Annotated in this window: 46 protein-coding genes and 3 rRNA genes (2 of these 49 only partly in view); 10 read left to right on the plus strand and 39 right to left on the minus strand. The window is 41.9% G+C overall.

Translation table 11 applies throughout. From position 1 onward, the window contains the following. On the plus strand, positions 1-297 hold the final stretch of the coding sequence (locus PISS_RS15510; RefSeq protein WP_058155402.1) for a monovalent cation:proton antiporter-2 (CPA2) family protein. It extends 1,599 nt beyond the left edge of the window; 297 of the gene's 1,896 nt are visible here — the last part of the coding sequence; its start codon lies beyond the left edge, outside the window; its stop codon occupies positions 295-297. Here the strand turns inward: PISS_RS15510 and PISS_RS15515 are convergent. From PISS_RS15515 to PISS_RS15540, 6 genes are all read right to left on the minus strand, one after another. Beyond that, positions 272-1,000, minus strand: a complete 729-nt coding sequence (locus PISS_RS15515) for a hypothetical protein (protein ID WP_058155405.1) — start codon at positions 998-1,000, stop codon at positions 272-274. The genes PISS_RS15510 and PISS_RS15515 overlap by 26 nt on opposite strands. Before the next feature lie 119 nt (positions 1,001-1,119). Beyond that, positions 1,120-2,916 (minus strand): alkaline phosphatase, encoded by a 1,797-nt coding sequence (locus tag PISS_RS15520; protein WP_058155545.1) that lies wholly within the window; start codon positions 2,914-2,916, stop codon positions 1,120-1,122. A gap of 11 nt (positions 2,917-2,927) precedes the next feature. Then, entirely contained in the window at positions 2,928-4,517 is a 1,590-nt protein-coding gene (locus PISS_RS15525) for an alkaline phosphatase (protein WP_028834721.1), read from the minus strand. Positions 4,518-4,703: 186 nt separating this feature from the next. Then, entirely contained in the window at positions 4,704-5,912 is a 1,209-nt protein-coding gene (locus PISS_RS15530) for a CynX/NimT family MFS transporter (protein WP_058155406.1), read from the minus strand. Positions 5,913-5,990: 78 nt separating this feature from the next. Next, positions 5,991-6,461, minus strand: coding sequence for a cyanase (gene cynS / locus PISS_RS15535; protein ID WP_028834723.1), 471 nt, complete (start codon positions 6,459-6,461; stop codon positions 5,991-5,993). Positions 6,462-6,485: 24 nt separating this feature from the next. After that, complete coding sequence (locus PISS_RS15540) at positions 6,486-7,145, minus strand: carbonic anhydrase (protein WP_058155407.1); 660 nt, start codon at positions 7,143-7,145, stop codon at positions 6,486-6,488. Between the two features lie 105 nt (positions 7,146-7,250). Between PISS_RS15540 and cynR the strand changes: the two genes are divergently transcribed. The 3 genes from cynR (at position 7,251) to PISS_RS15555 (ending at position 9,570) form a co-directional block, all read left to right on the plus strand. Next, positions 7,251-8,144, plus strand: coding sequence for a transcriptional regulator CynR (gene cynR / locus PISS_RS15545; protein WP_058155409.1), 894 nt, complete (start codon positions 7,251-7,253; stop codon positions 8,142-8,144). 100 nt (positions 8,145-8,244) lie between these two features. Next, the gene (locus PISS_RS15550; RefSeq protein WP_008112798.1) at positions 8,245-8,490 is read left to right on the plus strand and encodes a DUF3297 family protein; all 246 of its coding nucleotides are present in this window, start codon (positions 8,245-8,247) and stop codon (positions 8,488-8,490) included. Positions 8,491-8,667: 177 nt separating this feature from the next. Then, complete coding sequence (locus tag PISS_RS15555; RefSeq protein ID WP_058155411.1) at positions 8,668-9,570, plus strand: homocysteine S-methyltransferase family protein; 903 nt, start codon at positions 8,668-8,670, stop codon at positions 9,568-9,570. A 44-nt stretch (positions 9,571-9,614) separates the two neighbouring features. Here the strand turns inward: PISS_RS15555 and PISS_RS15560 are convergent, their stop codons facing one another. The 3 genes from PISS_RS15560 to PISS_RS15570 all read right to left on the minus strand — a co-directional run bounded on the left by PISS_RS15560 (position 9,615) and on the right by PISS_RS15570 (position 11,432). Beyond that, positions 9,615-10,451 (minus strand): alpha/beta hydrolase, encoded by an 837-nt coding sequence (locus PISS_RS15560; RefSeq protein ID WP_058155413.1) that lies wholly within the window; start codon positions 10,449-10,451, stop codon positions 9,615-9,617. A 73-nt stretch (positions 10,452-10,524) separates the two neighbouring features. Further along, the gene (locus PISS_RS15565) at positions 10,525-10,941 is read right to left on the minus strand and encodes a MerC domain-containing protein (protein ID WP_033103579.1); all 417 of its coding nucleotides are present in this window, start codon (positions 10,939-10,941) and stop codon (positions 10,525-10,527) included. Then, entirely contained in the window at positions 10,941-11,432 is a 492-nt protein-coding gene (locus PISS_RS15570) for a Fur family transcriptional regulator (protein ID WP_033103593.1), read from the minus strand. The genes PISS_RS15565 and PISS_RS15570 overlap by 1 nt, the downstream gene beginning before the upstream one ends. A gap of 330 nt (positions 11,433-11,762) precedes the next feature. On the opposite strand from PISS_RS15570, the gene PISS_RS15575 reads away from it, so the two are divergent. From PISS_RS15575 to PISS_RS15585, 3 genes are all read left to right on the plus strand, one after another. After that, entirely contained in the window at positions 11,763-14,174 is a 2,412-nt protein-coding gene (locus PISS_RS15575; protein WP_058155414.1) for a TonB-dependent receptor, read from the plus strand. Between the two features lie 32 nt (positions 14,175-14,206). Next, positions 14,207-15,595, plus strand: a complete 1,389-nt coding sequence (locus tag PISS_RS15580; RefSeq protein WP_058155417.1) for a hypothetical protein — start codon at positions 14,207-14,209, stop codon at positions 15,593-15,595. Between the two features lie 145 nt (positions 15,596-15,740). Beyond that, on the plus strand, positions 15,741-18,962 hold the full coding sequence (locus PISS_RS15585; protein ID WP_083494669.1) for a S41 family peptidase: 3,222 nt from the start codon (positions 15,741-15,743) through the stop codon (positions 18,960-18,962). 97 nt (positions 18,963-19,059) lie between these two features. On the opposite strand, the gene PISS_RS15590 is transcribed toward PISS_RS15585, so the two are convergent. From PISS_RS15590 to PISS_RS15605, 4 genes are all read right to left on the minus strand, one after another. After that, entirely contained in the window at positions 19,060-20,358 is a 1,299-nt protein-coding gene (locus PISS_RS15590) for a DEAD/DEAH box helicase (protein WP_058155419.1), read from the minus strand. A gap of 148 nt (positions 20,359-20,506) precedes the next feature. Next, entirely contained in the window at positions 20,507-21,697 is a 1,191-nt protein-coding gene (locus PISS_RS15595; protein ID WP_058155421.1) for an alpha/beta hydrolase-fold protein, read from the minus strand. A 115-nt stretch (positions 21,698-21,812) separates the two neighbouring features. Beyond that, complete coding sequence (glmS, locus tag PISS_RS15600; RefSeq protein ID WP_008112790.1) at positions 21,813-23,633, minus strand: glutamine--fructose-6-phosphate transaminase (isomerizing); 1,821 nt, start codon at positions 23,631-23,633, stop codon at positions 21,813-21,815. Between the two features lie 46 nt (positions 23,634-23,679). Continuing rightward, positions 23,680-24,444, minus strand: coding sequence for a DeoR/GlpR family DNA-binding transcription regulator (locus PISS_RS15605; RefSeq protein WP_058155423.1), 765 nt, complete (start codon positions 24,442-24,444; stop codon positions 23,680-23,682). A 162-nt stretch (positions 24,445-24,606) separates the two neighbouring features. Between PISS_RS15605 and PISS_RS15610 the strand changes: the two genes are divergently transcribed. After that, positions 24,607-25,134 (plus strand): sugar O-acetyltransferase, encoded by a 528-nt coding sequence (locus tag PISS_RS15610; protein WP_058155425.1) that lies wholly within the window; start codon positions 24,607-24,609, stop codon positions 25,132-25,134. 395 nt (positions 25,135-25,529) lie between these two features. Here the strand turns inward: PISS_RS15610 and rrf are convergent. The 24 genes from rrf to mnmE form a co-directional block, all read right to left on the minus strand. After that, positions 25,530-25,644, minus strand: a 5S ribosomal RNA gene (gene rrf / locus PISS_RS15615). Between the two features lie 135 nt (positions 25,645-25,779). Continuing rightward, a 23S ribosomal RNA gene (locus PISS_RS15620) occupies positions 25,780-28,666 on the minus strand. A 294-nt stretch (positions 28,667-28,960) separates the two neighbouring features. Beyond that, a 16S ribosomal RNA gene (locus PISS_RS15625) occupies positions 28,961-30,494 on the minus strand. Together the 16S, 23S and 5S rRNA genes form the textbook arrangement of a ribosomal RNA operon. 607 nt (positions 30,495-31,101) lie before the next feature. After that, complete coding sequence (locus PISS_RS15630; protein WP_058155427.1) at positions 31,102-32,886, minus strand: choice-of-anchor I family protein; 1,785 nt, start codon at positions 32,884-32,886, stop codon at positions 31,102-31,104. Between the two features lie 158 nt (positions 32,887-33,044). Beyond that, on the minus strand, positions 33,045-33,650 hold the full coding sequence (locus PISS_RS15635) for a DUF1240 domain-containing protein (protein ID WP_013466257.1): 606 nt from the start codon (positions 33,648-33,650) through the stop codon (positions 33,045-33,047). 3 nt (positions 33,651-33,653) lie between these two features. Continuing rightward, positions 33,654-34,166 (minus strand): hypothetical protein, encoded by a 513-nt coding sequence (locus PISS_RS15640; RefSeq protein ID WP_096040846.1) that lies wholly within the window; start codon positions 34,164-34,166, stop codon positions 33,654-33,656. Positions 34,167-34,293: 127 nt separating this feature from the next. Then, positions 34,294-34,884, minus strand: a complete 591-nt coding sequence (locus PISS_RS15645; RefSeq protein WP_013466259.1) for a DUF1240 domain-containing protein — start codon at positions 34,882-34,884, stop codon at positions 34,294-34,296. Continuing rightward, positions 34,881-35,825, minus strand: a complete 945-nt coding sequence (locus PISS_RS15650; RefSeq protein ID WP_013466260.1) for a hypothetical protein — start codon at positions 35,823-35,825, stop codon at positions 34,881-34,883. Before PISS_RS15650 ends, PISS_RS15645 begins: the two co-directional genes overlap by 4 nt. Before the next feature lie 110 nt (positions 35,826-35,935). Continuing rightward, the gene (gene glmU / locus PISS_RS15655) at positions 35,936-37,294 is read right to left on the minus strand and encodes a bifunctional UDP-N-acetylglucosamine diphosphorylase/glucosamine-1-phosphate N-acetyltransferase GlmU (RefSeq protein WP_016900008.1); all 1,359 of its coding nucleotides are present in this window, start codon (positions 37,292-37,294) and stop codon (positions 35,936-35,938) included. A 298-nt stretch (positions 37,295-37,592) separates the two neighbouring features. Further along, the gene (locus PISS_RS15665) at positions 37,593-38,015 is read right to left on the minus strand and encodes a F0F1 ATP synthase subunit epsilon (protein ID WP_008464176.1); all 423 of its coding nucleotides are present in this window, start codon (positions 38,013-38,015) and stop codon (positions 37,593-37,595) included. A 13-nt stretch (positions 38,016-38,028) separates the two neighbouring features. Then, entirely contained in the window at positions 38,029-39,414 is a 1,386-nt protein-coding gene (atpD, locus tag PISS_RS15670; RefSeq protein ID WP_008464175.1) for a F0F1 ATP synthase subunit beta, read from the minus strand. Between the two features lie 33 nt (positions 39,415-39,447). After that, positions 39,448-40,308, minus strand: a complete 861-nt coding sequence (gene atpG, locus PISS_RS15675; RefSeq protein WP_008464174.1) for a F0F1 ATP synthase subunit gamma — start codon at positions 40,306-40,308, stop codon at positions 39,448-39,450. Between the two features lie 59 nt (positions 40,309-40,367). After that, entirely contained in the window at positions 40,368-41,909 is a 1,542-nt protein-coding gene (atpA, locus tag PISS_RS15680; RefSeq protein ID WP_013466263.1) for a F0F1 ATP synthase subunit alpha, read from the minus strand. Positions 41,910-41,923: 14 nt separating this feature from the next. Beyond that, positions 41,924-42,457 (minus strand): F0F1 ATP synthase subunit delta, encoded by a 534-nt coding sequence (atpH, locus tag PISS_RS15685; protein ID WP_016900009.1) that lies wholly within the window; start codon positions 42,455-42,457, stop codon positions 41,924-41,926. Positions 42,458-42,473: 16 nt separating this feature from the next. After that, complete coding sequence (gene atpF, locus PISS_RS15690; protein ID WP_016900010.1) at positions 42,474-42,944, minus strand: F0F1 ATP synthase subunit B; 471 nt, start codon at positions 42,942-42,944, stop codon at positions 42,474-42,476. A 41-nt stretch (positions 42,945-42,985) separates the two neighbouring features. Beyond that, positions 42,986-43,228: a F0F1 ATP synthase subunit C gene (gene atpE / locus PISS_RS15695; protein WP_008112128.1), complete on the minus strand. Its 243-nt coding sequence runs from the start codon at positions 43,226-43,228 to the stop codon at positions 42,986-42,988. A 59-nt stretch (positions 43,229-43,287) separates the two neighbouring features. Further along, complete coding sequence (atpB, locus tag PISS_RS15700; RefSeq protein ID WP_028834895.1) at positions 43,288-44,145, minus strand: F0F1 ATP synthase subunit A; 858 nt, start codon at positions 44,143-44,145, stop codon at positions 43,288-43,290. A 15-nt stretch (positions 44,146-44,160) separates the two neighbouring features. Then, complete coding sequence (locus tag PISS_RS15705) at positions 44,161-44,541, minus strand: ATP synthase subunit I (protein WP_013466267.1); 381 nt, start codon at positions 44,539-44,541, stop codon at positions 44,161-44,163. Positions 44,542-44,683: 142 nt separating this feature from the next. Next, positions 44,684-45,610 (minus strand): ParB/RepB/Spo0J family partition protein, encoded by a 927-nt coding sequence (locus PISS_RS15710; protein WP_058155429.1) that lies wholly within the window; start codon positions 45,608-45,610, stop codon positions 44,684-44,686. Between the two features lie 20 nt (positions 45,611-45,630). Continuing rightward, complete coding sequence (locus tag PISS_RS15715; protein ID WP_008112117.1) at positions 45,631-46,416, minus strand: ParA family protein; 786 nt, start codon at positions 46,414-46,416, stop codon at positions 45,631-45,633. 14 nt (positions 46,417-46,430) lie between these two features. After that, a complete protein-coding gene (gene rsmG / locus PISS_RS15720; RefSeq protein ID WP_008464169.1) occupies positions 46,431-47,051 on the minus strand; it encodes a 16S rRNA (guanine(527)-N(7))-methyltransferase RsmG in 621 nt (206 codons plus the stop codon). A gap of 15 nt (positions 47,052-47,066) precedes the next feature. Beyond that, entirely contained in the window at positions 47,067-48,956 is a 1,890-nt protein-coding gene (mnmG, locus tag PISS_RS15725; RefSeq protein WP_013466270.1) for a tRNA uridine-5-carboxymethylaminomethyl(34) synthesis enzyme MnmG, read from the minus strand. A gap of 428 nt (positions 48,957-49,384) precedes the next feature. Beyond that, positions 49,385-49,834: a flavodoxin domain-containing protein gene (locus PISS_RS15730; RefSeq protein WP_024601476.1), complete on the minus strand. Its 450-nt coding sequence runs from the start codon at positions 49,832-49,834 to the stop codon at positions 49,385-49,387. A 961-nt stretch (positions 49,835-50,795) separates the two neighbouring features. After that, positions 50,796-52,160 carry a tRNA uridine-5-carboxymethylaminomethyl(34) synthesis GTPase MnmE gene (gene mnmE / locus PISS_RS15735; RefSeq protein ID WP_013466273.1) on the minus strand — a complete coding sequence of 455 codons (1,365 nt, stop codon included), beginning with the start codon at positions 52,158-52,160 and terminating at the stop codon, positions 50,796-50,798. Between the two features lie 205 nt (positions 52,161-52,365). Between mnmE and PISS_RS15740 the strand changes: the two genes are divergently transcribed. Together PISS_RS15740 and PISS_RS15745 are read left to right on the plus strand one after the other, a co-directional pair. Continuing rightward, on the plus strand, positions 52,366-54,495 hold the full coding sequence (locus PISS_RS15740) for a TonB-dependent siderophore receptor (protein WP_058155431.1): 2,130 nt from the start codon (positions 52,366-52,368) through the stop codon (positions 54,493-54,495). A gap of 9 nt (positions 54,496-54,504) precedes the next feature. Continuing rightward, a complete protein-coding gene (locus tag PISS_RS15745) occupies positions 54,505-55,713 on the plus strand; it encodes a PepSY-associated TM helix domain-containing protein (protein WP_058155434.1) in 1,209 nt (402 codons plus the stop codon). 53 nt (positions 55,714-55,766) lie between these two features. Here PISS_RS15745 and yidC read toward each other — a convergent pair whose 3' ends face one another. Continuing rightward, positions 55,767-57,401 (minus strand): membrane protein insertase YidC, encoded by a 1,635-nt coding sequence (gene yidC / locus PISS_RS15750; RefSeq protein ID WP_058155435.1) that lies wholly within the window; start codon positions 57,399-57,401, stop codon positions 55,767-55,769. Between the two features lie 8 nt (positions 57,402-57,409). Then, a protein-coding gene (yidD, locus tag PISS_RS15755; protein ID WP_008467044.1) for a membrane protein insertion efficiency factor YidD crosses the window boundary here: on the minus strand, positions 57,410-57,671 show its 3' portion. It continues 14 nt past the right edge of the window; only the last 262 of its 276 coding nucleotides appear in the window; the start codon falls outside the window, past its right edge; it ends in the stop codon at positions 57,410-57,412.

Here is a 57,671-nt window from a genome sequence, read left to right on the forward strand (position 1 = left end):
GCCATAGAATCACTGCAGCTACTTGGCAATAGCAAAGAAGACGCTGAGCGTGCTGGTAAATTATTTAGGGATCATGACCGTGCATCTGTGTTACAACTTTCTGAGCTTTGGGGAGATGATGCCAGCTACGGCGTTGCAGTACGCCAACGTATGGAAGATTTAAAACAGGTATTACAGCAAGATAAGCAAGCACAGCAAAATTTAAATACCTGTGATGCCAACGATTATGAAAATGGCTTAACAGAAGACTCTGCTAAGCACAAAAAACGACCTAATGATGATGTCCACCTTGAATAGCCTCACCTTGAGGATTATAAAAACCGGTGGCGCCGTGCTCTATAAAGCCTAGGTTAATCATTTTTGCTAAAAATGGGTCGCTTTCGTTATCGCCAATGTCGGCATAGTCGGTGGTTTGAAAGTTATCCCATTTTGCAAACTGAGCCTTAATCGCTGGTGTGTCATTTTGCACCGCGTCTAAGCTAAGTGACATGCTTGCTTTATTCGCTAGGTTACTAATGCTAAATGTTTTTACCAGTTTTGAATGGGTAAAAAATGCCAAGTTATACTGAGAGTTATTTTCTTCTAAGCTGTAATTTTTTATTTCGTTGCAGCCTTCACCTTCAGTGCTCACTAATGTCATTTTTTCAATAAGATGATTATCTACCAGCTGTACTTTTGCACTCCAGTTTTGCACTCCTTGCACCTCTGAGGGCTGATATTCAATACCGCGCTGCTGCGCATTAAAATAACGAATAGGCCGTATTTGATTGTTGCTCGTATGCTGCCAAAGCTCTGTTATAACTTGGCTTTGGTGCGCCACTTGTTGCTCATTTCGCCAAAGGGCGAGAGTTTGGCTGTTTTCCTTATTATTTTTAAGCGTTTGTGGAGCCTTATTAATAATAGTGTAAGTGGCTTTTAATACCTGTGGATTTATATCGCACTGCTCAGCAAAGCTGCTTGTGCTAAATAATGCGCTCATTATTAAAAATACTTTTTTCATTGGGCTATCTCTTTAGTTAATCGCTTTTAGCTTAATTGCCTTTAACATAACCAAAAATAATGGCAGTTTAATGACATAAAAAACCCGCACAGTGTGCGGGTTGTTTTATATCGCAAGGTTTATTGCGCTACTTTTTCATCCGCGGCTTTTACAAAGTCAGCGGCAAAGTCCATAACATGGAATAAAAAGCTTTGCTCATTAGTACCTGTTACTAAATGCGCCCCTGGGCCCATTGCATACACACCTACATCTTCGCCTGCGTGAGTTTCTGATGATAGTGGCACAAGTGCCTCTTGGTGAAAACCTGGCGTTGTAGTATCAACATTACTTAAATCAACACGCCCTGTAACGGGTGCTGCTAAGTAAGATGCATCAGCATCGGTTTCTGCACCTAGGTCTCTGTAGCCTAAACCATTAGTGTAACCAACTGTAGTATAAGGCATATCGTCGGCAGCAAGGCTGGGCTCTGTTTGCCCTACACCAACCACTTTACCTAAAATTGGGTTACCGCGTTTAGGGTAGCCTGCAATGGTAAATACGTGACTGTGATCGGCTGTCACTACAATTAGCGTCTCTTCTGGGTTGGTGTTTTCCATCGCTACTTTTACTGCTTTAGCCAGCTCTACAGTATCGTTCAGTGCGTTGTATGCATTACCCGCATGATGCGCGTGGTCAATACGACCCGACTCAACCGTTAAGAAAAAGCCTTGCTCGTTGTTATCAAGCACATCAATCGCTTTTTCGGTCATTTGTGATAATGAAGGCTCGCCTGCAATATCATTGCCACGGTCGGCTTCGTATTGCATGTGAGATTCATTAAATAAACCAAATACACGCTCAGTTGTGGTTGCATCAATCGCAGCAAAACCCGCTTGATCCATCACATAAGCCCCATTTGGATATTGCGTTTTCCACTCGGCGGTTAAGTCGCGATTATCTGTACGATCGCCCTCTACAGCACTAACAGCATCAGCTGAGTTAAACGCGGCATCTTTTGGTAAAAAGTGACGACGCCCGCCACCCATAACCACTTCAATTCCGTCTACATCAACACCACTAAAACGTGCTTCTAGGTTCTTTTCAAAGTTAACCAGCTGTGAGGCAATATCTTCACAATTAGCTGACTCAGAAGCAGGCATATCTGAAATATCTTCCCAGTTACGGTCTGCCGATTTAGCGTAGGTTGCCGCAGGTGTTGCATGAGTAATACGCGCAGTAGAAACAATACCCGTAGACTTACCGGCAATCTCAGCCAGCTCTAATGACGTAACAAGCTCATGCCCTTTGCCTGATGCACAACTACCACGTTCAACCGCTTCGTCTATACCAATTACACCCACATCGGTTTTTACACCTGAGGCCATTGCCGTCATTGTACCGGCAGAATCTGGCGTTTGTGCATCCACGTTATAGGTTTTTACAAACCCAGAGTACGGCATGGTTTCAAAGCTTAATTGGTGATCTTCACCCATTTCACCCTGTAATTGCCCCGCTAAAATACGGGCAGCTGTCACAGTAGAAATACCCATTCCATCGCCAACAAACAAGATCACATTTTTAGCTTTACCCGATTCAGTTACCACTTTACTTGCAGCATCTTGCGCGCCGGCGAGCTTAGTTTGTGCATCACTAAACCATACGTTATTGCTAAGAGACGCCAGCTGCTCACTCGTTAATGAGGTGGCTGGGTCGTTACAGACTAAGTTAGTGTGCGTTACTTCGTTGCTCTCTAATTGCCCGTTTGTATTGGTATCAACACCGCTTTGTGTTTCTACGCCGCCATTGATACATTGCGCAGATCCCACTGCAATTGGGAGATCGACCGCTAAAATATTATTGCTGTTTTTGTCGTCATCACTCGAACACCCCGTTAATGCGACCATTACTGCTAAAGAAAGTACTGTTAATTTATTCATGTGAGCCGCCATTATTGCTGAGTTAGTTCAAGAGCTTGATTAATTAAATGAAATACAACGTTTTGCTCAATAACACCTTGAGCTAGGTGAGCACCCGGTCCGGTTGCATGCAGTGAAATATCTTCACCTGCGTGTGTTTCAGAGCTCAGTGGTACCGTGGTTTCTTGGTGAAAACCTGGCGTTGTTGTATCAACACCATTTAGCTCAACACGTCCTGCAACCGCAGCTGTTTCATAGCTTGCGTCCGCATCCGTTTCATCGATTAAGTTTCTAAAACCGAGGCCATTTGCATAACCTACTGTGGTGTATGGCATGTTATCAGCAGCTAGCGTTGGTGTAGTTTGCCCTACAGCAACCACTTTACCTAAAATTGGGTTACCACGTTTAGGGTACCCTGCAATAGTAAATACATGGCTGTGGTCAGCTGTAACTAAAATAAGGGTTTCTTCTGGATTGGTGTTATCAACGGCAGCTTGTACTGCTTTTGCAAATTCAATGGTGTCGTTAAGTGCATTGTATGCGTTACCCGCATGGTGAGCATGGTCAATGCGCCCCGACTCAACTGTTAAGAAAAACCCTTTTTCGTTTTTACCCAGTACATCAATGGCTTTGGTGGTCATATCGGTAAGCGATGGCTCGCCTGCTATATCGTTGGCACGGTCAGCTTCGTATTGCATGTGCGATTCATTAAATAAACCAAATACTTTAGTGGCGTCATCGGCAATGCTATTAAAACCGGCTTCATCCATCACATAAGTGCCATTTGGATACTGTGTTTGCCACTCAGTAACAAGGTTACGCTCATCGGTACGATCGCCTTCTACGGCGCTCATAGCGTCAGTAGAATTAGCCGCGGCCTCTTTTGGTAAAAAGTGACGACGGCCGCCACCCATCACAAAATCTAAGCCATCAACATCGGTTCCGACAAAGCGTGCTTCTAGGTTTTTTTCAAAATTAACCAGCTGTGAGGCAATATCTTCACAGCCAGCATTCACTGCTGCCTCAGGCATGTCTGAGATATCTTCCCAGTTGCGATCAGCCGATTTAGCATAGGTTGCCGCAGGCGTTGCATGGGTAATGCGGGCAGTAGAGATAATTCCTGTTGCTAGGCCTTTAATTTCAGCAAGCTCAGTGGCTGTAAGTAACTCATTACCAGCCACCGTTGAGCACTCACCGCGCTCAATATCTTCATCAACACCAATAACACCCACATCGGTTTTTACACCTGAGATCATGGCCGTCATGGTGCCTGCAGAGTCTGGCGTTTGTGCATCCACATTATAGGTTTTAACTTGCGCAGAGTAAGGGAACTGCTCAAAGCTTAAATAGCCTTCTTCGCCAAGCTGATTATTGCGTTGACCTTGTAAAATACGCGCTGCGGTTAAGGTAGAAATACCCATGCCATCGCCTACAAATAAAATAACATTTTTAGCTTTAGTGTTTTTAATTGCCTGCGCTTGCGTTGTTTTTGTTGTTAGTTTTGCTTGGGCAGCGCTGTACCAGCTGCTGTCTTTTTGACTTTGCGGTAAAACATTGGCATGACTAACGGCACTAAACGCACAGGTTAGTGCGATTGCCGCAGCAACTTTTTTAATTTTCATCCGTAATTCCCATTATGTAGTGGTTATTTTTAAAAGTGTGAACACAAAAAACATCAACCGCTGTACTCTAAAAAAGAGTTATGACTAATAAAGGTAATTTTGATGAAGAAAAAATGACGGTGGCAATAAAGCGCAGAAAAAGTGAAAGGATATGGGATTTAAAAAAGCTTAAATCCCATTAAAAAGTTAATGAGTAATATTTATTGCTTTTGCATACGTTGCAGGAGCAAAGCGGATTGTCATAAACAGCATTGCAATTAGCGTTATTACCAACATAAACCAAGATGCTTGATAGCGTGCAGTAACATCGAGTAAAACACCTGCTATATAAGGCACGATAGCGGTAATAATAAAGCCAACACCTTGGACAAACGCAGTGAGTACACCTGCCAATTTTGGATTAGACAAGTGATCGAGCGCCACGGTGAGTGTTAGCGAAAAACAAGCACCTAAACCACACCCTATCATCCCCACCCAAACGTTCATCATAGAATCGGGCATCAATATTAATCCTATAAAACCTATTAGCTGAATCGCAACAGCAAAAAATAACCAAGGTCGCCTGTCTAAGCGGTGTGCTGAAAGTACCGGTGCGCCCAATGCACCAATTACCTGAAAAACAGTCATAACGCCAATAAGCTCCCCACTATTTTGTGCACTCCATCCTAAATCCTGAGCGTAACTAGGTAACCAAGCAATCATGCACGCGTAGCCGCCATTAGCGAGTCCAAAATAGGCAGCAAGTAACCATGCTCGCTGGTTAAAAAATAAATTAAGCTTAATACTATTATGCTTTGCGTCCATCGGCTCCTGCGGCCTTAACCACCAAAGCAACAGAGCAATAACAGGAATGATAAGCCACACTCCAAGCCCTGCTTGCCAACTGCCATAATGCACCGCCACTCGCGGCGTTAATATCGCAGCTATACCACCGCCTGCCATAAGTGAGGCAGAATATACCCCCATAGCTAAAGGAACTCGCTGTGGATACCAACGTTTAACCACTCCTGGAGCCATCGCTTGCACTATTGCAATGCCTGTACCGCCCAATAGCGCACTGATTATTAACGCCCAACCACTGCCAAGCCACAAACGCCAAAAACCAGCTAATGCAATTGCAAACAATCCACCAGCAATCCACGCATTTTCACTTAAATAACGCCCAAGCCAAGGAAGCAATAATGGAAACACACCCATACAAAACATAGGGAGTACGGTTAACAAAGACGCCCCTTGTAAACCAAGCCCAGTGCTTAAACGAATTTCTTCAAGTAATGGGCCGGTAGAGGTAAGCGTGGGTCGTAAGGTCATTGCGAGCACAGCAATGATTAACATTGGCCAAAAAAGCGAAAGCGCCGATGCATAAGAAGAAGTAGAAGTGCTGTGATTACTCATCAATAAAAACCATCCTTAATAACCAAAAAAAGCCGGCGCTTAGCGCCGACTGTTTATATAAAAAGTATTATAAAACGTTTAGAAAGGCTTGTAAGGTAAGAACTTACCATCAAGCGTAATTACAGCACGTGAGCCACCTTCAGGATCTTCAACTTTTTTCATATCTACTTTAAAATTAATTGCACTAATAATACCGTCGCCAAACTGCTCATGAACTAATGCCTTAAACGTTGTACCGTATACTTGCATCATTTCATAAAAACGGTAAATAGTCGGATCGGTTGGCATATTGTTTTCGACACTACCACGTAGTGGAATAGCTTTAAGTAACTCAACCGCACTTGCATCAAGGCCCAGCGTTTGTGCCACTTTTTCAGCGGCTTCTGCAGGCAATGGGTGCTGGCCTAATAAAGCCGCCGTCACGTAAACGTCGCTTAAACCTGTGCCCTCTGCAATTTGTTCAAACGACAGATTTTTTTCTGCTTTTGCAGCAATAATTATATCGGTTAATGCTAGGCGCGCCGTGTTGCTCACTTGAGATTGGATCATAATAGTACCTCTTACAATGGTTGGTTATACAGCTACAGGAAGCTGAATTGGATATGCACGAACATCGGTATGTTCGACAAGGGAAACAAACGTATTCGTTGCGCCATTTAAAGCTTCAATGCCGCCAGATTCGATATCATAAACCCAGCCATGTAATGCCAAGCGACCTTCGCCAAGCGCAAGACGCACCGATGGGTGAGTTTTAATGTTTTCTAGTTGTGCAATCACATTTTCGCGTACCATAGCTTCAATGCGATCACGTTCATTTGCGTGATTGCGCGCTTCATTAACAATACGAGCTGAGTCGGCATAGCGCAGCCAACTGCCAACAGCAGGCATGTGATCCATGCACTTACAGGTTGCTATTGCCGTCATTGCTCCGCAATCAGAATGGCCGCAAATAACCACATCGGTTACTTGCAGTGCAGTAACTGCATATTCAACTGATGCAGAAACCCCGCCAGGCTCAGGCCCATAAGATGGAACGATGTTTCCGGCATTGCGAATAACAAATAATCCACCAGGTTCACGTTGTGTTACGAGCTCAGGCACTAAACGACTGTCAGAACATGAAATAAACAAAGTCCGTGGATTTTGCTTAGTAGCCAAATTTTTAAATAAATCGGCACGCTCTGGGTATGCATCACTTTGAAACTTTAAAAAACCTTCAATGATATCTTTCATAACGGGTGTCTCTATATTGTCGATGAGGTGAATATTACGCCCGCTTTTTAATAAGGTAAAAGACTGGTATATTATGATACCGATAAGAAATACTTATAGTTAGCTATGATACTTCGCCATATCAATTACTTTTTGGCCGTTGCCAAACACAAAAACTTCACCAAAGCAGCAGCGTCCTTATATGTATCTCAACCTGCGTTGTCGCAACAAATTAAACAACTTGAAGAAACCCTCGGTGCACCTTTATTTGACCGCTCAGGGCGCAGCGTAAAATTAACTGATGCAGGTGAGGTATATGCTCGTTATGCACACAGAGCCTTGCAGGATTTAGAAGAAGGTAAGCGGGCGATTCATGATGTACAAAACCTCAGCCGGGGGGCATTGCGAGTGGCCATTACGCCGACGTTTACTACTTATTTTATTGGGCCATTAGTCAACGCATTTCATCAGCACTACCCCAACATCACCTTAAGCATGGAAGAAATGTCGCAAGAACGCATGGAAAATCGTTTGTTAGATGATGAGTTTGATGTAGGTATAGCCTTTGAAGGCAACCATAGTGCAGACATACACGCCCAAACTTTATTACAAGAGACGCTCGCTTTAGTAGTAAATAAACACCATGCTTTAGCTAGCAAACACCGTATTGACCTGAGCACTTTAAATGAACAATCACTGGTGCTGCTCAGTAATGAGTTTGCAACTCGCGAACAAATTGAACGTCATTGTCGCCAACACAAGGTGCAGCCTAATGTACTTATGGAAGCCAATTCACTCAGTGCCGTTATTGAAATAGTGCGCCATACACAACTAGCTACTTTGCTTCCCTCTAACATAGCGAGTAAACACGAAGAGTTAGTTGCCATTACTCTTGCACCTTCATTATTAAAACGTACCGCGGTGTTACTACAGCGACAAGATGCTTACCAAAGTGCCGCAACAGCCGCTTTTATAGAGCTGGCTCACAGCACCGCTGAGGCAATAAGCTCAAACATATAACGATAAAACTAAAAGCCGCTCAGTTTATGAATGTCGTGCTTGAGCATAAGCCAGCTATTGCCTACAATAGCGCATAATTAATTCAACGCAGATCACCAATATGACTGATACAAACAAACCAGAATTACCAAATCAACTGTCTATCAACCCACGTAGCAAATTTTATGTAGAAGAAGTATTTGAGCATGAAATCGGTATTACACTTAACGGTAAAGAGCGTTTTGACGTTGAAGAATACTGCATCAGCGAAGGTTGGATAAAAGTAGCGGCACCTAAAGCGCTAGACCGTCGCGGCCAGCCATTACTTATGAAAGTAAAAGGCACTGTAGAAGCGTTTTACAAGTAATAGCTTACTTGTAAAAAGAAAAGCGACACCTTACTGGGTAGTCGCTTTTTTTGTGCCTTTTAAAAACAGCTTTAACATGTTGAACTTTTTTCATACTCAACCTGATGAAGTTTCATTATGAATTTTCAAAAAGTATGTTTGAATAGCTTTAATTATTTAGACGTATAGAAGTCCATTGTGAGCAAGTTAATAATATTAGATGGCGGTATGGGGCGTGAACTTAAACGCATGGGCGCGCCATTTTCACAGCCACTTTGGAGTGCACAAGCTTTAATAGAAGCACCACAATGCGTAACTCAAGCGCATCAAGCTTTTATAAATGCGGGGGCTGAAATAATTACCGTTAACAGCTATGCCTGTGTACCTTTTCACTTAGGTGAAACGCTTTACCAAGCACAAGGTGCTGCGCTTGCTGAGCAGGCAGCGGTTATTGCAAAAAAGGTGGCTCAAAACGCAAAGCAAACGGTACTCGTTGCCGGCTCACTGCCTCCTGCCTTTGGCTCGTATCGTGCTGATTTTTTCCAAAGTGATCGCGCATTTACTATTTTAAATACCCTGTATAAAGCACAAGACGAATATGTCGATGTTTGGATTGGTGAAACCATATCAAACATTGAAGAAGCGCGGGTTATGGCAAGGGTGCTTAAGAATTCAAACAAACCATGTTATTACGCATTTACCTTAAATGATGAAGTAAGCGAACAAGCGACATTGCGCTCTGGTGAATTAGTATCCGACGCTATCTTAGCATTACTCGAACATAATATAGCGGGCATATTCTTTAACTGCTCTATCCCTGAGGTTATTGAACAAGCGCTACGCGACACAAATACTGTACTAAAGCAGCAAAATAAGCACCTTGATTTAGGAGCCTTTGCGAATGGCTTTACCCCTATTGCCAGCGATTATAAAGCCAATGAAGGCTCGCAAGGTTACCGCGACTTATCACCCGCTGAGTATGTAGCGTTTGCAAAGCAATGGCATAGCCTAGGCGCAACAATTATTGGCGGCTGCTGTGGTATTGGCCCCGAATTCATAGCAGCGCTGGTAAAGTGGAAAAGCGATATTGAAGCGCTTTAATATCATTTATTTAATTACAAAAGTATCGAGAATCCCTTTCGAGCTTATTGACTGGTTCCCAATACCCAATCGAGCCCTTGTATTGCTGTGGTTGGGAATGCGGTGGCATGCTGCGCTCCCTCAATAACAACACTTTTTAATTTTATATTATCACTATTAAGCGCGTTAATTTTTTGCACAAGTTGCGCTGCGCCTTCAACCATATTTTGCCCTTCACCAAAGGCTGGCGTTTCCTTTGCCCCAACAGATACATAAACCTTTATTGGCATTTGGGGCTTATTCGCTTTTAACGCTAGCAGTGCATTGTTATCAAACCAAACCGACGGGCTGCCAATAATATAATTGCTAAATAAATCAGGTGCTGTAAATAAAATAGTGGCGCCAAATAAGCCGCCTAGCGAGTTACCTATATACGTTCTTTGCGTGTTGCTTGCTCGGTAATTTTTTTCGATAAAAGTAAATACCGTACTTTGCAAAAACGTAGCGTGCCCTTTGGCATTACCCGTTTGCTTCTTCCAATTTTGAGTCTGAGTCGGTGTGTAATCCCTAATTCGACTATTAGATCCTCTCGAGCCTTTTTCATAGCCAATCGCCACAATAATAGCCTGTTGCATCTTGCCGCTATTCATTGGAAACCGTGTGGCTCCGGCAACGATAGGAAATGCATACGGCGCATCGGTTAAATAAATAACAGGATACGTTTTATTAGGCTGCTCTGAATATGACTTAGGCAATTGAATAAAAATAGAATAAACACGCTTAGTTGAGGGCTCCGTAAGCTCTACAACAGTACTTCTGGGGATTTCGTAAGGGGTATTTGCGCTTAATTTAAAACAGATGAAAACACAAAGTAACAGCAAAAGCTTTAAAGCAGTATTCACTAAATTAGTTTACCTAAAAAACGATATTTATAATTACAATGCCACATAGTCGCTATGTTTAACACTGGCAGTGTTAAACAAGTTGGTCTGATTTATCACCTGAACAGCGGCATTTTTCGTTATTTTTTTTAAAACACTGTTGGTAGTTAAACCAATGGGCTAATGCGATAAAAGCGGAGCCAATTAAAGTGAGTGCTTTTTCGGCCTCTTCTTGACCTAGCAATACTGCAATTATCAAAAAAGCTAGACCAACAACTCCACACGCCATATAACGTGTACGTTTGTGCTTTTTACAGCCTAAGCTTAAAGCTAATAAGCTTGTTGGTAATACTGCAGCAAGAACCCATAAGTGAAACTGTTCACCATTTATTTGTAGTACAGCAAAGCTTGGCAACAGCGCTAAAATAACCGGTGTTGCAAAACAATGCACCGTGCACATTAACGAAAGCCCAATGGCAAACTTGTCTGCTGTCGTTTGAGTCAGCTTCATTATTTATCCTTCTTTTTAATTGTGTTAGCGGTACTTTGCTGGCACCCAAAACAAACACCTGAGATTTCTAATTGCGAAGTTGCTGGCGTAAACCCTTTCATTTTCAGTTCCCTAAACAAAGATTTAACCGAATTGTTAAGGTCATTCACCTCACTTGCTTTATTACAAGAGCTACAAATTAAAAACATCGATAGTTGATGCTCTCTATCATCATTAACGTGACTGCACGGTATAAACTTATTTTCTAACTTTAATCTATGTACCAGACCTACCGACTCTAAAAAACCTAATATCCGATAAACGGACATTGCCAAAATCGGTGTATTTATTTGCTTATTAAATTGATCTGTTAACTCATAAGCAGACAAAGGTTTATTTGCTTTCAATAGAATTTCAAATACCTGCTGACGTTTTGGCGTTAATTTTTTTTCAAAGGCTTCACATCTTTTTATCGCAAAACCCATCATCTCTTTAAATTGCTGCTTATTCATATTACCCACTCTAATGTAGTGGGCTGATGTTTTAACTTTGCCATCCTTGTTGCTCAATGCCTCCGCTGTGGTTTTACCTAAAAATTTATTAACTAGAGCTAAATAAATGTAACAACTAACTTTTGCTTTACAGCAAACAGATCCCCCACGAACAACACCTAAACAATGACAGAAACACTTAAAGCACTGAATTTAAATAAATTTAATTTAAATTATGTAGATGAAGCAGCCAAATTATATATCCTGAGTGATTTTTAGTTAATTAACTATTGATACAATATAACATTTCAAGCACAATTGATACAATATAACATTCGCAAAGGAATACAAATGACACGAAAATCTCAATTAGCTTTGTTTATAGCAGCCCTACTACCAACAAATGCGCTTGCAAATACCATCGAAGGTGTTGTTCTAAACAACCAAGGTAAAGTTGTGACCAACGCAACTGTAGAAGTTGAAGGCTCAGATATAACAGCAGTAACAGATGCAAGCGGTAAGTTCGTAATAACTGATTTAAAAAGTGGTTTAAAAGAACTTCATATTACCGCCCCTGGTTATGCCCATCTGCATCGAGATATCACATTTAGTGATGATAAAAGCCAATCAATTACCTTTAACTTAGAACGTTCACCCATTGAAGTAATTGATATTGAAGCGACGCCTATTCACATGTCGGCAATGGAATCCGCGTCTCCCGTTAGCGTGTTATCTGGCGAACAATTAAGACGGCAGCAAGCTGCAACCCTTGGCGATAGCCTTGAAAAACTCCCGGGGGTTAATACTAACTTTCATGCAAAAGTAGCCAGTACACCTATTATTCGTGGCTTAAGCGGGCCGCGTGTTCTAATTACTCAAAATGGCCTTGATGTCAGTGATGTTTCGCGCGTTGGCCCTGATCACTCCGTTGCATCAGAGGCATCAACCGCAAAACAAATCGAAGTATTACGTGGCCCTGCCACATTATTTTATGGCAGCGGCGCCATTGGTGGTGTGGTTAATGTAGTTGATAATCGGGTGCCTACCGACAGCACAACTCGCGGCGAATGGAACCTTGAGCACAACTCTGTTGATAATCAAAAAGTAGCCTCGTTTAACGCCACTACAGGAACTGATTCCTTTGCATTTTATGCCGACGCCTTTTGGCGTGAAGCCGATGACTATGAAATACCCGTGGCCGCTGAATTAGCCCATGATGACCATAACCATGAAGAACATAGTGGCGATTACACCGTTGCAAATAGTAATGAAGAGTCTGACGGCTTTACCTTAGGTACTAGCTATCTATTTGATCAAGGTTTTGTAGGTATAGCTGTTGAGCAATTTAATCGTCAATACGGCATTCCAGGCCACACCCATGGTGGCGAAGATGTTAATAGCGCTGAGGAAAGCGTATATGCCGACTTAGAGCAAACTAAAGTGCAGTTGCTAGGTGAATATAACCTTGATAACAAATGGCTTAATAGAGTAAACCTGCGCGCAGGTTTTACAGATTACGAACATGCTGAAATTGAACATGGCGCAGTGGGTACCACGTTTGAAAATGAAACCAATGAGTTACGCGTAGACTTAATGCATAACCCGTTTGCGCAGTGGAATGGTGGTTTGAGCTTTCATTACAAACACAGTGATGTTGAAGCGCAAGGCTCAGAGGCATTCACACCACCGTCACAAACACAAAGCTTTGCTATAGCACTGATGGAAGAAAAACACTTTGGTGACTTTTTAGTGCAATTAGGTGGCCGAGTTGAACGGGTAACCATCGATGCTGATAACGTGTTACTACCTAACATTGATGCACACGCACACAATGACACCGATGTTCATGACGATCATGCTCATGAAGAACATGCCGGCAATACTCGCGTATTTGACGTAGAACAAGAATTCACTCCTGTCAGTTTATCAACAGGTGTCGTGTGGGATTTTGCACCTAGCTACAACTTAGGCTTGTCGGTATCACGTTCTGAGCGTGCTCCTTCGGTGTCTGAGCTATTATCATTCGGCCCTCACATTGGAACTGGTACTTATGAAGTAGGCGCACTATTTGATATTCATGAAGACGGACATTTTGGTTTATCTGAGCAAGCGCTTGACCTAGAAACAGCAAACAATATTGATTTAACGTTTCGTAAAACCCAAGGTGATATCGGTTTCATTCTTAATGCTTTCTACAACCAAGTCGACAATTATTATTACCAAATCGACACAGGCCTATACGCCGAAAGCGGCCACGACCATGGTGATGAGCATAATCATGACCACGGTGACGAGCATGATCACTCATCTGAACTCCCAGTTTATTTATTTAAAACAGATGACGTAATTTTGCATGGCTTTGAAGCCCAATTTGCATGGCAGTTAACCGATGAGTTTAAAGTTGATTTATTCTCAGATTACGTTCGCGCCCGCCTTAAAGACGGTGGCGATTTACCACGCACACCACCGCTACGTTTTGGTACTGAGTTTAGCTACCAAACAAATAAGCTGAGTGCGCACCTTCACGTAACTCGTTATCAAGAACAAGACCGTACCGCGCCAGAAGAAACAACCACAAACGGCTACACAATACTTGATGCCAGCGTTTCATATGACTTATCAGTGCTAAATCAAGATGTGTCTGTGTACCTACGAGGCACTAACTTAACAGACACAGAAGCGCGCGTGCATAGCTCATTTTTAAAGAATATAGCGCCACGTCCAGGTCGTAGCTTTGCGTTAGGTATTCGCGGTTATTTTTAAGCGCTAAAAAATTATAAATAAAGGAAATTATCATGACTAAACTATTCAAATTAAAATTAATTGCACTGGCAATAAGCAGCACATTAATCACCGCTTGTGGTGATGCAGAAACAAACATTGTTGAAAAAGACCCAATAGAAGTACCTGATGACGGCCACGATCATGGCGATGGTGGCGACCACGGTGATGAATACACTATTGATTCATTAGGTAGGCTTGCGATACTTGCTGGCGATAGCAACGAAGCGAACTTTTTCGACTTAGACGACAATGAGCTTCTTGATACATTTACTCTTACTAATGATTCAAACACGCTATCGTCGTCGCCTGACTTTCGTTATGCCGTGATTGCTAGCCGCGCTCAAGATTACCTCGGCTTTATAGACGGTGGCTTATGGCGTGAAGATCACGGCGCACACCTTCATGATTACAAACAAAGCCCTGAGTTTAGCAGTTATGAGCTAACTAGCGGCAGTCGCCCTACTCACTTGGTAAAGCACGATGGTAAATTAGCGGTATTTTACGATGGTGATGCAGCATCAGGCACAACTGCGTCTGTTGAAGTATTAACAGATAACGACATAACAAACGCAACAGCGGCCCTACCTGGTATTAGTTACGACATTAATATGCATGGTGTAGCAGAACCTCGTGGAGAGCATTTATTAGCGACCATTCGTCGCGATGATGCCGAAAGTACATCAAACGCTAAAATTTTGCCGGATCAGGTAGGTGTTTATCACTTTCATGATGGCGAATACGAACTTGAACAAACGTTAGAGTTAACATGCCCTGATTTGCACGGCGCAGCACAAAACCATGATTACGTAGCGTTCGGCTGTAGTGACGGTGTGCTATTAGCCCACCAGCATGATGACGAATACCACGCTGAAAAAGTAATAAATATTGATGCCGTCGGCGACTTACGCATTGGTAGTATATACGGCCATGAGGGCAGCGAAACCTTTATTGGTGTTGCATCTGGTCACGGCGGCGGCCCTGCTGTGATTGTGAGTATAAATCCTGCGAAAGCTGAAATGGAAGAATTTGAATGGCAACTAGCCGATGGCGCAAGCGCTGTTTCTTACTCTTTCTCAGCGAATGGCGAGCACTTTTTAGTTTTAGACAGCCTAGGCTTTTTAAATGTGCTTGAGGCGCATGCGCACGACGATCACATACACTGGGAGCTAGCAGGTCAAGTTGATATCACGCAAGAAGACGTAACAACTATGCCTGAAGGCATGAAGTTTAGTATTACAGTAGCGCAAAATGGTCAGTTTGCTTACGTAGCCGACCCAATAGCCCAACACGTTGTGCAAGTACACTTAGAAGACTTAGAGATTGAAGGCGAGTTAGAACTTACATTCCCACCAGCGGCTATCACTTGGTTAGGTATTGCAGAAAAAGAACACGAACATTAATTTCATATCCGTATTTACTTAAAGGTTGGCGCTTTTTGCCAACCTTTTTTATTCACATTTTGTAACAGACCTTTTATCGTAAGTGCATCGCTATTTTGCACCTTATTGTTATGATGGGATAGCTATTAATATAGGACGTAATTCCATGAAAAAACTAACAACATTGGCTCTTGCCTTGGCTGCAGCAATCGCGCCGGGTGTATCGGCCTATGAGACTAAAGACACTCGTTTACTCCGCTTTCCAGATATCCATAACCAAACCGTTACCTTTGTCTACAGTGGCGATATTTATATTGCGAATACGCAAACAGGCGAAAGCAAACGCTTAACCGACCATATTGGATTTGAAACATTTCCTAAGTTTTCCCCTGACGGTAAGCGCATTGCATTTTCAGCCGAGTATAACGGTAGCCGACAAATTTATGTGATCAACAGTGACGGTTCAAACCTAAAGCAACTTACTTATTATAATGACGTTGGCCCAATGCCACCGCGTGGAGGTTTTGATTACCGCGTTTTAGATTGGACCGCCGATGGTAAAAATGTGGTATTTAGAGCTAACCGCACACCATGGGGAAAACGTATGGGCCGCCCTTACATGGTTCCTGCAGATGGCGGACTTGAACAGCCATTAGTGATTCCAGAAACTGGTGGCGGCATGCTATCTCCAGATGGCAGCAAATATGTTTATACGCCAATTGACCGAGAGTTTCGTACGTGGAAACGTACTCGTGGTGGTCGTGCGCAAGATGTATGGATTTATGATTTAGAAAAAAACACCTCAGAACAACTAACTACAAACCGTGCAACCGACCAGCAACCAACTTGGGTTGGTGACAATATTTACTTTGTGTCTGACCGTGATTACACGCTAAACCTTTACCAGTACCGCAAAGGCAGCGAACCAAAAAAACTTACCAACTATAAAAACTTTGACGTACTTTGGCCTTCAGCTGGCCCAAATGCGATTGTTTATGAAAACGGCGGTTATTTATATCGCTTTGACGCAAAAACACAAAAAAGCGCTAAGCTAAGCATTAACATTGCTGGCGTGCGCCAATACGCAATGCCGTATAGCAAAAATGTTAGCGATTTTATTGATTCTATGTCGCTCTCTCACGATGGTAAACGTGCTGTATTTACTGCCCGTGGTGAGTTGTTTAGTGTACCAATTAAACAAGGGCCTACACGCAACTTATCTTACACAGAAAAAAGCCGCGAAATAGATGCAAGCTGGTCACCAAATGGGCGCTACATAGCCTACATGAGCGATGAAAGCGGCGAGTACGAAATTTACTTAAAAGATCGCAGTAAAAATAATGCTATTAAGCAACTCACTAGCAATGGCACTATTTGGCGCTTTACGCCTATTTGGTCACCAGATAGCTCTAAATTGTTGTTTTCAGATAAAAACAACACACTTTGGTGGTTAGATGCAAAATCGGGCAAGCAACACAAAATTGATACCGGTATTTACGACGAAGACGGCATTACTCAATATACTTGGTCGCCTAACAGCCAAGACATTGTATTTGTTAAAAATAATGAAAACCGTTATACCTCGCTATGGCACTACAACCTTAAAAAGAAAAAGGTAACGCGCTTAACAGACGAAATGAGTAATGAGCAAAACCCTACTTTTTCGCCTGATGGTCAATATCTTTACTTTAGCTCAGAGCGCGACTTTAACCTGGCATTTAGTAGCTACGAGTTTGATTACATGTTTAATCGTGCAACTCGTATTTATGCAGCTGCAGTAAACGATAGTGTTAAACCGCTTATTGCCTTACAAAGTGACGAAGCCACGATTGTCCAAGATAAAGAAGATGAAAAAGAAGACGACAAAAAAGTTAAAAATGCACTGCAAAGCAATGACTTTATGCAACGTGTTACCGCACTTAATGCCCCTGCGGGCGATTACCGTGGCTTAACCGCAGTAAAAGACGGCGTACTGACTCTTGCTAATGGCGGTTTACAGCTAATAGGCACCGATCACAACAGTGAGCTAGAAATAGTCGCCAAAGGCGTTAGTAATTACACCATTTCAAGCAATAGCGAACACCTACTTGTACATACAGATGGCGGTTACAGCTTAATTGAACCTAAGCCAAAACAAGATTTAGACGCAAATAAGCTCGATTTAAGCAAAATGACGCTTAAAATTAATCCGCAAGCAGAGTGGCAACAAATGTATGTAGAAGGTTGGCGCACACTGCGCGATTGGTTCTACGACGAAAACCATCACGGACAAGATTGGGATGCTATTTTAGCTAAATACCAACCTATGGCTGATGCCATTAGCCATCGTAGCGACCTTGATTATGTTCTTAGCGAAATTGCCGGTGAAATTAACTCTGGCCATATTTATGTGCAGTCGGGTGATATGCCTAAAGCAGAGCGTAAAAACCATGGTTTATTAGGCGCTAAGCTTGCAAGCGACCCATCTGGTTATGTAAAAATAGAACAAATCTTTAAAGGTGAAAACTGGCATGACGATTTCCGTTCACCGCTTGGCACCACAGGTGTAAAAGCACATAACGGCGATTACATTATTGCGGTAAATGGCCGCTCAGTTAAAGACGTTGCTAACTTTTACGAACTCCTTGAAAACACCCAAGGCGAGCAAGTAGAGCTAGTGCTAAACAACAAGCCGCGTAGCAAAGGCGCATGGCAAATAACTGTAAAACCGATAGCAAGTGAGCAAGGTCTACGTTATTTAAACTGGGTTAATTCGCGTGCAGCCTACGTTGATAAGCTATCAAATGGGCGTATTGGCTATGTGCACCTGCCAAATACAGCCTATGAGGGCAATCGCGCCATGTTTAAAAACTACATGCCGCAAACAACCAAAGATGCCATGATTATTGATGACCGTTACAATGGCGGCGGTTTTATTCCTGAGCATATGATCACTTGGCTTGCGCGTAAACCGCTTAACTATTGGAAACGCCGTGGTATAGAACCAACTAAAACACCGCAGTTTGCACACAATGGTCCTAAAGCCATGCTAATAAATGGCTATTCAAGTTCTGGTGGTGACGCAATTCCTTACTACTTCCGCCAAGCTGGTCTAGGTAAGCTAATTGGTACCCGTACATGGGGTGGTTTAATTGGTATTTCTGGTAACCCAAGCCTTGTAGACGGCGGGCAAGTAATTGCTGCTACATTCCGTATTTTAGATACAAAAGGTAACTGGATCATAGAAAACGAAGGTGTTGCACCAGATATTAAAGTAATCGACCGCCCAGAGCTTATTTATAAAGGCCAAGACCCATCAATAGAGCGTGCTGTACAAGAGTTATTAAAGGAGCTTAAAGAAAACCCTAAACAACCCTTAGTGATACCACCAGCACCTTCTAAGTTTTAATTTGCTGCATAGCTAAACAAGCTAATACCAATAAAAAACCCTGCAAATTTGCAGGGTTTTTAATAATTCGAGTTTAATGACTTATATGTATTAAGGCTTATCTTTTTCTCCAGCCGCTCCATACGTCATCTTCTTGGTTGGATTTTTTCTTCTTTTTCTTACCTGTGCCTTCAGGCTTTGCCATTGGCTTATCGTTTTTAAGTGCTTGTGCTGCATCGAGGTTTGCCTGATTTACAGTAAAGCCTGCTACCTCTTCGCGCTCTAAGCGAAGTTTGTTTTTCTTTTCGATAATTTTAAAGTGATGAAAGTCTTCATAATCAATCAGTGATAACGCTAAACCTACTTCACCGGCACGGCCACTTCGGCCAATACGATGCATGTAATCAGCAGGGCTGCGCGGTAAGTTAAAGTTAATTACAACAGGCAGTTTGGCAATATCTAAACCACGGGCTGCAATATCGGTAGCAATTAGTACTTCTATTTCGCCAGCTTTAAATTTTTCAATTACGCGAGTACGCTCACTTTGGCCTTTATCACCATGGAATACTTGTGCGTTCACGCCGCGTTTTTCAAGCTTGCTGGCTAAGTGCTCACAGTCTTTTTTAGCATTGACAAAAATCAGCGCTTGGCGCCATTTATGCTGCTTAATTAAATGCGCCAAAACCGTGGTTTTTTCACCTTTATTAACCGTAAATACACGCTGTACTAAAGTGCTTTCGTCTTTGCTTTGAACTTGTATTTCAACAGGATTGGTTAACAGCTCTTGCGTTAATTGTGTGACTTGCTCTGGGAAAGTCGCTGAAAACAACATGGTTTGCTTTTTAGCCGGCATTAATGCCAACAGCTCAGCAAGCTCTTCAGTAAAGCCAAGGCTTAACATGCGGTCAGCTTCGTCAAGCACTAAGGTTGAAACTTTATCCAGCTTAATGGCATTACTTGAGATCAAATCAAGCAAACGTCCAGGGGTTGCCACGATAATATCGGCACCGCCACGTAGTGCCTGCATTTGGGTATTAACCGATACACCGCCAAACACCGCTACCGTTTTAATCGCGCCATTAAAGTTTGCAGAGTATGATTTAACACTATCAGCCACCTGCGTTGCCAGCTCACGAGTAGGCACCAAAATTAGCCCTGAAACAAAATTACCTTTGCTCGGCGTTTTATTCGCGCCTTTTGCTAAAAATAGCGTTTGTAGCATAGGCAAAGCAAAGGTTGCTGTTTTACCTGAGCCGGTATTTGCCCCCGCAATTAAGTCACTCCCCGCCAAGATACTTGGAATTGCTTTTGCCTGAATCGGCGTAGGTTGCGAGTATTCAAGATCAGACAAACGAGCAATTAGCTCTGGAATAAGGCCAAGTTCGTTGAAATTACTAGGATTTGCGGCTGAGGTCATAAAAGGTGCGGGCTCATTGCTAAAAATAGCCTGTAATTTTAGCGTATTTAGCAACTATTAAGTAGAGGTTAGTGATTTAAATAATATTTAGCTACAGGTAATAAAAAGACGCTTGCGCGTCATTTTTATTTAACAGTAACTAAAAACCCTAGTTACGCTTATCTAGCTCTACCTGTAACCTAGCTTTTGTTTCTTTTAAGTAATTTATATAAGGGTATGAGTCATCTGCAATGGCTAAAGCAGATTCCATATGAGCCAGCGCTTGACTAATATTACCTTGCATCTCATAGCCATAAGATAAAGCAGAGATCGCACTAACTGATTTTGGGTGGTTTTTTATATTGTATTTAAACACCTCTATAGCGCGGTTAAACTGCTTGCTGTCCGTTAGGTTGTAACCAAGTAATCTAACAGCACGGTCTGGTGGAGATACCTGTTCGCCCCATTGTTGAGATAAATTTTGGTAATAAGCATCAATAGAGGCAACATCGTCAGTTAAAGCACTTATGGGCATATGTTTAGGTAAAAACAGGTTGTAAAAGGCATTAAATGCCCCTGCAGCAGAAGTTAAACCATGCGAGATGCCATCAAACGCATCACTAAAAAAGCGTAAGCCCCGTACTTCAGACGATTGCAGTGATTGCTGTAATTCATCGTACCTTTCACGCATTAAGCCGGCTTCTTCGCCGATATTAGTATAAACGTAGTTATTCAGGCCTTTCGTTTTAGCTATAAACGATTTTGTACTTTTTACCATTGCGCCATAGTTCCACCAAACCGCAGGGCTATATGCAATATGCGCTTGAAATAGTTCGGGCTTTGCCTGCAAAGCATACAACGCAAATACACCACCAGCAGATGCGCCAGCAATAACCTTATAGTCATGCGTGCGATAGTTTTTATTAACTAAAGGAATGAGCTCTTGTTCAAAGAACGCTAAAAATTTTGCGGAGCCGCCCCCTTCACCGACAGGACCTTGCGGCTCTTTATTCACTGTAGGATACATATCTCTAAGTCGATTAGTGTTTTCAATAGCGACAATAATTACCTCAGGCGCACGATTATCATTTTGTAAACGCTCAATAACAGCACTAGCAAGCGGTATATTACCCGCTCCATCTAAGCGATAAATAACTGGATATACCTTATTTGGCTCAGATTGATAGCTTTTAGGCAATTGCACGACAACTGTGCGTTCTTCGTTTAAAACAGCCGATTTAATAGTGTGCGTGTGCACAGAGTAATCTGTACTTTGCTGTTTAGTGTCAGATTGTGCAAAGGCACTTTGTGAACTAAAAGCAAAAAAGCTAACAAAACAAATAACGGTTAATAAGCGCATGACTAATCCCTTAGAGAATAAGATAATAAGTTACTTAAGCTAACAGAGTTTCAGGCACAAAAAAAGCGCCTTAAGCGCTTTTTTAACATTAATCAAAACCTATAACCTGTTGATTTTATTCAACTGTAACCGATTTTGCTAAGTTACGTGGTTGGTCAACGTCAGTGCCTTTAATTACTGCTACATAGTACGATAGTAACTGTAGTGGAATTGTATATACAACAGGGGCAATCACGTCATCTACGTGGTTTACGTTGATCACACGCATTGTGTCGTCTGACTCAAAGTGTGAATCTTTATCAGCGAATACATAGATGATGCCACCACGTGCACGTACTTCTTCTACGTTTGATTTAAGCTTTTCAAGCAATTCATTGTTTGGTGCTACAACAATAATTGGCATGTCTGCATCAATAAGTGCTAATGGACCGTGTTTAAGCTCACCTGCTGCATAGGCTTCAGCGTGGATGTATGAAATCTCTTTAAGCTTAAGCGCGCCTTCCATTGCAATTGGGTATTGTGAACCGCGACCTAAAAACAGTGAGTGGTGCTTATCAGCAAACTCTTCTGCAAGGTCTGCAATACCATCAGCCAACAATAGCGTTTCCTCTAATTTAGCTGGTAGCAGTTTAATAGCGTTAACAATCGTGCTTTGATCTAAGCCTTTTTCTTGCGCAATAGACGCAGTAAGCATTAACAAACCAACAAGCTGCGTAGTAAATGCTTTAGTAGAGGCTACACCAATTTCAGCACCAGCTTTGGTCATAAAGGCAAGGTCTGATTCTCGTACAAGCGATGAACCTGGTACGTTACAAATAGTCATTGACCCCATATAGCCTTGCTCTTTAGCTAAACGCAGTGCAGCTAAAGTATCAGCCGTTTCACCTGACTGTGAAATCGTTACTAGCAGACTATTTTCGTGTACAAACGATTGACGGTAACGGAACTCAGAGGCAATTTCTACGTTACAGCTAACACCTGCAAATTGCTCAAGCCAGTAACGAGCAACCATACCTGAGTGGTATGACGTTCCACAGGCAATAATTTGTACGTGTTTTACGTCTTTAAATATTTGCTGTGCGCTGTCGCCAAAGGCATCAATCGCGACGCGGTCATCGTTTAAACGTCCTTCAAGAGTATTACGTACTGCAAGTGGCTGCTCATAAATTTCTTTTAGCATGTAGTGACGGTAATCACCTTTGCCTGATGCATCTTGTGTGATGTTTGATTCAACAACCTCACGTTCAACCGCGTTGCCATCGGCATCAAAAATTTCTACTGTGTCGCGAGTAATGCGCGCTACATCACCTTCTTCTAAGAAGATAAAGCTGCGAGTCACCGGTAATAATGCAAGTTGATCAGAGGCAATAAAGTTTTCACCAAGGCCTAAACCAATAACTAACGGGCTGCCTGAGCGCGCTACAATAATTTCGTTATCATTCGCTTTATCGAACACAACGGTACCAAATGCGCCTTCAAACTGTTTAACAGCTGCTTGAACTGACGCTAATAAAGTCGTGTGCTGCTGACGTAACTGATGAATTAAATGCACCATTACTTCGGTGTCGGTGTCTGATAAAAACTCGTAACCGTCGCCTTTAAGTGCTGCACGCAAGCTTGCGTGGTTTTCAATGATTCCGTTATGTACAAGCGCTAATTGATTGCTTGAAACATGTGGGTGAGCATTGGCTTCAGTTACACCGCCATGAGTTGCCCAACGAGTGTGTGCAATACCTGTATGACCGCTAACACCAGCTTGTTCAAGTGCTGACTCTAAGTTTACAACCTTACCAACTGCTTTAACTGTATTAAGAGTATTACCTTCAAGTAAAGCTACACCTGCTGAGTCATAACCACGGTATTCAAGACGCTTAAGGCCTTCAACTAAGATTTTATTTACTGGACGTTCTGCAACAGCCCCAACGATTCCACACATAGTGTCTCCATTAATTTTTTAATTCTAGCAACTCACGATGTAGTTGCTATTCCATAATCTCTGCGCAAATTAGTTTTACACCACACGCCTCTATGGCTGCACGCTTATCACTTGCTAAGCCACTGTCGGTTATTAATGTGGTTACTGTTTGCCACGGTAATTCTAAATTTGGTATTTTTCGGCCAATCTTTTCTGACTCAACCAGCACAATAACTTCGCGCGCCGCTTTAGCCATCACTTGGCTTAATCCAACAAGCTCATTAAACGTGGTTGTTCCACGCGCTACATCAATGCCATCGGCACCTATAAATAGCTGATCAAAATCATATGAGCATAGAACATTTTCAGCTACTTGCCCTTGAAACGATTCTGAATGCGGATCCCACGTGCCACCTGTCATCAAAAGGGTTGGCTCGTTTTCAAGTGCTAATAAACGTGTTGCCACTTTAATTGCGTTAGTCATAACAACTAACCCCTGCTTGGTAGCTAACTCAGGGATCATCGCTGCAGTAGTGCGGCCGCTGTCAATAATAATGCGGTTATGATCTTTTATAAGCGCCGCTGCTGCCTTAGCAATCGCTACTTTGCGCTTAGAATCGATCTCATCGCTTACTATCTCTTTTGGTAGCGCAATAGCCCCACCATAACGGCGCAGCAACAAGCCACTTTTCTCAAGCGCGGTTAAGTCTTTTCGAATGGTTACTTCTGATGTTTGAAACTGTTCAGCAAGAGTCTCAACGGCCACTTCACCAAGCTCATTTACTTGGTTAAGGATCAGATGACGGCGTTGCTGGGTGTTTCGTTTGGTCATTAAGTAACTGCCATTAAGTTTCGTTTCGAAAGTTAGGGGATTTTAAACGAAACATAATAAATGGCAAGTGAATGCATAAAAAAAGCGCAGTTTTATTCAAATTATCATCATGCTCAAAGTAGGTTAAGCTAGACACCATTATTTAAGTTAAACAAAATTGATATGCAGTCATTTAATAGTATTAGTAAAGAGAATCTAGCGCAGCGTAAAACTGTGCACGAAATTTGCCGCTTATTTAATAAAAGCCCCAGTAAAGGTAATTTAAAGCGAATAAAAGAATTATGCTCACACTGTGGTGATGGAGTAATTATTGAAGCGGGCTTTCATTGTGATTATGGCTCGCAAATACATATAGGTGATCGTACATTTATAAACATTAACTGCACTGTATTAGATGCACCAATTAATGAAGGTGTGATTACGATTGGTAGTGACTGTTTAATTGGCCCTAACGTTCAACTATTAGCAGTTTCGCATGCTGTGAACCCCATAGAGCGGCTCAATAAAGAGAACTTTGCAGCACCGATAATCATTGGCAATAACGTGTGGATTGGCGCGGGAGTTATTGTGTTAGCTGGCGTTACCATTGGCGAAAACGCTGTTGTTGGTGCGGGTTCAGTGGTAACTAAGAGCATTGCATCAAATACCGTGGTTGCCGGCAATCCAGCACGTGAAATAAGAAAGTGCTAAGGATCATCGTTAAACCTTAGGCTCACATTTACCCTTATACCTCGAACCCGTATTTTCACTTTATTCCAGATGCAAAAAAGCCCGGCTCTTTTGAGTCGGGCTTGCTTGTATTTGGAGTCGGTGCGCTACTTCGTAGCGACAACGCAGTAGAATGTCGTAGTGCCCACAGCGCTAGAGAGCCACATAGCAAATGGGATACTATTATTGTGTCGGGGCGGCCTTGTGCGGGGCTCGCCTTCGCGCTGTTTTGTTTGATGTATAGGAATACGATGCCGTGGAGTACAGGATGTACGAGAGCGGCCACTACTGAGTTCGGCATGGGCTCTTGGTTTTTTATTAAATCCCAAACAGCAAAAAACCCGTCACATCGCTGTAACGGGTTTCTTTAATTTGGAGCCTGGTAATGTCCTACTTTCACATAGCAAATGCTACACTATCATCGGCGCTGTTTCGTTTCACTGCTGAGTTCGGCATGGGGTCAGGTGGGTCCAAAACGCTATTGTCACCAAGCAAATTTGGTGTAAGGTCGATTTAATCGAGCTTACTAAAATTTGGAATTCTGATAATAAAGAGTAATCAAGTAATCTACTTTAGTTCTATTAACTTCTGCGCTTAAACTATCACATAAAACGCGTTTGGTGTTGTATGGTTAAGCCTCACGGGTAATTAGTACAAGTTAGCTTAATGGCTCACACCACTTCCACATCTTGCCTATCAACGTTGTAGTCTTCAACGGCCCTTCAGAGACTTTAAAAGTCTAGTGAGAACTCATCTCGAGGCCTGCTTCGCGCTTAGATGCTTTCAGCGCTTATCAGTTCCGAACGTAGCTACCGGGCAATGCCATTGGCATGACAACCCGAACACCAGCGGTTCGTTCACTCCGGTCCTCTCGTACTAGGAGCAACCCCTCTCAATTCTCAAACGCCCACGGCAGATAGGGACCGAACTGTCTCACGACGTTCTAAACCCAGCTCGCGTACCACTTTAAATGGCGAACAGCCATACCCTTGGGACCGACTTCAGCCCCAGGATGTGATGAGCCGACATCGAGGTGCCAAACACCGCCGTCGATATGAACTCTTGGGCGGTATCAGCCTGTTATCCCCGGAGTACCTTTTATCCGTTGAGCGATGGCCCTTCCATTCAGAACCACCGGATCACTATGACCTACTTTCGTACCTGCTCGACGTGTCTGTCTCGCAGTTAAGCTGGCTTCTACCATTACACTAACCGTACGATGTCCGACCGTACTTAGCCAACCTTCGTGCTCCTCCGTTACTCTTTGGGAGGAGACCGCCCCAGTCAAACTACCCACCAGGCACTGTCCGTAACCCCGATTCAGGGGCCAACGTTAGAACATCAAAACTACAAGGGTGGTATTTCAAGGACGACTCCACAAAAACTAGCGTCTCTGCTTCTAAGTCTCCCACCTATCCTACACATGTAGGTTCAATGTTCAGTGCCAAGCTGTAGTAAAGGTTCACGGGGTCTTTCCGTCTAGCCGCGGGTACACAGCATCTTCACTGCGATTTCAATTTCACTGAGTCTCGGGTGGAGACAGCGTGGCCATGGTTACACCATTCGTGCAGGTCGGAACTTACCCGACAAGGAATTTCGCTACCTTAGGACCGTTATAGTTACGGCCGCCGTTTACCGGGGCTTCGATCAAGAGCTTCTCCGAAGATAACCCCATCAATTAACCTTCCGGCACCGGGCAGGTGTCACACCGTATACGTCATCTTGCGATTTTGCACAGTGCTGTGTTTTTAATAAACAGTCCCAGCCACCTGGTCACTGCGGCTCCAATCAGCTTAGGGAGCAAGTCCCATCACCAATCGGAGCGTACCTTCTCCCGAAGTTACGGTACGATTTTGCCTAGTTCCTTCACCCGAGTTCTCTCAAGCGCCTTAGTATTCTCTACCTGACCACCTGTGTCGGTTTGGGGTACGATTCGGTATAATCTGAAGCTTAGAGGCTTTTCCTGGAAGTATGGCATCAGCAACTTCATCACCTTGGTGACTCGTCTCGTGTCTCAGCCTAACAGCAACCCGGATTTACCTAAGTCGCTAGCCTACACACTTTCACATGGACTACCATCGCCATGCTTGCTTAGCCTGCTCCGTCCCCCCATCGCAATTATACCAAGTACGGAAATATTAATCCGTTTCCCATCGACTACGCCTTTCGGCCTCGCCTTAGGGGTCGACTTACCCTACCCTGATTAACATGGGATAGGAACCCTTGGTCTTCCGGCGTGCGGGTTTTTCACCCGCATTATCGTTACTCATGTCAGCATTCGCACTTCTGATACGTCCAGCATACCTCCCGGTACACCTTCAACCGCTTACAGAACGCTCCCCTACCACTCAAAATAAATTTTGAATCCGCAGCTTCGGTGCATAGTTTAGCCCCGTTACATCTTCCGCGCAGACCGACTCGACCAGTGAGCTATTACGCTTTCTTTAAAGGATGGCTGCTTCTAAGCCAACCTCCTGGCTGTCTGGGCCTTTCCACATCGTTTCCCACTTAACTATGACTTTGGGACCTTAGCTGGCGGTCTGGGTTGTTTCCCTCTTCACGACGGACGTTAGCACCCGCCGTGTGTCTCCCGGATATTACTTTACGGTATTCGGAGTTTGCAAAGGGTTGGTAAGTCGGGATGACCCCCTAGCCTTAACAGTGCTCTACCCCCGTAAGTATTCGTCCGAGGCTCTACCTAAATAGATTTCGGGGAGAACCAGCTATCTCCCGGTTTGATTAGCCTTTCACTCCTAACCACAGGTCATCCCCTAACTTTTCAACGTTAGTGGGTTCGGTCCTCCAGTTGATGTTACTCAACCTTCAACCTGCCCATGGCTAGATCACCGGGTTTCGGGTCTATACCTTGCAACTATTCGCCCAGTTAAGACTCGGTTTCCCTACGGCTACCCTAATCGGTTAACCTCGCTACAAAATATAAGTCGCTGACCCATTATACAAAAGGTACGCAGTCACCCAACAAGTGGGCTCCTACTGCTTGTACGTACACGGTTTCAGGTTCTATTTCACTCCCCTCACAGGGGTTCTTTTCGCCTTTCCCTCACGGTACTGGTTCACTATCGGTCAGTTGGGAGTATTTAGCCTTAGATGATGGTCCACCTATATTCAGTCAAAGTTTCACGTGCTCCGACCTACTCGATTTCACTTAAAATGCGTTTTCATGTACGGGACTATCACCCTGTATCGTGGCACTTTCCAGAGCCTTCCATTAACACATAATAAGCTTAAGGGCTGTTCCGATTTCGCTCGCCGCTACTATCGGAATCTCGGTTGATTTCTTTTCCTACGGGTACTTAGATGTTTCAGTTCTCCGCGTTCGCCTCGTTAACCTATGTATTCAGTTAACGATACCTGCAAGCAGGTGGGTTTCCCCATTCGGAAATCCTAGTCTCAAGTGCTTTTTACTAGCTTGACTAGGCTTATCGCAAGTTAATACGTCCTTCATCGCCTCCAACTGCCAAGGCATCCACCGTGTACGCTTAGTCACTTAACCATACAACCCAAACGGGTCTTTGTTTTGTGACAGTTTAACTTCGCCAGAAGTTAATATTGAATACTAAAGTAGATACCAATCAACAAACATTAAACGTTTATTAAATGGCACTGAATGATACTGCTATCATTCTTTTTTACTTTTGAAAACTCTGTACAAATACAATGTATTCATACGAATTTTATTATCAGCTTTTCCAAATTTTTAAAGAGCATATTAATTAGTAAACTCAAAGAGCAAACTAACTAACAATCATCTGTGTGGACACTACGAACAAATAAGTTCTAAATCGTATAAGGAGGTGATCCAGCCCCAGGTTCCCCTAGGGCTACCTTGTTACGACTTCACCCCAGTCATGAATCACTCCGTGGTAAACGTCCTCCCGAGGGTTAGACTATCTACTTCTGGAGCAACCCACTCCCATGGTGTGACGGGCGGTGTGTACAAGGCCCGGGAACGTATTCACCGCGTCATTCTGATACGCGATTACTAGCGATTCCGACTTCATGGAGTCGAGTTGCAGACTCCAATCCGGACTACGACGCACTTTAAGTGATTCGCTTACTCTCGCGAGTTCGCAGCACTCTGTATGCGCCATTGTAGCACGTGTGTAGCCCTACACGTAAGGGCCATGATGACTTGACGTCGTCCCCACCTTCCTCCGGTTTATCACCGGCAGTCTCCTTAGAGTTCTCAGCATTACCTGCTAGCAACTAAGGATAGGGGTTGCGCTCGTTGCGGGACTTAACCCAACATCTCACAACACGAGCTGACGACAGCCATGCAGCACCTGTATCAGAGCTCCCGAAGGCACCAAACCATCTCTGGTAAGTTCTCTGTATGTCAAGTGTAGGTAAGGTTCTTCGCGTTGCATCGAATTAAACCACATGCTCCACCGCTTGTGCGGGCCCCCGTCAATTCATTTGAGTTTTAACCTTGCGGCCGTACTCCCCAGGCGGTCTACTTAATGCGTTAGCTTTGAAAAACAGAACCGAGGTTCCGAGCTTCTAGTAGACATCGTTTACGGCGTGGACTACCAGGGTATCTAATCCTGTTTGCTCCCCACGCTTTCGTACATGAGCGTCAGTGTTGACCCAGGTGGCTGCCTTCGCCATCGGTATTCCTTCAGATCTCTACGCATTTCACCGCTACACCTGAAATTCTACCACCCTCTATCACACTCTAGTTTGCCAGTTCGAAATGCAGTTCCCAGGTTGAGCCCGGGGCTTTCACATCTCGCTTAACAAACCGCCTGCGTACGCTTTACGCCCAGTAATTCCGATTAACGCTCGCACCCTCCGTATTACCGCGGCTGCTGGCACGGAGTTAGCCGGTGCTTCTTCTGTCAGTAACGTCACAGCTAGCAGGTATTAACTACTAACCTTTCCTCCTGACTGAAAGTGCTTTACAACCCGAAGGCCTTCTTCACACACGCGGCATGGCTGCATCAGGCTTGCGCCCATTGTGCAATATTCCCCACTGCTGCCTCCCGTAGGAGTCTGGGCCGTGTCTCAGTCCCAGTGTGGCTGATCATCCTCTCAAACCAGCTAGGGATCGTCGCCTTGGTGAGCCATTACCTCACCAACTAGCTAATCCCACTTGGGCCAATCTAAAGGCGAGAGCCGAAGCCCCCTTTGGTCCGTAGACATTATGCGGTATTAGCAGTCGTTTCCAACTGTTGTCCCCCACCTCAAGGCATGTTCCCAAGCATTACTCACCCGTCCGCCGCTCGTCATCTTCTAGCAAGCTAGAAATGTTACCGCTCGACTTGCATGTGTTAGGCCTGCCGCCAGCGTTCAATCTGAGCCATGATCAAACTCTTCAATTAAAAAGTTTTTTGTCTTTCGACAGCTCAATGAATTCTGAATTTATTTAATATCTTTCGATATTGAATTGACTGTGCTGAATAACTACCTAAGTAACTATTCTGTTGGTCACTCAGTTCAATTGAGACTCTAAATTTGTTTGCCTCACTACCTAAGTAGCTTGGCTGTTAGAACTCAATCTGTACGAGTGCCCACACAGATGATTGCTTTATATTGTTAAAGAACGTTGCGATTAAAGCGTTTAACTTTATCTCGCTAGGGCTGCGCATATTACGCTTTCCTATTTTTTTGTCAACACTTAATTTTTAGTTTCTTTTAAAAGATTTAAAAGCTAAGTTTTACTCGACTCACTTACCGTTTGTTCAGCGCTTTTCATTGCTGCCTGCCGGGTCAGTGGATGCGCATTATAGGGATATTCTGGAGAGGGTCAATGCTTTATTTCAGTTTTATTAAATTAATTTCAATTTAGTACAATAACCATACAAATAAAGGGCTGCAGGGCTGTTTTTGATTAAAAAGCATTCACATAAGGCATGATTATTGAGAGGGGAGGAAGTAAAAGCGATTTATAGATAACCGCTACATCGCTTTTACTTAAAACTTTACTAATTACTGAGTTGTTATTTCCCATACGGCAATTGAGCCTGAGATTTCATTACCGACTATAAGCAGTGCTTCGTTTGTTGCACTTTGCGCTGCAGGAACAAATGTCATTCCTTCTGGAGCAAGATCGCCACTTATATCTGCACTTGGTTCTAAACCACGATTATAGAAGTAATCTTGAAATTTCACATTGTAAGGGTTGGTTATATCAAACACCATTATTGCGCCCATACGCTCTAAGCCAACAAAAGCAAACAACCTATCGCCAACCTTACCTAATGTTAGCGCTTCGGGTTCTGCACCTTTATCATCTGAGCGAGTATCGCCTTTGTTTTCATCTTCGTTATTATTAAACGCGTTACCATGAACAGAAGCGGTCACCCGTGCAATTTGATCGCCTGAGTCAAACACCACCAGCCCATTGCTATCCCAAATGGTAAATGAGCGTGCGCCATAGGCATAAAGAGATTCGTATTGGCCATCGTTATTTTTATCACCTTTTACTGTTGTAACTTTTAAACGACCAATGTCGTTATCATCGTTATTTAAGTAATCGAAGTTAGCTGCGAGAGCTAGATCTTCTACGCGGCTTTCATCCATATATACCAAACACCCATCTTTAGCGTCATAATCAAGGCCGCCCTTGGCTATACAATCAGCTTCATCGCTGGCATCAAAAAAGTATTCGCGTTCATCACCCTCATTGGCAGATACAATAAAGTTGGCTCCTTTCCAACTAAAACTTGCAATTGTATCTGGCTGATACATGCCATATAAACCAGGGTATGATTTAAAGTTAACACCGCCGTCTTTGTCTGAAGCGTCAAATTGTAAGTTTGACCAATCTTTAAAACCGAGCCCTTTTAGCTCAAGGGAATTATCTTCAAGGTTGATGATAGCTAGGCCGTTATTTTCTTGAATAGAGACATAGGCGTATTTATTATCCTTGGAAATACTCACATACTCTGGCTCTAAATCCATAGCGACGGTGGTATTTATTAAATTACCATTAATAATACGTCCAGTAGGATTGGCAAACACTAAGCCCTGCGCTTCTAATTCTGCTTGCTTATTATTGTAAGCTTGAAAGTTTATGCTCAAAGCGGTATCGGCAATAGTGCCGTTATTGATATCGATAATGCTAATTGTGCCTTCGGGGTCGATACTGTAGTCGCCATTAGGTTCACCTTCATTAGCAACCACTACTTTTGCACCATCATGGCTAAATGTCACCATGTCGGGTAGGGCACCTACAGTTACATTTTTAATAAATACTGGTGTATCTCCGCCAATATTGTAAAACGCTATTTGGCCAGCTTCGCTCACGTTTGTAGCAGCCATTGCTACCGCTAATAATTGGTTATTTGCATCGATAGCTATGCTGTTTGCATCACCAGGCGTATTTTCATTTAGTGAGAGCGTAATGGTAGAGGCTAAGTTGGTCGCGGTTACAATACCTTCGTTATCTTTTACTAATGCTGCAGTGTCGAACGTATCGGCAGGAATGATATTCACAACTGCCTCATCGCCAGAGCTATTAATTGCATAAATCCACTTTTTAGAGGCTTGGTAGGCGACTATTTCAGCTGCACCCTCTGGGCTTTGTGCATTGAGTACTGCGCGGCCAATAAGATTGATATTTAAAGCTGAATTTGCATTAGTGCCGTTTTCACCATTACTACCCGCTGTACCTTGTACACCCTGTGCGCCATTTTGGCCGTCATCACCATCTAGTGAGCAACCAGTTAATAGTGATAGCAAAGAAAGGGCTATTATTGATTTGTTTAACATTATTGTTTTCCTTAGTGTTGTATTAGTTAAATATCAACACACAGGGATGACAACAGTATGGCATTTTTATTTATAGAATATTTAGACAATAAAAAAGCGAGTTATAAAACTCGCTTTAAATAGGGCTTGGCCTGTTACTCATTTAAATGGACTGGCTGCTACATATTATTTATATAATCATCGCGCCTTTTTCGAGTTATTTTTATAAACTCTTTTAACTCATCAACGGAAGGTTCAATACCTTGTTGGTTTTTCTGTTCAAACCAATCGGTAACATCACTGATTATGACGGAACCACCCTGTAGGCATAATTCATCATTTTTTAGCCAAACATCGGGATCTCTTAATGATGGACTGGTATACCAATTACAAAAGCTATATCCCTCGAGTGTTAATTTAGACTCAATATAAAAACTATTAGCAATAGATAAAATTATATATAAAGGTATTGCGCGCAGCATAAGCTTTACCATTAACCTTATTGTTTTTTCATTGCGGAAGTTCAATACTTTTTGTAAACCTGCAATTGTCATTAAAACAGGAAATGGAGCCATTACTATTATCGGAGCCAACAAGCCGCTTTCTCGAATATAATAAAGCGACTCATCAAAATAAACATTTTCAACAAACCCATAATAAGAGAAGTAAAATAAAGCAATTGTAAATAATATAAAAGCAAACAGGCCTATCACAACAGTTAATTTATGCTCGAAGCTTTGTTCTGTAAAACGTTCCTCGGATTTTTCCCATTCTAAAATAGACATTGTTTATAGCTCATTTTTATTACTATTTAGATTTATAGATGGCAACCCAAATAAAGAATTAAAAAAGGCATAGGGATCTTCAGAAAAACCCTGTTTCAGCTTTTTATTTATGTTAATTATTCCAGAGCTAATATCGCTTTCAATTTTTCTCAGCTTAAATGCGATAGCATCTACGATTGGGTCTGTTGAAAAAACCATTGTGAGATCAGTAAAAGCGAGCCCTACACTAACAACAATAATAAGGGGTATTACAGCACTGGTAACAATAACAGCCCCAGCAAAGGCCGTTGCAATATGCGTTACAGCCACTGTCGTAGCTATAGCTGCTCCAACCACGGCCATATCTACAGCTATACCAGCAACTAAGTAATGCCATGTTTTTTGGTCATTTAAAGCTTGGTCGATTGCATGAAATGCCACTGAAATAATTAAACTAATAACGAAGCCGGTTTTCATCGCTTTGGCTGCTTCGAGCTTACCCACACCTATAGTGAATAGCTTAGGGTTACTAGCCAAATAACGGGTACCTGTAAGGTGAGCGCGTATTCCAGGATAAGAGTCAATTATGACTGTGGGTAGCCATTGCAAAATTCTGGCTGTAGACATCTCGAACATATAGCCGAATTATTAGGTCTGCTTTATTTTATCTACCAAGTTCCATTCTTGTCTTTTTAATAAAAGACTCTAATTCATTTAGAGTCGGTTCAGTTCCTTGCTCATTATGCATTTCAAACCAATCATAAATATCACTAGTGATTACAGAGCCATCTTGTAAGCATAACTCATCGTTTTTCAACCAAACATCAGGATCACGAACTGAAGCACCAGTGTACCAATTACAATAAATGTAGCCTTTGCTCTTTAAATTAGCTTCTATAACTATGTTAGTCGGGATTGATAGAATTAATAAAACAATTAAACCTACAACAGCACTTTTAAATGCATTAACTAAAGTTAACTCTATATCAAATCCCAAAAAACGCTGTAGGGTCGATAAAAAAATTAAAAATAAGCAAGGCAATAATAAAAAAGATAAAAGTATAGTAGCTTGCTCTTTTATAAAAAATTGAGGTTGACTAACTAAAAATATAGTTTCCACTTCGGAAAAAAAGTTTAAGGCTATTTTATAGCACAGTCCTCCACTAACAATTAATAAGAAAAAAATAGATGCTATTTCTTTCATATTTGTAAGAGATAACTTTTTATCTGCTTTTTTCCATTCTAAAAATTTCACAAGTTATAAGACCTAGCTTTATTAAAAATAGGAACTCCAAAAATTTTATGTAAAAATTCATTTGGACTTTCTTTGTATTCGTTATTGATTTTCTGCGCTCCAGCCCTAATTTTAAATACACCACTTTGTATATTACTTTCGATGTTTCTTAATTCTTCAGAAAGTACTTTTACATAATCACTTGTATCCGAAAATGCAATTGAGAAAGCAACCCCAACAATTACAACGACCAACAAAGGAACTAAAACTGAACCTGCAATTATTGTTGCTAAACCTGCTGATGCAGCTCCCGCAGCACCTAATATTGTACTAGTAGTTAAAATAGCAGCTCCAACCACTGCCATATCAACAGCAATTCCAGCAACTAAGTCATGCCATGTTTTTTGGTCATTTAAAACCTGGTCGATTGCATGAAATGTCACTGAAATAATTAAACTAACAACGAAGCCGGTTTTCATCGCTTTGGCTGCTTCGAGCTTACCCACTCCTATAGTGAATAGCTTAGGGTTACTCGCCAAATAACGGGTACCCGTAAGGTGAGCACGTATTCCAGGATAAGAACTGATAATAATAGCAGGAGAGCCATTGTAAATTTTTATTTTAAACTTACCGAAAGCATTACCTTGGCGCTGCATTGCAACAGCTATAATGGCTAATGCCTTCATATCATCAAATAGAGGATAAAGGCCTGCGCCTGTCTTTAGAGGATCTTTTATTCGCTCCCAAATACTCGATGCTGAGTTATGCTGTGCTAATACACCATCAATCCAGTCAACCGCTTCAGAACGAGATTTACCTTGTTTCATTTTTACAGAAATAATGTAATCAACAAACTCTGCTGAATTCATTAGTAATAGAGTATGGTTGTTACCGGCAAGAAGCGTTTTTATTTGGAGTTGGCGTTGTCTTTGTGCAATTGCACGACGAGCATGAGCAGACATAGTAAATCCTTATTGTCTATTGTTAATCCATTAACTTAGCATTGTAAGTATTTTATGGACAAAGGCAATAAGAGCGAGCTAAAAAAGCTCGCTTTTAGGTACTTATAAAATCACTTTTTAACTGGGCGTTTCCAACCATCTAAATTGCGTTGCTTGCCACGTGCTACGGCTAACTGATCATCCGCGACGGTATTGGTAATAACAGAACCTGCACCTACAGTTGCTGTAGCACCAATATTTACAGGAGCAACCAGTGATGAGTTAGAGCCAATAAAGGCATTATCGCCAATAATGGTTTTCGCTTTATTCACACCATCGTAGTTACAGGTAATCGTGCCTGCGCCAATATTCACTTTCTCGCCAATTTCAGCATCACCTAAGTAACTTAAGTGGTTTGCTTTAGAGCCTTTACCTAAACGGGTTTTTTTCATTTCGACAAAGTTGCCAATGTGAGAGTCTTCTTCCATTATTGCACCTGGGCGAAGGCGGGCGTATGGACCGAGTGTACATTTAGCCGCAACTGATGCATCTTCAATCAATGTATTGGCTTTAATAACAACATTATCGCCGATGCTACAGTTTTTAAGTACGCAGTTAGGGCCAATTTGTACGTTATTACCAAGCGTTACTGTACCTTCAAAAATAACGTTGATATCGATGAGGACGTCTTCACCTGTTTTAATGTCGCCACGTACATCTATGCGTGCAGGGTCGGCAAGAGTTGCACCATTTAGCATCAGCTCTTCTGCTTGCCATGCTTGATAAGCACGCTCAAGGCCTGCAAGTTGTACACGGTTATTTGCACCTTCAACTTCCATTGGATGATCAGGCTGTGCTGATGTAATTTCTACACCTTCACTGTGCGCCATAGCGACTATATCTGTTAGGTAGTATTCGCCTTGGGCATTATTGTTAGACAAATTACCTAACCATGTTTTTAAAAGCTTACCATTTACCGCCATAATGCCGGTGTTTACTTCGTTAATAAGTAACTGCTCTGCATTGGCATCTTTTTGTTCAACAATACCCACTAGCTTGCCATCAACACGTAGCATACGCCCATAACCATTTGGGTTTGCTAGATTAACGGTTAATACTGCTAAGCCATTTTTAGGTGTTGCTGCTAATAAACGTTCAAGTGTCGATTGCTTAGTTAACGGTACGTCACCGTATAAAACCAGTACGGTATCGTCGTCGTTAATATGAGGGTTTGCTTGTGCCACTGCGTGGCCTGTACCTAGCTGCTCAGCTTGCAGTACCCAATTTACGTTATTATCGGCTAATTGTTGTTGTAATAGTTCGCCGCCATGACCATAAACTAAGTTAGTAGATGTAGCACCTAGCGCATTGGCATTATCGATAACGTGTTGCACCATAGGTTTACCTGCCACTTTATGCAGTACCTTAGGAAGAGCAGAGCGCATACGAGTACCTTTACCCGCTGCAAGAATTACTGTTGTTAGAGCCATTAAAACAATTTCCTTTTTCCGTTGTTTTAGCTTGATAGAATAAGTGTGCTGCAAAGTAGATTACGTAAGTCACATCATGTGCAAATACTCAGTAGGCTAAGCAATGACTACTGAATCTTAACTTAAGCAAAATAACACCTAATAGAATAGGGTTATTGTAACGAGGATCTTGCGTAGATATAAGTAATAATGAAGAGATATTAGCCATAACGATTAATTTATTTACAAATAGGCTGAAGTAGTTAGTTAGTGGCACAAAAAAGCCCACATAAAGTGGGCTTTTAAAAACCAGATAGGCTTACTTTTTACGTAATTGCTGAATAATGCGTAGCTGAGCAATTGCTTCAGCTAGTTGCATTGCTGCTTGATTGTAATCAAGTTCAGCAGATGCGCCTTTTGCCATTTGGGCTTCAGCGTCACGCTTAGCTTGCTCTGCAGCTTTTTCGTCTAGGTCTTCACCACGAACAGCTGTATCAGCAAGTACGGTCACTATGTTCGGTTGAACTTCTAGTGTACCGCCAGCAATATAGATGAGTTCTTCTTCACCAAATTGCTTAACTAAACGTACCATACCAGGTTTAAGGGCAGTTAGTAGTGGGGCGTGACCGGCGTTAACACCTAACTCACCTTCACTACCAGATACTTGAATAGATTCTACTAAACCAGAAAATAATTTCTCTTCAGCACTTACTACATCAAGATGTACAGTCATAGCTGCCATACTACCCTCCTAATTACATGCTTTTGGCTTTTTCTTGAGCTTCTTCGATAGAGCCAACCATGTAGAACGCTTGCTCTGGCATATCATCAAACTCACCGTTTAAGATACCTTTGAAGCCTGCAATTGTGTCTTTAAGTGAAACGTATTTACCTGGCGCACCTGTAAATACCTCTGCCACGAAGAATGGCTGAGATAGGAAACGCTGGATTTTACGTGCACGAGATACAAGTTGCTTATCTTCGTCAGAAAGCTCGTCCATACCTAGAATCGCGATGATGTCTTTAAGCTCTTTGTAACGCTGAAGAACTGTTTGAACGCCGCGCGCTATACCGTAGTGCTCTTCACCGATTACTTGTGGATCAAGCTGACGTGAAGATGAATCAAGAGGGTCTACCGCTGGGTAGATACCTAGTGATGCGATATCACGTGAAAGTACCACTGTTGCATCTAAGTGAGCAAACGTTGTTGCTGGAGATGGATCCGTTAAATCATCCGCAGGTACGTATACCGCTTGGATTGAAGTAATTGAACCCGTCTTAGTAGATGCGATACGCTCTTGAAGTACACCCATTTCTTCAGCAAGTGTAGGCTGGTAACCTACCGCTGATGGCATACGACCAAGAAGTGCTGATACTTCTGTACCCGCAAGTGTGTAACGGTAGATGTTATCTACGAAGAAAAGTACGTCGCGACCTTCGTCACGGAACTTCTCAGCCATAGTAAGACCTGTTAACGCTACGCGTAAACGGTTACCCGGTGGCTCGTTCATCTGACCGTATACAAGCGATACTTTATCAAGTACGTTTGAATCGTTCATTTCATGGTAGAAATCGTTACCCTCACGAGTACGCTCACCAACACCTGCGAATACTGAGTAGCCGCTGTGCTCGATTGCGATGTTACGGATAAGTTCCATCATGTTTACGGTTTTACCAACACCGGCACCACCGAATAAACCAACTTTACCACCTTTAGCGAATGGACATACAAGGTCGATTACCTTGATACCCGTTTCTAAAAGTTCTACTGAGCTTGATTGCTCTTCGTAAGTAGGTGCTGCACGGTGGATAGACATACGCTCGTCTTCACCGATTGGACCTGCTTCATCAATTGGCTCACCAAGTACGTTCATGATACGACCTAGGGTCTTAGTACCAACTGGAACTTGAATTGCTTCGCCTGTGTTTGCTACTGCAGCACCACGACGTAAACCGTCTGTAGTACCTAGTGCGATAGTACGTACCACACCGCCACCTAGCTGCTGTTGAACTTCTAAAGTCAAACCAGCTAAATCGCCATCTGTTACTTTTAGCGCGTCATATACGGCTGGCACGCTGTCTTGTGGAAATTCGATATCCACAACGGCGCCGATAATTTGGACGACCTTACCTAAACTCATGTCTATTCCTCTCGTTAATCTTTGCCTGAAGCATTAAACTGCTGCTGAACCAGAACAAATCTCACTAATTTCTTGTGTGATTGCTGCTTGGCGAGCTTTGTTATATACAAGCTGTAACTCATCCATAAGGTCACCGGCATTATCAGTTGCAGCTTTCATTGCAACCATGCGGGCAGCCTGTTCAGAGGCAGCGTTTTCAACTACACCTTGGTATACCTGAGACTCAATGAAACGTACTAACAAAGACTCTAAAATAGCCTCTGGGTTTGGTTCATATAAGTAATCCCACGCATGTGTAGATACTTCTTCTTCAGCTTTTGGCAAAGGGAGTAACTGATCTACTATTGGCTCTTGCTTCATGGTATTAACAAAGTTGTTATATACCAGGAATAAACGGTCAATTTTACCTTCAGAGAATGCATCTAGCATTATTTTTACTGGACCAATTACGTCCTGTACTGAAGGCTTATCTCCAAGACCTGCTTTTTTAGCAAGCACTTGACCACCAAAACGTTGAAAGAAGCCAGCTGCTTTACTACCTAAAGTAGCAAAATCAGCATCTACGCCTTTTTCTTTCCACGCTTTAATCTCTAATGCGACTTTTTTAAACTCGTTTGAGTTTAAACCGCCACACAGACCACGGTCAGTAGAGATAACAATATAACCAACTCGTTTTACTTCACGTTCTTCTAAGAACGGGTGAGTAAAATCAAGATTTGCTTGAGCAACACGACCAATCACTTTACGTAATTTTTCAGCGTATGGACGGCTTGAAGCCACTCGTTCTTGCGCCTTTTTCATTTTAGACGCAGCAACCATTTCCATTGCGCTAGTGATCTTTTGAGTATTTTTAATACTGCCGATCTTGCTTTTAATCTCTTTTCCGCTGGCCATGACTCTCTCTCCGAATCAAGGTGTGCTTTAAGATATAAAGCACACCATTAATAACTAAATTACCAAGTTTGCGTAGACTTGAACTTCTCTAGAAGTTCTTTAAGCTGCGCTTCGATCTCGGCGTTGTAGTTACCAGTTTCATTGATTTGAGCCATAAGCTCTGCGTATGTGCTATTTGCGTAAGAAAGTAAAGCCGCTTCGAAATCCATAATTTTAGCGATTTCGATGTCTTTTAAGTAACCTTTCTCAGCTGCGAATAACGACAAAGACATTTCAGCAACAGACATTGGCGCGTACTGTTTCTGCTTCATTAGCTCTGTTACACGCTCACCATGCTCAAGTTGAGCACGAGTAGCATCATCAAGGTCAGACGCGAACTGCGAGAACGCAGCTAATTCACGGTACTGAGCTAGGGCTAGACGGATACCGCCACCTAGTTTCTTAACGATTTTAGTTTGTGCAGCACCACCAACACGCGATACCGAGATACCAGCATTTACTGCCGGACGGATACCTGAGTTGAATAAGTCAGTTTCTAAGAAGATCTGACCATCGGTGATAGAGATAACGTTTGTCGGTACGAACGCAGAAACGTCGCCGCCTTGAGTTTCAATGATAGGCAATGCCGTCAATGAACCTGTTTTACCTTTCACTTCACCGTTAGTGAATTTTTCAACGTAATCAGTGTTTACACGTGATGCACGCTCTAAAAGACGCGAGTGAAGGTAGAATACGTCACCTGGGTATGCTTCACGGCCTGGTGGACGCTTAAGTAGCAATGAGATTTGACGGTAAGCAACAGCTTGCTTAGATAAATCATCATATACGATTAATGCGTTTTCACCACGGTCACGGAAGTATTCACCCATAGTACAGCCCGAGAACGGTGCTAAGTACTGAAGTGCCGCAGATTCAGAAGCAGATGCTACAACTACGATAGTATTTGCAAGTGCACCGTGCTCTTCTAATTTACGTACTACGTTAGCAATAGTAGATGCTTTTTGACCAACCGCTACGTACACACACTTAACGCCTGTGTCTTTTTGGTTGATGATTGCATCGATTGCTAGTGCAGTTTTACCTGTTTGGCGGTCACCGATAACAAGCTCACGTTGACCACGACCAACTGGAATCATTGCATCGATAGATTTGTAACCAGTTTGCACTGGCTCATCTACTGATTGACGCTCGATTACACCTGGTGCAATTTTTTCTACAGGTTCAAAACCGTCGTTATCTAAAGCGCCTTTACCATCGATAGGAGCACCTAGTGTGTTAACAACACGACCAAGTAGACCCGCACCAACAGGCACTTCTAAGATACGACCAGTTGTGTATACTTTTACGCCTTCTGTAAGGTCAGCGTAAGGACCCATTACTACTGCACCAATTGAGTCGCGCTCAAGGTTTAGTGCGATAGCATAACGGTTGCCAGGAAGCTCAATCATCTCACCTTGCATACAGTCAGCTAGACCGTGGATGCGAATGATACCGTCAGTAACAGATACAATTGTACCTTCGTTACGAGCTTCACTTACAACTTCGAACTTCTCAATACGTTGTTTGATCAGATCTGAAATTTCAGTGGAATTAAGTTGCATGCTCTTTTTCCCAATTACGATTGTAGTGTTGTGGCTAAGCGATTTAATTTACCGCGTAAAGAGCCGTCAATTACAGTGTCACCCGCCTTGATAATAAGGCCGCCAACAACTGTAGCGTCTTCACTACAATTCAGCTTAACTTTGCGTGCGAAACGTTTTTCAAGTGCCGCTACCAATGATTCTTGCTGCGCTGCAGCAAGAGGCGTTGCCGAAATCACGTCAATATCGATTTCTTTGTCATAGTCTGCTTTTAAAGCAGAAAATAAATGAGCAACTTCAGGTAGTGCAATCAAACGTCCATTTTCAGCCATCACCTTAACTAGGTTCTGACCTTGTTCGTTGAGCTGCTCACCACATAAGTTAATAAATAACTCAGCTTGTGCAGTAGCAGTAGGCAATCCAGCTAAAATGGTTGATGCCTGTTCATTGCTGGCAACGTGGCCAGCAAAGAACAACATGTCATTCCAACTTTCAATGGTGCCTTTTTCAACGGCAAGTTCAAAAGCCGCTTTAGCGTATGGGCGAGCGATAGTAGTCAATTCAGACATGCTCATACCCTCCTAATTACAGCTCAGCGACAAGTTTTTCAACGATGTCACTATGTGCGGCTTGATTGATTTCGCGCTCTAAAATTCTTTCTGCGCCAACCACAGCCAGAGTTGCTACTTTCTTACGTAGCTCTTCTGTCACACGGTTACGCTCTGATTCAATTTCAGAGTGCCCTTGAGCAATAATTTTTTCACGCTCTTGCTGACCACGAACAGTTTCTTCGTCAACAATTAGCACGGCACGCTTTTTAGCTTGATCAATGATATCAGCCGCTTGAGCCTTTGCATCTTTAAGCTGTTCTGCAGCTTTGTGTTGCGCAAGTTCTAAGTCTTTTTCGGCTCTATCAGAGGCAGCTAAACCATCTTCGATTTTCTTCTGGCGAGCTTCAATTGCACCGTTTAGTGGTGGCCATACGTATTTCATACAAAATAATACGAACACCGTAAACGCAATTAATTCACCGATAAGAGTGGCGTTTAAGTTCACAACCGCTCCTCCTTAAATAGTAAGCTGTTCAAAAAATAAAATTAAAGTACGAACAACAATACCATCGCGATACCAACACCAATCATTGCTACAGCATCGATTAGACCAGCAAGGATAAACATTTTAACTTGTAGCGATGGTGCAAGCTCAGGTTGACGCGCACATGCTTCAAGGAATTTACCGCCCATGTTACCAAAACCGATTGCTGTGCCGATTGCACCGAAACCGATAAGTAAAGCTACTGCGATGTATTTTAAGCCGTTTAATAATTCTAAAGCTTCCATTTATTTCTCCAAAGTTTCAATTGTAATTAAAAGTAAAAGTAAAATTGTAAATATAGTAATTAGTGATTATCTGAACTTGCCATGCTTAGGTATACGATTGTAAGCATCATGAATACGAATGCTTGCAATACAATTACCAAGATATGGAATACAGCCCATACAAAGTGCAACGGTAGTTGCATTAAACCTATTGCACCGATAAGGATAAAGATTAATTCACCTGCATATAAGTTACCGAACAAACGCAGAGCCAGTGAAAACGGCTTAGAAACCAATGCGATAAGTTCTAGTAATAGGTTGAATGGGATTAAAAGAATCTGCAAAGCTGTATTGTTTGAACTAAACGGATGAAGTGTTAGTTCTTTAATAAAACCGCCGATACCCTTTATTTTTATTGAGTAACCAATCATTAGAATGAACACGCCCAGCGCAAGTGCTGCTGTCATGTTGATATCGGTTGTTGGTACAATTTTCATGTATACGTCGTGTGAATCCATACCAAATGCAGTTTCGCCAACAAAGCCGGCAAATGCTGGTAGGAAGTCAACTGGGATTAAATCCATTAAGTTCATTAAGAATATCCACACGAATATAGTTAATGCTAATGGTGCAATCAGCTTGCTTTTACCATGGAAGGTATCGCGTACGTTGTCGCCAACGAACTCAACAACCATTTCAATGAAACACTGAAATTTTCCAGGTACACCCAGAGTTGATTTTTTTGCGGCACTACGGAAGATCCATAAAAATATTAGACCTAGTCCGATAGACCATGCGAGGGTATCTACATGCCATGTCCAGAAGCCACTATCCGTACATGCTTTATTGAAGGCAAGACCAGCGTCGGTCGAGCACATCTTAGCATTGGTTAAGTGGTGCTGAATATGGCTAGATAGAGTAACTTCTTCTGCAGCCATGTTATATCCCAAAAGTTAATGTTTAAAAAAAACGGGTGTAAACAATCCTGTAAACAACACCAACACATAAGCACAAAAGAAAGGTAATAAAACTACCGGATAAAGCTTTAGCATTAGTGCAAACAAAACGATTGTTAGCATAAATTTTAATCCGTTGCCGCGTTTCAACGAGGCATACGCTTGATTTGCTCGACTTGCACCCATATATCTGAATGCATAAAGCGCAAATACAAAGTTAGGAAGTACTGCGACAGCGCCACCAGCTAATGCTGAAAGTGCGGCATTGGTTTCCCAACCTATAAAAATTATTAGTGCAGCTAAAAGGGCTACAAATCCCTGAAGGCAAATTAATTTTAATGCGGCAAGCCTATACGGGCCTGCTAACTTATTAGTCACTTTTAATTAACCTTTATGACGCTCTAATTGTCAGGGTATGAAAACTGGCGAAATTATACTTAATCCTGCCAGTTTTGCAACTTGAGTAGGTGCTTTGTAACACAAAATCGCTGTAAATGTCCCTTTTTAGACATCCAATGAATTAATGGTGGGAATAGTCTTGATTGATACGGTTTAAAATACCGTCTAACTCGTCAAGATTAGTGTAAGAAATAACCAACTTCCCTTTGCCTTTTTTGTTGTAATTTATTTCTACTTTTGCCCCTAAGTTATCAGCAAGCTGTTGCTCTAACTGTTTAACATCTGGGTCTTTTTCTATTACTTCTTTTGCTGGAACAGGCTCTAAAATAGAACGTACTAGCTTTTCAGTTTCGCGAACGGTCAATGCTTTTGCAACAGCTAAACGGGCTGCATCTGATTGCACTTCACCTTCAAGTGCTAATAAGCAACGTGCGTGACCCATTTCAATGTCACCATGCTCTAACAAAATCTTTACATCGTTATTAAGATTATTTAAGCGTAATAAGTTAGTCACAGTCGTACGCGATTTACCAACTGCATCCGCCACTTGTTGATGCGTTAACTCAAACTCATTAAGCAAGCGATTAAGCGCTATCGCTTCTTCCATGGCGTTTAAGTCTTCACGCTGAATATTTTCAATTAGGGCAATAGCAACGGCCGCTTCATCGGGTACATCTTTAATAATACACGGTACAAACTCAAGCTTGGCAATTTGAGCCGCGCGCCAACGACGTTCACCGGCAATAATTTCATAACTGTTATGCGCAACTGGGCGCACAACAATCGGTTGAATTATCCCTTGTGAACGAATTGAACTGGCGAGTTCTTCAAGTGCCTCTTCAGACATGTCTTTACGAGGTTGGTATTTCCCTGAGTGTAAAAACTCGATGGGTAGTTTTTGTAATTCACTGTTGCTAGGCTGTGCCGCATTTTCAACTGCGTTTGTTACATTGGCGCTGTCGTGTTCCTTGCTTTCGCTTGGTGCAGGTTTAGATGAACTTAAAAGTGCATCGAGTCCTCGGCCTAAACCTCGTTTTTTAGCAGACATGTTATTTTTTTACCTCAAAGTTAGGCGACAACGGGAGTTGTTTTTTCTTTTCTGCGTAGCATTTCACCCGCGAGAGCTAAATACGCTTTCGCACCACTTGATGCTCGATCGTAGTACATTGCCGGTGCGCCAAAACTTGGGGCTTCTGCAAGTCGAACATTACGTGGGATCACCGTACGGTATACTTTATCGCCAAAATGTTGTTTTAATTGTTCTGATACATCATTTGCTAATCGATTACGCGGATCGTACATAGTACGAAGTATGCCTTCAATCTGTAAGTTAGGATTAACTAACTTAGCAAGTTGCGTAATCGTGTCCATTAATGCGGTTAATCCTTCCAATGCATAATATTCACATTGCATAGGGACTAAAATAGAATCGGCAGCGGCCATGGCATTAACGGTTAACATATTTAAAGAAGGTGGGCAGTCTATAAAAATAAACTCGTACTGATCCTGAATTTTTTCAAGTGCATTGCGTAAGCGTACTTCGCGAGCAAATAATTCCATCAATTTAACTTCTGCAGCGGTCACATCGCCGTTTGCAGCAATCATATGATACTCGCCTGAGGTTTCTTTAATAATCACCTCATCAATAGGCTTATCTTCTATGAGTAAATCATAGATAGTAGGGACGTCACCATATTTGTCGACGCCACTGCCCATGGTCGCATTGCCTTGCGGATCGAGATCTATTAACAGCACTTTACGTTTCGTTGCAGCCATAGATGCAGCGAGATTAACGGCAGTGGTCGTTTTACCTACTCCGCCTTTTTGATTTGCTAATGCGATGACTTTTGCCACAGTGTCTCTGATCCCTAGTCTTTAGAAAGAATTATTAAATGTCGTTGTGCATCTAAATCGGGTACTTCTAATGCAATTTTTTGCTCAAACTTAACACCAGCAGGGAGTGAGTCTAATTCCTCACTTGGAAATACCCCTTTAAGTGCAATGAACTTACCTGAATGATCGATTAAGTGCGAACACCAGTCAATCATATCTTGTAACGATGCAAATGCACGACTTAGTACGCCATCTAATTTAACACTTGGTTGATATTCTTCAACTCTTGACTGCACAGGAGTCACATTATCAAGGCCAAGCTCATGTTTAACATGCATTAAAAAACGTACACGTTTACCTAAACTATCTAATAATACAAACTGCGTATCGGGTAAGGCAATAGCTAACACTATGCCCGGTAAACCAGGACCTGTGCCAACATCAATATAATGATGACCGGTCAAGTGAGGCGCAACAACTAAGCTATCCATTATATGTTTAACCATCATTTCTTGAGGTAAACGTACTGAGGTTAAATTATAGGCTTTATTCCACTTATCGAGTAATTCGACATAGCGAACAAGCTGTTGCTGTTGTTTTTGTGTTAGCGCAATATCAGTTTGCGCTAACAAAGTTGTTAATTGTTGCTGTAACACAATGTACCTTTACCGTTACGCAGTTTTGCGCAACAAGCCTTGCTTCTTCAGATACACTAATAATAGCGAAATCGCCGCTGGGGTGATACCAGAAATACGCGAAGCTTGACCAATAGTGTCTGGACGAGCATCAATTAGCTTAGCAACAACCTCATTTGATAAACCAGAGACTGTTTTATAATCAAACTCTTTTGGTAAAATTGTTTCTTCATGACGAAGCTGCTTATTGATCTCATCTTGCTGGCGTGCAATGTAACCTGCGTACTTAGTATGAATTTCAACCTGCTCTAAGGCGGCCTTATTGGTAAACTCAGATCCGAGTCCTTCAATGGCCATCAAGTCGTTATAACGCACTTCAGGTCGGCGTAATAATTCTTCTAAGCTGGCTTCACGCACAAGTGGCGTTTTTAGTAATTCATTTACTTGATCAACAACCGCATGATCTTTATGGATCCAGGTATCTTTAATACGCTGTTTCTCTTTAGCGATCACTTCCATTTTTTCGTTGAATGCTTGCCAACGTTCATCGTTAACTAAACCTAATTCACGGCCTTTTTCAGTTAAACGTATATCAGCGTTGTCTTCACGTAGTAACAAACGGTATTCAGCACGGCTAGTAAACATGCGGTACGGTTCTTTTGTACCCAGTGTTGCTAGGTCGTCAATTAGTACGCCAACATAGGCTTCATCACGACGTGGCGTCCACGACTCTTTGCCTTGCACTTGTAATGCCGCATTCATACCTGCGATCAGACCTTGTGCGCCCGCTTCTTCGTAACCGGTCGTACCATTAATCTGACCAGCAAAAAATAAACCATCAATAAATTTAGTTTCTAATGATTGTTTTAAGTCGCGCGGATCAAAAAAGTCATATTCAATAGCGTAGCCAGGACGACAAATATGTGCATTTTCAAATCCGGTGATCGATTGCACAATTTCTAACTGCACATCGAACGGTAAGCTGGTTGAAATACCGTTAGGATATAACTCGTATGACGTTAAGCCTTCTGGCTCTACAAATATCTGGTGCTTATCTTTATCAGCAAAACGGACAATCTTATCTTCAATAGACGGACAGTAACGTGGGCCTATTCCTTCGATAACACCTGAGTACATAGGTGAGCGATGTAAGTTTTTGCGAATAACATCATGTGTTTTTTCATTGGTGTAAGTGATGTAACACGGAATTTGTTGTGGGTGGTCACTTTGTTTACCCATAAATGAGAATACCGGTGTTGGTGCATCACCTGGTTGTTCTTGCATTTTAGAAAAATCAACAGTGCGTGCATCAATACGTGGTGGTGTGCCTGTTTTTAAACGATCCACTCTAAATGGAAGTTCGCGTAAACGATCAGCCAATGCAATTGAAGGTGGATCGCCTGCACGGCCACCTTTAAAGTTTTCAAGACCGATATGAATTTGGCCACCTAAGAATGTGCCTACGGTTAGTACTACACTAGGGGCACTGAAACGCAGACCCATTTGGGTAACGACACCTGTTACACGGTTGTTTTCAACGATAAGATCATCACATGATTGTTGAAAAATCTTTAAGTTTTCTTGGTTTTGAAGTGTGTTCTGAATAGCCGCTTTGTACAAAGCACGATCCGCTTGAGCACGAGTAGCTCGTACAGCAGGGCCTTTAGAAGAATTAAGCGTACGGAATTGGATCCCGCCTTTGTCAATAGCCTGAGCCATTGCGCCACCAAGGGCATCAATTTCTTTAACTAAGTGGCCTTTGCCAATGCCACCAATCGCTGGGTTACAAGACATTTGACCAAGGGTATCCATATTGTGAGTCAGCAGCAGGGTATTCATCCCCATACGGGCAGCTGCCAATGCGGCTTCAGTGCCAGCATGTCCACCACCTACTACGATAACGTCAAAATTTTCGTGAAAAATCATTAATGGGATCCTACTTAAATCAAACCAGTAAACTTCAAAAGGGAGCGTATTCTACCTAGAAATTAGCAGAAGATAAATGATTAAACAGTGCTCAAGATCTAAGTAAGTGATCTCTAATAATATAAAGGATCTTTTAAAGAGATCTTTTAATACTATTACTACTACTGATCAGCTTTTCTGTTGATAAGCTTTAGATCATGATTAAAAACATATAATTAGATCGGATCTAAAGGTGTTAATATGATCGGATCTTCAGGTAAATAAGCTCTGATCAAAACAGGCTGTTATGCACAGGCCGATCAAGTCTCGATCTTATCCCATGGATAAGCATGGTTAAAAAAGCAGTTTAATCAGTGTTTATCCACAAAATCTGTTAAATTATTAGTAAATTGTGGGTAACTTTATTTATAACTTTTTACTTGATCTTTCTATTTTAGACCTGTTTTTGCTATCCACGAGTCTAACCAAGCTAAGGCCGTATCTTCTGGAAGTGCTTCATCAAGAATATTCAGTTCTAACCGCGGTGCTAACTGTATCGCGCCTTTTTGGCTTAAAAGCGTATCTATATTACGCCCTGCAAGGTTATACGTGTCATAACTGGTATCACCTAAAGCAATGACCGTGTACTTTAAGTGCGATAAATCATCAACTTGAGATAACTCATCAACAAAGTTAATAAGGTTTTCTGGGTAATCACCCGCACCATAGGTTGATGTACAAATTAACCAAATGGTATTTTGCTGATCTATTTCACTAAATTCAGGTTGATCATGTAGTTGGGTATTAATACCTTGGCTATTAAGCGCATCGCTTAGTTGCTCGGCAACGTATTCTGCGGATCCCATTTGACTACCAACGATAAGATTTACTGAACTCATGAATATTTGTGATCACTATTAGTTTTAATTGCCGCCTATGATAGCCCAGTGAGTATAACAGTAAAGTTAAGAGTGCTATTTTGTATAACTATTTTTGTACTTATTTAAGCCTTCACTTAAATGTACTGCTTAACTACTTGATAATTAAAGGTTTAACAAAATATCTTTAAATGTAATCTTCTGATCAAGTTGTTGATAAGGTTGGGGAAAGCTCTGCTTAACTATCAATTAAAGTTGCAGTTTTATTGCTAAGTCATTGATTTTATATTTAGTATTTGCCACCAGCGATTGAAAATAAACGTATAGATGCTTGTTGATCTTAATGTGGATATAAAGCTTGTTGATAACCTTAAATTGGGATCGAAAATAATTTTAAAAAATGATCTATTTAGTCAGATCAGGTTAAATAACCATTATTATTTTTTATAAACAGCCCTTTTTTAATTAAATACAGCTTATTTCCCCATTTTAAAGACGTTTAATTCCTCGCTGAAGCAAAAAAACACGCAATTGTGGATAACTGATCTGCAAAAAAATAAATTTGAGTGATCTAAAGTGAATATTTAACTGAATTTTGCTGGTGGTGTAGACGAACAAAACGTATTTTTTAGTTACGTTTTGTTTTTATGACTTGATAATTCCCCCTATTCAAACATGGATAACCAATGCTATAGCTTCAGTTTTAGAGTGTTTAATAAGCATAACTACAGCTATTTTTTCTATAAATTAAGGCGTTCTAGCCGCTATTTGCTGTGATTATTGGCCTTGTAAAATCTTTTATGTACATTATTAAAGGCGAATTGAGGCTGATATAAGTGCAGCTTAAACTGTATTTGTAGTCTGTTTGGTTTTTAAAGTGGATTATTAAAACACAGCTAGGTGAGTTGTTATTGTAAATATTAGGCATGAAAAAGAGCGCCTAAGCGCCCTTAATAAATTATATCGTTACTTATTAATTTGACTATTTACCGATACAAAACGAGCTAAATATTTTGCCAAGTAGATCATCTGAGGTAAATTCACCAGTTATTTCGTTAAGATACTGCTGCGTTAAACGCAGTTCTTCAGCCAAAATTTCACCGGCCACATGCATTTCTAATTGTGTTTTACCGGTATCTAAGTGGTAGGCTGCATGCTCAAGGGCATCTAAGTGACGACGACGCGCCATAAATCCACCCTCTGTGGCCCCATCAAAACCAATACAGGCTTTTAAGTGCTCACGCACTAGTTCTATGCCGTCAGCATTCTTAGCGCTTAAACTGATGACCGGATATTGTTGCTCTTGATCCATACCGACTACATCACCTGATAAATCGGCTTTGTTTCTGATCACGGTCACGCCCATACCTTGGGGTAACTTAGCCATAAATTCTGGCCAAATAGCATGAGGGTCGGTATCGGCTGTATCTGTACCATCAAGCATAAATAACACGCGATCGGCTTGGTTTATTTCATCCCATGCACGCTCAATACCTATTTGTTCAACGCGATCTGGGCTTTCACGCAGGCCTGCGGTGTCGATTATATGTAGTGGCATACCATCTATATGTATGTGCTCACGAAGTACATCGCGGGTGGTGCCGGCTATTTCAGTTACGATTGCCGCTTCTCGTCCTGCTAATGCATTAAGTAAGCTTGATTTGCCTGCATTAGGACGACCTGCAATAACGACACGCATACCTTCGCGCATTATGCTACCTTGTTTGGCTTGATTGGTAACCGCATTAAGTTGCTCAATAATGGCATTCAAATCACCGCCGACTTTTCCATCTGATAAAAAATCGATTTCTTCATCAGGAAAATCAATAGCCGCTTCTACATACATACGTAAGTGAATGACTTTTTCTACTAAGGTTTCTATATGCTTAGAGAATTGACCTTGAAGTGACTGTAGGGCGCTTTTGGCCGCTTGTTCACTGGTTGCATTAATTAAATCGGCAATAGCTTCAGCTTGAGTTAAATCAAGCTTGTCGTTCATAAAGGCACGCTCAGAGAATTCACCAGGCTTTGCTAAACGTACACCGTCTATTTTACTTATTTCTTTAAGTAGCATATCAAGGACAACAGGGCCACCATGGCCTTGAAGTTCGAGTACGTCTTCACCGGTAAATGAGTGTGGGCCGGCAAAGTAAATTGCAATACCTTGGTCAAGCTGATCCCCTGCAAGGTTATTAAAAGGCACGTAGTCGGCAAAGCGAACTTTAGGTATTTTGCCTACTATTTTCTCAGCGACTTGCTTTGCTAGGCTGCCTGAAACACGAATAATACCAACCCCACCACGTCCTGGTGCGGTTGCTTGTGCTGCGATAGTGTCTTGATTAATCATGCGTTTGAAATTGCCAATATGAAAGTGAATGCTGGTTTGTATTGTAACCTATGGCTTTATTTCATGCGAATAGCTGTATGTAAAAATGCGTCAGCAGATACATTTTAAGCATTTCATTATTTAGTTTTAATTAATAATCAGTTATTGAAAATGATAACTATATTCATTAGCATATGCGTATTATTTTTCTACGTACTTAAACTTTATGCGCTATTCTCCAGTTTTATTGGCTGTTCTAGTCAGTTTTTCAGGTTCTTCACTAGCTGAAAATCAAAATATTGAAAATGAAATAGAAACTATTGATGTTGTTGGCCGTGCTTTTTCTTTATACAGACCAACAGAATCCAGTTTTGGGACTCGCACAAATACCCCAATTGAGAAAATCCCGCAGTCCATTCAAATTCTTCCCCAAGCGTTAATTAACGATCAGGCTGCACGTCAAATTACCGATTTATATAGCAATATTGCAGGGGTTAACGCATTTAGTTATTCCGGGGTGACGTTTCGTGGTTTTCGCCAAGATGAGATCTTATACGATGGTGTAAAAGGCGACCCATTTAATGGTTTTGCTGTCCCACAGTTATTTAATATTGAACAAGTTGCCGTATTAAAAGGCCCTGCGGGCGCTATTTATGGTAGCGGAAACCCTGGCGGCATTATTAATTATGTAACTAAAAAGCCAAAGTTTACCGATGAGCACAGCATTGAAGTTGAAGTAGGTAATGATGACTTTTTCAGTGGGGCAATACAAAGTACTGGTACGCTAAGTGAATCGCTCGATAACCATGCGTACCGTGTTGGTTTATATCGTGATTCAGAAAATCCATTTCGTACTAATACCAGTAGCGATAACACCATTGTTGATCTTGGTTATACTTGGTTAATTAATAGTGCGACAGAGCTGACTACGCAATACACTTTTATTGAGCAAGAATTAGGTGGTGCACGTTTACGCGGTGTCCCCGCTGATGATAATGGCCAATTTATTACAGATATTAGCTGGAATCATAATGAAGCGACTGACTTTCAAAATGTTGAAGCTCATGTTTATCAAGCTACTTTAAAGCACGATATTAATGATATTTGGCGAACGGATATTACGGCTCGTTATTTCGATAATAAAGAAGTGCAAAACTATCATGAACCGAAAGGACTCGATGATACAGATAGCGATGGTGTGCTTGATTGGAGTGATCGAGAGTTTCGTGATCAAGTTCGTGAGAATGAAGGTTTTAGTTTAACGGCTAATGCGGTTGCGGAGTTTGTATTGGCTGATATGCAACATCAAGTATTACTAGGTAGTGATTGGTATGAGCATAACTTTGAAAGTGTATATCGTACGGCAAAGCAACAGAGTCAAGGTGGACCTGTACCCGGGCTTGATCTTCACGACCCTGAATATGGTCTTACAGCGGGTGATGATTATAATTTAGATAGCATTACACCACGGTTAGGTCGAACGAATAGCACTCGTTTTGGTGCTTATGTTCAAGATCAGCTCGATATTACCACTAATTGGAGTATCACCGCAGGGTTAAGATATGATCGCTTTGAAGATAAAGACGAGTTAAATCAAACTGAGTTTTCAGATAGTGATGTGACTTATCGTGTGGGTACAACTTACAACATTAACGATACTTTCTACCCCTATGCTTTATACGGTACGGGCTTTGTTCCACAAAGTGCAAGTGATCAAGAAACGGCTAAGGGTGGGCCATTTTCTCCAGAAACAAGCCGTATCAATGAAGTTGGTTTAAAAAGTAAACTGCTTGATGATAGCTTGGCAGTTAATTTGGCTGCTTACAATATTGTTCGTGAAAATATCCTCCAAGCAAGCTTATTAGGTGATGTGGCTGGCGATGGTGTTGACGACCTAGTGGCTGTAGGTGAAGTAGAAAGTAAAGGATTCGAAATTGAAGTGGTTGGTGATATTACCGAGCGCTGGGTTGTGACTGCTAACTATGCCTATAATGATACCCGTATCACTAAAGCGAATGAAAGCATTCGTAATCAAATCCCTGATAGTGATAAGTTTGCTAATGCCCCACAAAATACAGTGGGCATTTGGACACGCTACGAGCTTCCTCGCTTATCTTCCTCTATTTCTGCCGGTTTAGACTATGTTGACGAACAGCTAAGCTTAGGTGGTCAACAAGTTAAGCCTTACACTATTTATAATATGGCATGGCAAACCACAGTAGATAATTGGCAGTGGCAATTGTCGGTTAAAAATTTGTTTGATAAAGAATATGCTAGTAGTGGCTTTATTGAACGTACAGGGCACTTCCCAGGTGAACCTCGCCGTATTTATCTTAGTGCTAAATACAGCTTTTAAAGGTGGCGTGTGAACGCTAGACAATGGTTTAATCTGCATTCATGGGCAGGGCTCTTTGTTGGTGTCCTGCTTTTTGTTGTTTGTTTATCTGGTACACTTGCGACGTTAAGTCATGAAATTGAATACCTGACAGACAGTAAGTATCGTGCGTTAACGTCCTCTTCAATCACCAACTATCAAGCCATTGAAAATACCCTCAACAAGCATTATTCAGGTGCACAAGTATTGTATCTTCAGCGCCATAAGCAAGAGTACTTGGCTTTGGAAGTTGCACTAAAAATAGATGACGCATTTCGGTTTATTTATTTAGATGCAGCCACAGGGCATGTGTTAGGTGAGGGGGAATGGGCACGTGCTTCACGGTTTTTACGTAACTGGCACATGTATTTATCCATGGGCTGGATAGGTAAGCTAATTGTTACAAGCTTAAGTATTTTATTGGTTATTCTGCTGGTTTCGAGTTTTTATGTGTATCGTCGCTGGTGGCAGGGCTTTTTTAAAAAGCCTGCCCAGCTAGTTTTAGATAAACGTAATGGCTGGTCTAATTGGCATAAGTTTCTTGGGTTATGGAGTATGTGGTTTATGGCTATCATAGCCATAACAGGTCTGTGGTACCTTATTGAACATGGTTTGCAAACAGCGAAAATAAAGCATTATATTGCACCACCAGTCGCTGTTAGTGAATTTAAAAAACAAATACCCACTGTTAATGCAACACCAATAAGCTTAACTCAGGCTTATAACGCTGCGCAGCAGGCATTTCCGACGCTTGATATTCGCTATATACGTTATGGTAATAAAAAGAATCAACCTATTGAAGTACGTGGCTATAACGATGATATTTTACTTCGTTTACGCGCCAATCGTGTGTATTTACAGCCAACGACAGGTACAGTATTAGCAGTACAAAAAGGAGAGGATTTACCGCTTATTCCTCTTATTAAAGATACTGCGGATCCTTTGCATTTTGGTAACTTTGCAGGCCTCGGCACTAAACTTATTTGGGCGCTATTCGGCGGTTTTATGAGTTTTGTTAGTGCTGCTGGCATATATATGAGTTGGCTCAGAGTAAAGCGTAAAAAAACTGTTTTTGAGTGGTTAGGCATATCAGGTTACGTGGCGATAGGTTTAGCTATTTTCTCTCTGACAATAACGGGTGTGAGCTTTAGTGAGCGCAGTGTACCAAAGTCGCTTTATTCGCCTATTCTTAGTGAGTAAATTTCAGATATTAAAAAGGCGACCTAGGTCGCCTTTTTTGTAGGTAAGGGGAGTTAGCCCCTTACTTTAATACCTTTCTTTTCCATGCCACGGTAGATGATTAACATCTGGACAATAGAGATAAGGTTAGACACTAACCAGTAAAGTACTAAACCAGATGGAAACCATAAGAAGAACACAGAGAAGATAACCGGCATAAAGGTCATCATTTTTTGCTGCATTGGATCGGTAACCGTCATAGGTTGTAGTTTTTGCGTTATAAACATACTCGCACCAAATAAGATTGGTAATACGTAGTATGGGTCTTTCGCAGAAAGGTCAGTTAGCCAAAGTACAAATTCAGCGTGACGAAGTTCTGTAGACTCTAAGAATACATAGAACAAGGCTAAGAAGATTGGCATTTGTAGTAAAATAGGGAAACAGCCACCCATAGGGTTTACTTTTTCTTTACGGTACATTTCCATGGTCGCTTGGCCGAATTTTTGACGATCATCGCCATACTTTTCTTTTAGCGCTTTCATCTTAGGCTGTAATGCACGCATTTTAGCCATTGAGGTGTACTGTGCTTTAGTCAGTGGATACATTAATGATTTAACGATAATAGTGATGGCTATAATTGCTACACCCCAGTTACCTAAAATGCTGTGTAACCATTTTAATAGTACAAATAACGGCTGAGAGATAAACCACAACCAACCGTAATCAACGGTTAAGTCTAGGTCAGTGTGAATCGCTTCAAGTTTATCTGACTCTTTAGGGCCCATGTAATAAGTTGCAGTAAGTACTTGCTCACTACCAGCTTGAACATTTACCGCTTCGTCTTTAACACCAATAATAGCTGCGTTACTTTTAGTAATTAAACTATAAAGTGTATTCGCTTGATCTTGCATTGGTACCCAAGCACTTACAAAGTAATGCTGAATAAATGCAACGTAACCACCTTGGGTATTAATGTTTAGGTTTTTATCGGCCATATCTGAAAAACTATACTTTTCGTATGGTTCCTCATCTGTACCGTATGCAGCCCCTAAATAGTTTTGATCAACCATGCTGCCTTTTTCTTGTACGGTACGCTTTATTTGTGTGTAAAGCTGTACTTGTACAGGCGCGCTGGTGGTGTTGTTAACTTTATATTCTAAGCCAACATCATACTGACCCTTTTTGAATACATAAGTCTTAGTAAAGCTTACACCGTTGCTGTCGGTAAATTGCAGTGGAACGCGAAGCTCATCACCTGTTAAGGTGTAAGAGGTTTGCTCTGATTGGTAAGTAGGACGACCATTTGCAGATGCATCTGGGCCATTTAAACCTATTAAACCACTTTGTGAAAAGTATTGTTTACCATCAAACTCACCAAGTAGCATGTAAGGAACATTACTGCCTTTGGTTTCTTTATAATTAATTAAGTCTGTTTCAACAATGTCACCGCCTTTGGTGTCAATTTTAACTTTGAACACGTCAGTTGTAATATCAATGACTGAGCGTTTAGCTAAAGTAGTTGAAGCAGGTAAACCAGAGTCTGATGAAGCTGGAACATAATCATCTGATTCCGGTGAGTTTGCTTTTAGTGTTTGTGTAGTGGCACTAGGATCGGCTTTTGGCGTGTTGTAGTCATTATTCCATTCTTGAAATAATAAAAACGACACTAGCATTAGGCCGATGAATAAAAACGTGCGTTGCGATTCCATAACAGCTCTTATTTCTCGTGTTGGTGGTTAATACGGGTTAATTTTTCAGGAACGGGGTCGTCTCCACCTGAATGTAAAGGATGGCATTTTAATATGCGTTTAACTGCGAGCCAACTGCCTTTTACTGCACCATGCAAATTAATTGCTTGAATAGCGTAGCTAGAACAGGTTGGATTAAAACGACAATGCGGACCCAATAGCGGGCTAATCCACTTTTGATAACCGCGGATAAATAAAACTAAACAACGTGTTGGTAACGCAGCAAGTGGT

The organism is Pseudoalteromonas issachenkonii (assembly GCF_002310795.1).
GTDB lineage: Bacteria > Pseudomonadota > Gammaproteobacteria > Enterobacterales > Alteromonadaceae > Pseudoalteromonas > Pseudoalteromonas tetraodonis.

Coding starts and splice junctions, on each gene's coding strand:
- PISS_RS15650 (WP_013466260.1), bottom strand. CDS start 35,825: ATGTCTGCTCATGCTCGTCGTGCAATTGCACAAAGACAACGCCAACTC.
- glmS (WP_008112790.1), bottom strand. CDS start 23,633: ATGTGTGGAATCGTTGGGGCTGTTGCAGAACGTCCAGTAAATAAAATC.
- PISS_RS15605 (WP_058155423.1), bottom strand. CDS start 24,444: ATGACCAAACGAAACACCCAGCAACGCCGTCATCTGATCCTTAACCAA.
- mnmE (WP_013466273.1), bottom strand. CDS start 52,160: ATGATTAATCAAGACACTATCGCAGCACAAGCAACCGCACCAGGACGT.
- PISS_RS15515 (WP_058155405.1), bottom strand. CDS start 1,000: ATGAAAAAAGTATTTTTAATAATGAGCGCATTATTTAGCACAAGCAGC.
- mnmG (WP_013466270.1), bottom strand. CDS start 48,956: ATGATTTTTCACGAAAATTTTGACGTTATCGTAGTAGGTGGTGGACAT.
- PISS_RS15630 (WP_058155427.1), bottom strand. CDS start 32,886: ATGTTAAACAAATCAATAATAGCCCTTTCTTTGCTATCACTATTAACT.
- atpD (WP_008464175.1), bottom strand. CDS start 39,414: ATGAGTTTAGGTAAGGTCGTCCAAATTATCGGCGCCGTTGTGGATATC.
- PISS_RS15740 (WP_058155431.1), top strand. CDS start 52,366: ATGCGCTATTCTCCAGTTTTATTGGCTGTTCTAGTCAGTTTTTCAGGT.
- PISS_RS15575 (WP_058155414.1), top strand. CDS start 11,763: ATGACACGAAAATCTCAATTAGCTTTGTTTATAGCAGCCCTACTACCA.
- PISS_RS15585 (WP_083494669.1), top strand. CDS start 15,741: ATGAAAAAACTAACAACATTGGCTCTTGCCTTGGCTGCAGCAATCGCG.
- atpE (WP_008112128.1), bottom strand. CDS start 43,228: ATGGAAGCTTTAGAATTATTAAACGGCTTAAAATACATCGCAGTAGCT.
- PISS_RS15570 (WP_033103593.1), bottom strand. CDS start 11,432: ATGAATAAGCAGCAATTTAAAGAGATGATGGGTTTTGCGATAAAAAGA.
- PISS_RS15580 (WP_058155417.1), top strand. CDS start 14,207: ATGACTAAACTATTCAAATTAAAATTAATTGCACTGGCAATAAGCAGC.
- glmU (WP_016900008.1), bottom strand. CDS start 37,294: ATGGCTCTAACAACAGTAATTCTTGCAGCGGGTAAAGGTACTCGTATG.
- PISS_RS15610 (WP_058155425.1), top strand. CDS start 24,607: ATGCAGTCATTTAATAGTATTAGTAAAGAGAATCTAGCGCAGCGTAAA.
- cynS (WP_028834723.1), bottom strand. CDS start 6,461: ATGATCCAATCTCAAGTGAGCAACACGGCGCGCCTAGCATTAACCGAT.
- PISS_RS15540 (WP_058155407.1), bottom strand. CDS start 7,145: ATGAAAGATATCATTGAAGGTTTTTTAAAGTTTCAAAGTGATGCATAC.
- cynR (WP_058155409.1), top strand. CDS start 7,251: ATGATACTTCGCCATATCAATTACTTTTTGGCCGTTGCCAAACACAAA.
- atpH (WP_016900009.1), bottom strand. CDS start 42,457: ATGTCTGAATTGACTACTATCGCTCGCCCATACGCTAAAGCGGCTTTT.
- atpB (WP_028834895.1), bottom strand. CDS start 44,145: ATGGCTGCAGAAGAAGTTACTCTATCTAGCCATATTCAGCACCACTTA.
- PISS_RS15590 (WP_058155419.1), bottom strand. CDS start 20,358: ATGACCTCAGCCGCAAATCCTAGTAATTTCAACGAACTTGGCCTTATT.
- atpA (WP_013466263.1), bottom strand. CDS start 41,909: ATGCAACTTAATTCCACTGAAATTTCAGATCTGATCAAACAACGTATT.
- PISS_RS15595 (WP_058155421.1), bottom strand. CDS start 21,697: ATGCGCTTATTAACCGTTATTTGTTTTGTTAGCTTTTTTGCTTTTAGT.
- PISS_RS15530 (WP_058155406.1), bottom strand. CDS start 5,912: ATGAGTAATCACAGCACTTCTACTTCTTCTTATGCATCGGCGCTTTCG.
- atpG (WP_008464174.1), bottom strand. CDS start 40,308: ATGGCCAGCGGAAAAGAGATTAAAAGCAAGATCGGCAGTATTAAAAAT.
- PISS_RS15710 (WP_058155429.1), bottom strand. CDS start 45,610: ATGTCTGCTAAAAAACGAGGTTTAGGCCGAGGACTCGATGCACTTTTA.
- yidC (WP_058155435.1), bottom strand. CDS start 57,401: ATGGAATCGCAACGCACGTTTTTATTCATCGGCCTAATGCTAGTGTCG.
- PISS_RS15520 (WP_058155545.1), bottom strand. CDS start 2,916: ATGAATAAATTAACAGTACTTTCTTTAGCAGTAATGGTCGCATTAACG.
- PISS_RS15730 (WP_024601476.1), bottom strand. CDS start 49,834: ATGAGTTCAGTAAATCTTATCGTTGGTAGTCAAATGGGATCCGCAGAA.
- PISS_RS15565 (WP_033103579.1), bottom strand. CDS start 10,941: ATGAAGCTGACTCAAACGACAGCAGACAAGTTTGCCATTGGGCTTTCG.
- PISS_RS15550 (WP_008112798.1), top strand. CDS start 8,245: ATGACTGATACAAACAAACCAGAATTACCAAATCAACTGTCTATCAAC.
- PISS_RS15635 (WP_013466257.1), bottom strand. CDS start 33,650: ATGTCTATTTTAGAATGGGAAAAATCCGAGGAACGTTTTACAGAACAA.
- PISS_RS15665 (WP_008464176.1), bottom strand. CDS start 38,015: ATGGCAGCTATGACTGTACATCTTGATGTAGTAAGTGCTGAAGAGAAA.
- PISS_RS15525 (WP_028834721.1), bottom strand. CDS start 4,517: ATGAAAATTAAAAAAGTTGCTGCGGCAATCGCACTAACCTGTGCGTTT.